This is a genomic window from Rhizobium sp. NZLR8, from assembly GCF_019685025.1.
Taxonomy (GTDB): domain Bacteria; phylum Pseudomonadota; class Alphaproteobacteria; order Rhizobiales; family Rhizobiaceae; genus Rhizobium.
This window is the reverse complement of record NZ_JABDVY010000007.1, coordinates 168,079-224,582: the sequence shown is the minus strand read 5'-3', so window position 1 is coordinate 224,582 and position 56,504 is coordinate 168,079. Positions and strand designations below refer to the sequence as shown.

53 protein-coding genes, 2 tRNA genes and 1 pseudogene (1 of these 56 running past the window's edge) are annotated in these 56,504 nt (G+C 60.2%); 16 read left to right on the top strand and 40 right to left on the bottom strand.

Annotated elements, in window-relative coordinates; genetic code table 11:
• From HJB89_RS17945 to HJB89_RS17910, 8 genes are all read right to left on the bottom strand, one after another.
• Positions 1-168, bottom strand: the 5' end (the start) of a protein-coding gene (locus HJB89_RS17945; protein ID WP_221150295.1) for an SGNH/GDSL hydrolase family protein. 474 nt of this gene lie to the left of the window's left edge; only the first 168 of its 642 coding nucleotides appear in the window; its start codon is at positions 166-168; its stop codon lies beyond the left edge, outside the window.
• Between the two features lie 19 nt (positions 169-187).
• The gene (locus HJB89_RS17940; RefSeq protein ID WP_207584099.1) at positions 188-1,540 is read right to left on the bottom strand and encodes a pyruvate dehydrogenase complex dihydrolipoamide acetyltransferase; all 1,353 of its coding nucleotides are present in this window, start codon (positions 1,538-1,540) and stop codon (positions 188-190) included.
• 15 nt (positions 1,541-1,555) lie between these two features.
• Positions 1,556-2,941: a pyruvate dehydrogenase complex E1 component subunit beta gene (locus HJB89_RS17935; protein WP_207584098.1), complete on the bottom strand. Its 1,386-nt coding sequence runs from the start codon at positions 2,939-2,941 to the stop codon at positions 1,556-1,558.
• Between the two features lie 15 nt (positions 2,942-2,956).
• Positions 2,957-4,003, bottom strand: coding sequence for a pyruvate dehydrogenase (acetyl-transferring) E1 component subunit alpha (gene pdhA, locus HJB89_RS17930; RefSeq protein ID WP_207584097.1), 1,047 nt, complete (start codon positions 4,001-4,003; stop codon positions 2,957-2,959).
• Between the two features lie 145 nt (positions 4,004-4,148).
• Positions 4,149-4,469 (bottom strand): septum formation initiator family protein, encoded by a 321-nt coding sequence (locus tag HJB89_RS17925; RefSeq protein ID WP_049735204.1) that lies wholly within the window; start codon positions 4,467-4,469, stop codon positions 4,149-4,151.
• A 138-nt stretch (positions 4,470-4,607) separates the two neighbouring features.
• The gene (gene eno / locus HJB89_RS17920) at positions 4,608-5,882 is read right to left on the bottom strand and encodes a phosphopyruvate hydratase (RefSeq protein WP_207584096.1); all 1,275 of its coding nucleotides are present in this window, start codon (positions 5,880-5,882) and stop codon (positions 4,608-4,610) included.
• Positions 5,883-6,023: 141 nt separating this feature from the next.
• Complete coding sequence (kdsA, locus tag HJB89_RS17915) at positions 6,024-6,869, bottom strand: 3-deoxy-8-phosphooctulonate synthase (RefSeq protein ID WP_207584095.1); 846 nt, start codon at positions 6,867-6,869, stop codon at positions 6,024-6,026.
• Positions 6,866-7,762, bottom strand: a complete 897-nt coding sequence (locus tag HJB89_RS17910; protein ID WP_207584094.1) for a VOC family protein — start codon at positions 7,760-7,762, stop codon at positions 6,866-6,868. Before HJB89_RS17910 ends, kdsA begins: the two co-directional genes overlap by 4 nt.
• Positions 7,763-7,959: 197 nt before the next feature.
• On the opposite strand from HJB89_RS17910, the gene lexA reads away from it, so the two are divergent.
• The gene (gene lexA / locus HJB89_RS17905) at positions 7,960-8,679 is read left to right on the top strand and encodes a transcriptional repressor LexA (protein WP_007628683.1); all 720 of its coding nucleotides are present in this window, start codon (positions 7,960-7,962) and stop codon (positions 8,677-8,679) included.
• On the opposite strand, the gene HJB89_RS17900 is transcribed toward lexA, so the two are convergent.
• A complete protein-coding gene (locus HJB89_RS17900; protein WP_207584093.1) occupies positions 8,660-11,089 on the bottom strand; it encodes a ComEC/Rec2 family competence protein in 2,430 nt (809 codons plus the stop codon). The two genes, lexA and HJB89_RS17900, sit on opposite strands and share 20 nt — an antisense overlap.
• 290 nt (positions 11,090-11,379) lie before the next feature.
• On the opposite strand from HJB89_RS17900, the gene gltA reads away from it, so the two are divergent.
• Positions 11,380-12,669 carry a citrate synthase gene (gltA, locus tag HJB89_RS17895; RefSeq protein WP_007628680.1) on the top strand — a complete coding sequence of 430 codons (1,290 nt, stop codon included), beginning with the start codon at positions 11,380-11,382 and terminating at the stop codon, positions 12,667-12,669.
• Positions 12,670-12,702: 33 nt separating this feature from the next.
• Here gltA and lpxB read toward each other — a convergent pair whose 3' ends face one another.
• The 18 genes from lpxB to HJB89_RS17805 all read right to left on the bottom strand — a co-directional run bounded on the left by lpxB (position 12,703) and on the right by HJB89_RS17805 (position 31,555).
• On the bottom strand, positions 12,703-13,872 hold the full coding sequence (lpxB, locus tag HJB89_RS17890; protein ID WP_221150294.1) for a lipid-A-disaccharide synthase: 1,170 nt from the start codon (positions 13,870-13,872) through the stop codon (positions 12,703-12,705).
• Entirely contained in the window at positions 13,869-14,750 is an 882-nt protein-coding gene (locus HJB89_RS17885) for an LpxI family protein (protein ID WP_207584091.1), read from the bottom strand. Before HJB89_RS17885 ends, lpxB begins: the two co-directional genes overlap by 4 nt.
• 3 nt (positions 14,751-14,753) lie before the next feature.
• Complete coding sequence (gene lpxA, locus HJB89_RS17880) at positions 14,754-15,572, bottom strand: acyl-ACP--UDP-N-acetylglucosamine O-acyltransferase (protein ID WP_207584090.1); 819 nt, start codon at positions 15,570-15,572, stop codon at positions 14,754-14,756.
• Positions 15,569-16,036, bottom strand: a complete 468-nt coding sequence (gene fabZ, locus HJB89_RS17875) for a 3-hydroxyacyl-ACP dehydratase FabZ (RefSeq protein ID WP_207584089.1) — start codon at positions 16,034-16,036, stop codon at positions 15,569-15,571. Before fabZ ends, lpxA begins: the two co-directional genes overlap by 4 nt.
• Positions 16,029-17,096: a UDP-3-O-(3-hydroxymyristoyl)glucosamine N-acyltransferase gene (gene lpxD, locus HJB89_RS17870; protein WP_207584088.1), complete on the bottom strand. Its 1,068-nt coding sequence runs from the start codon at positions 17,094-17,096 to the stop codon at positions 16,029-16,031. Before lpxD ends, fabZ begins: the two co-directional genes overlap by 8 nt.
• A gap of 50 nt (positions 17,097-17,146) precedes the next feature.
• Positions 17,147-19,486: an outer membrane protein assembly factor BamA gene (gene bamA / locus HJB89_RS17865; protein ID WP_207584087.1), complete on the bottom strand. Its 2,340-nt coding sequence runs from the start codon at positions 19,484-19,486 to the stop codon at positions 17,147-17,149.
• 203 nt (positions 19,487-19,689) lie between these two features.
• The gene (gene rseP, locus HJB89_RS17860) at positions 19,690-20,808 is read right to left on the bottom strand and encodes an RIP metalloprotease RseP (protein WP_259669480.1); all 1,119 of its coding nucleotides are present in this window, start codon (positions 20,806-20,808) and stop codon (positions 19,690-19,692) included.
• Between the two features lie 37 nt (positions 20,809-20,845).
• Positions 20,846-21,676, bottom strand: coding sequence for a phosphatidate cytidylyltransferase (locus tag HJB89_RS17855; protein ID WP_207584086.1), 831 nt, complete (start codon positions 21,674-21,676; stop codon positions 20,846-20,848).
• On the bottom strand, positions 21,676-22,419 hold the full coding sequence (locus HJB89_RS17850; protein WP_207584085.1) for an isoprenyl transferase: 744 nt from the start codon (positions 22,417-22,419) through the stop codon (positions 21,676-21,678). The genes HJB89_RS17855 and HJB89_RS17850 overlap by 1 nt, the downstream gene beginning before the upstream one ends.
• A gap of 37 nt (positions 22,420-22,456) precedes the next feature.
• A complete protein-coding gene (frr, locus tag HJB89_RS17845) occupies positions 22,457-23,017 on the bottom strand; it encodes a ribosome recycling factor (protein WP_164009453.1) in 561 nt (186 codons plus the stop codon).
• Positions 23,018-23,153: 136 nt separating this feature from the next.
• On the bottom strand, positions 23,154-23,876 hold the full coding sequence (gene pyrH, locus HJB89_RS17840) for a UMP kinase (protein ID WP_007628663.1): 723 nt from the start codon (positions 23,874-23,876) through the stop codon (positions 23,154-23,156).
• A 95-nt stretch (positions 23,877-23,971) separates the two neighbouring features.
• Positions 23,972-24,898: a translation elongation factor Ts gene (gene tsf / locus HJB89_RS17835; RefSeq protein WP_207584084.1), complete on the bottom strand. Its 927-nt coding sequence runs from the start codon at positions 24,896-24,898 to the stop codon at positions 23,972-23,974.
• Positions 24,899-25,136: 238 nt separating this feature from the next.
• Positions 25,137-25,904 (bottom strand): 30S ribosomal protein S2, encoded by a 768-nt coding sequence (rpsB, locus tag HJB89_RS17830; RefSeq protein WP_003539287.1) that lies wholly within the window; start codon positions 25,902-25,904, stop codon positions 25,137-25,139.
• Positions 25,905-26,126: 222 nt separating this feature from the next.
• The gene (locus HJB89_RS17825; RefSeq protein WP_207584083.1) at positions 26,127-27,233 is read right to left on the bottom strand and encodes a substrate-binding domain-containing protein; all 1,107 of its coding nucleotides are present in this window, start codon (positions 27,231-27,233) and stop codon (positions 26,127-26,129) included.
• Positions 27,233-27,850: a 5-bromo-4-chloroindolyl phosphate hydrolysis family protein gene (locus tag HJB89_RS17820; protein WP_221117276.1), complete on the bottom strand. Its 618-nt coding sequence runs from the start codon at positions 27,848-27,850 to the stop codon at positions 27,233-27,235. The genes HJB89_RS17825 and HJB89_RS17820 overlap by 1 nt, the downstream gene beginning before the upstream one ends.
• Before the next feature lie 7 nt (positions 27,851-27,857).
• Entirely contained in the window at positions 27,858-29,426 is a 1,569-nt protein-coding gene (locus HJB89_RS17815) for a substrate-binding domain-containing protein (protein ID WP_221150339.1), read from the bottom strand.
• Between the two features lie 14 nt (positions 29,427-29,440).
• A complete protein-coding gene (locus HJB89_RS17810) occupies positions 29,441-30,517 on the bottom strand; it encodes a toxic anion resistance protein (RefSeq protein ID WP_207584081.1) in 1,077 nt (358 codons plus the stop codon).
• A 201-nt stretch (positions 30,518-30,718) separates the two neighbouring features.
• Positions 30,719-31,555 (bottom strand): cell envelope integrity EipB family protein, encoded by an 837-nt coding sequence (locus tag HJB89_RS17805; RefSeq protein WP_207584080.1) that lies wholly within the window; start codon positions 31,553-31,555, stop codon positions 30,719-30,721.
• 136 nt (positions 31,556-31,691) lie between these two features.
• On the opposite strand from HJB89_RS17805, the gene HJB89_RS17800 reads away from it, so the two are divergent.
• The 4 genes from HJB89_RS17800 (at position 31,692) to HJB89_RS17785 (ending at position 34,795) form a co-directional block, all read left to right on the top strand.
• Positions 31,692-32,162 (top strand): RidA family protein, encoded by a 471-nt coding sequence (locus HJB89_RS17800; RefSeq protein WP_221117278.1) that lies wholly within the window; start codon positions 31,692-31,694, stop codon positions 32,160-32,162.
• A complete protein-coding gene (locus HJB89_RS17795; RefSeq protein WP_221117279.1) occupies positions 32,159-32,878 on the top strand; it encodes a glycerophosphodiester phosphodiesterase in 720 nt (239 codons plus the stop codon). Before HJB89_RS17800 ends, HJB89_RS17795 begins: the two co-directional genes overlap by 4 nt.
• A 181-nt stretch (positions 32,879-33,059) precedes the next feature.
• Complete coding sequence (locus HJB89_RS17790; RefSeq protein ID WP_221139616.1) at positions 33,060-34,250, top strand: GNAT family N-acetyltransferase; 1,191 nt, start codon at positions 33,060-33,062, stop codon at positions 34,248-34,250.
• A 113-nt stretch (positions 34,251-34,363) separates the two neighbouring features.
• Entirely contained in the window at positions 34,364-34,795 is a 432-nt protein-coding gene (locus HJB89_RS17785) for an HIT family protein (RefSeq protein ID WP_221139615.1), read from the top strand.
• A gap of 96 nt (positions 34,796-34,891) precedes the next feature.
• Here the strand turns inward: HJB89_RS17785 and clpA are convergent, their stop codons facing one another.
• The 6 genes from clpA to HJB89_RS17755 all read right to left on the bottom strand — a co-directional run bounded on the left by clpA (position 34,892) and on the right by HJB89_RS17755 (position 40,798).
• The gene (gene clpA, locus HJB89_RS17780; RefSeq protein WP_207584075.1) at positions 34,892-37,384 is read right to left on the bottom strand and encodes an ATP-dependent Clp protease ATP-binding subunit ClpA; all 2,493 of its coding nucleotides are present in this window, start codon (positions 37,382-37,384) and stop codon (positions 34,892-34,894) included.
• Between the two features lie 10 nt (positions 37,385-37,394).
• The gene (gene clpS / locus HJB89_RS17775; protein WP_007628652.1) at positions 37,395-37,745 is read right to left on the bottom strand and encodes an ATP-dependent Clp protease adapter ClpS; all 351 of its coding nucleotides are present in this window, start codon (positions 37,743-37,745) and stop codon (positions 37,395-37,397) included.
• A 291-nt stretch (positions 37,746-38,036) separates the two neighbouring features.
• On the bottom strand, positions 38,037-38,408 hold the full coding sequence (locus HJB89_RS17770; protein ID WP_207584074.1) for a phasin family protein: 372 nt from the start codon (positions 38,406-38,408) through the stop codon (positions 38,037-38,039).
• A gap of 273 nt (positions 38,409-38,681) precedes the next feature.
• Positions 38,682-38,885, bottom strand: coding sequence for a DUF3126 family protein (locus HJB89_RS17765; RefSeq protein WP_207584073.1), 204 nt, complete (start codon positions 38,883-38,885; stop codon positions 38,682-38,684).
• 141 nt (positions 38,886-39,026) lie between these two features.
• On the bottom strand, positions 39,027-39,860 hold the full coding sequence (gene cysE, locus HJB89_RS17760; protein ID WP_207584072.1) for a serine O-acetyltransferase: 834 nt from the start codon (positions 39,858-39,860) through the stop codon (positions 39,027-39,029).
• A 152-nt stretch (positions 39,861-40,012) separates the two neighbouring features.
• Complete coding sequence (locus HJB89_RS17755; protein WP_221139614.1) at positions 40,013-40,798, bottom strand: alpha/beta fold hydrolase; 786 nt, start codon at positions 40,796-40,798, stop codon at positions 40,013-40,015.
• Between the two features lie 158 nt (positions 40,799-40,956).
• On the opposite strand from HJB89_RS17755, the gene HJB89_RS17750 reads away from it, so the two are divergent.
• Both HJB89_RS17750 and HJB89_RS17745 read left to right on the top strand, forming a co-directional pair.
• On the top strand, positions 40,957-41,202 hold the full coding sequence (locus HJB89_RS17750) for a zinc-finger domain-containing protein (RefSeq protein WP_207584070.1): 246 nt from the start codon (positions 40,957-40,959) through the stop codon (positions 41,200-41,202).
• A 23-nt stretch (positions 41,203-41,225) separates the two neighbouring features.
• Positions 41,226-42,380: an FAD-dependent monooxygenase gene (locus HJB89_RS17745; RefSeq protein ID WP_221133038.1), complete on the top strand. Its 1,155-nt coding sequence runs from the start codon at positions 41,226-41,228 to the stop codon at positions 42,378-42,380.
• Between the two features lie 33 nt (positions 42,381-42,413).
• On the opposite strand, the gene HJB89_RS17740 is transcribed toward HJB89_RS17745, so the two are convergent.
• On the bottom strand, positions 42,414-43,604 hold the full coding sequence (locus HJB89_RS17740; protein WP_221133037.1) for a cystathionine beta-lyase: 1,191 nt from the start codon (positions 43,602-43,604) through the stop codon (positions 42,414-42,416).
• A gap of 357 nt (positions 43,605-43,961) precedes the next feature.
• Here HJB89_RS17740 and HJB89_RS17735 point away from each other — a divergent pair, with 357 nt between their 5' ends.
• From HJB89_RS17735 to HJB89_RS17720, 4 genes are all read left to right on the top strand, one after another.
• Positions 43,962-44,987, top strand: coding sequence for an amino acid ABC transporter substrate-binding protein (locus HJB89_RS17735; protein WP_207584067.1), 1,026 nt, complete (start codon positions 43,962-43,964; stop codon positions 44,985-44,987).
• Positions 44,988-45,089: 102 nt separating this feature from the next.
• The gene (locus HJB89_RS17730) at positions 45,090-46,292 is read left to right on the top strand and encodes an amino acid ABC transporter permease (protein WP_221117283.1); all 1,203 of its coding nucleotides are present in this window, start codon (positions 45,090-45,092) and stop codon (positions 46,290-46,292) included.
• 1 nt (position 46,293) lies between these two features.
• Positions 46,294-47,448, top strand: a complete 1,155-nt coding sequence (locus tag HJB89_RS17725) for an amino acid ABC transporter permease (RefSeq protein WP_207584065.1) — start codon at positions 46,294-46,296, stop codon at positions 47,446-47,448.
• 18 nt (positions 47,449-47,466) lie between these two features.
• Entirely contained in the window at positions 47,467-48,240 is a 774-nt protein-coding gene (locus tag HJB89_RS17720; RefSeq protein ID WP_003579010.1) for an amino acid ABC transporter ATP-binding protein, read from the top strand.
• A 62-nt stretch (positions 48,241-48,302) separates the two neighbouring features.
• On the opposite strand, the gene HJB89_RS17715 is transcribed toward HJB89_RS17720, so the two are convergent.
• Positions 48,303-48,917 (bottom strand): hypothetical protein, encoded by a 615-nt coding sequence (locus tag HJB89_RS17715; protein ID WP_207584064.1) that lies wholly within the window; start codon positions 48,915-48,917, stop codon positions 48,303-48,305.
• Between the two features lie 602 nt (positions 48,918-49,519).
• On the opposite strand from HJB89_RS17715, the gene HJB89_RS17710 reads away from it, so the two are divergent.
• From HJB89_RS17710 to HJB89_RS17695, 3 genes are all read left to right on the top strand, one after another.
• Positions 49,520-49,966, top strand: a complete 447-nt coding sequence (locus HJB89_RS17710; protein ID WP_221117286.1) for a DUF3597 domain-containing protein — start codon at positions 49,520-49,522, stop codon at positions 49,964-49,966.
• A 207-nt stretch (positions 49,967-50,173) separates the two neighbouring features.
• Complete coding sequence (locus tag HJB89_RS17705; RefSeq protein ID WP_207584062.1) at positions 50,174-50,485, top strand: hypothetical protein; 312 nt, start codon at positions 50,174-50,176, stop codon at positions 50,483-50,485.
• A 1,064-nt stretch (positions 50,486-51,549) separates the two neighbouring features.
• The gene (locus HJB89_RS17695; RefSeq protein WP_221150293.1) at positions 51,550-53,601 is read left to right on the top strand and encodes a choice-of-anchor Q domain-containing protein; all 2,052 of its coding nucleotides are present in this window, start codon (positions 51,550-51,552) and stop codon (positions 53,599-53,601) included.
• Positions 53,602-53,729: 128 nt separating this feature from the next.
• Here the strand turns inward: HJB89_RS17695 and HJB89_RS17690 are convergent.
• The 5 genes and pseudogenes from HJB89_RS17690 to HJB89_RS17670 all read right to left on the bottom strand — a co-directional run.
• Positions 53,730-53,846 (bottom strand): annotated as a pseudogene (locus tag HJB89_RS17690) (ATP-binding protein); the annotation flags it as partial.
• Positions 53,847-53,919: 73 nt separating this feature from the next.
• Positions 53,920-54,513 (bottom strand): shikimate kinase, encoded by a 594-nt coding sequence (locus HJB89_RS17685; protein ID WP_207584060.1) that lies wholly within the window; start codon positions 54,511-54,513, stop codon positions 53,920-53,922.
• 104 nt (positions 54,514-54,617) lie between these two features.
• Positions 54,618-55,208: an AAA family ATPase gene (locus HJB89_RS17680; protein ID WP_221150292.1), complete on the bottom strand. Its 591-nt coding sequence runs from the start codon at positions 55,206-55,208 to the stop codon at positions 54,618-54,620.
• 91 nt (positions 55,209-55,299) lie between these two features.
• Positions 55,300-55,376, bottom strand: a tRNA-Arg gene (locus HJB89_RS17675).
• Between the two features lie 57 nt (positions 55,377-55,433).
• A complete protein-coding gene (locus tag HJB89_RS17670) occupies positions 55,434-55,739 on the bottom strand; it encodes an ETC complex I subunit (protein ID WP_221139609.1) in 306 nt (101 codons plus the stop codon).
• Between the two features lie 668 nt (positions 55,740-56,407).
• Here HJB89_RS17670 and HJB89_RS17665 point away from each other — a divergent pair.
• Positions 56,408-56,484: transfer RNA gene (locus HJB89_RS17665), tRNA-Pro, on the top strand.
• The last annotated feature ends 20 nt before the right edge of the window (positions 56,485-56,504 follow it).

Here is a 56,504-nt window from a genome sequence, read left to right as displayed (position 1 = left end):
GAAAGCGGTCGTGCGACCATTCAGGCCTTCGGCAATGACACGCGCCTCACTGCCGAGCGCTGCCTGAAGCACGCTCGTCCAGCGATTCTTGTAGTCATGACGGCCGATCGTCTCGGCGTCATAACCCCAGGTCAGCGAGTCGCCATAACAAAGAACGGCCTTGGTCATTTCCGCCTCCGCCCAGTTGTCAGACCAGCATGCCCATCGGGTTTTCGATATAGCCCTTGAAGGCCTGGAGCAGCTCGGCGCCGAGCGCGCCATCGACGCAGCGATGGTCGGTCGACAGCGTGACCGACATCACGGTGGCGATAGCCATTTCGCCCTTCTTGACGACGACCCGCTGTTCGCCGGCGCCGACCGCAAGGATGGTCGCATGCGGCGGGTTGACGACGGCGGCGAAGTTCTTCACGCCCATCATCCCCATGTTCGAGACCGAGCTGGTGCCGCCCTGATATTCCTCGGGCTTCAGCTTGCGGTCCTTGGCCCGCTTGCCGAGATCGCGCATCTCGTTGGAGATCGCCGACAGCGTCTTCTGCTCGGCCTTGCGGATGATCGGGGTGATCAGGCCGCCGGGGATCGAGACGGCGACGCCGACATCGGCGTACTTGTGCTTGACCATGTTGTTGTCGGTCCAGGAGACGTTGGCATCCGGAACGTCGCGCAGCGACAGCGCCATGGCCTTGATGACCATGTCGTTGACCGAGAGCTTGTAGGCGGGAGCGCCATCCTTGCGCGGGGCTGCATCGTTCAGCTGGGCGCGCAACGCCATCAGAGCATCGAGCTCGCAATCGACGCTGACGTAGAAATGCGGGATCGTCTGCTTGGATTCGACCAGGCGTCTGGCGATCGTCTTGCGCATGCCGTCATGCGGCACGAGCTCGTAGGAACCCGGTTCGAACAGCTTGAGCACGGCCTCCTCGGAAGCGCCCTTCGGCGCTGCAGCGGCCGGAGCCGGAGCCGCAGCAGCTTGCGGAGCGGTAGCTGCGGGTGTGGCGGCCTTGGCGCCACCACCGGCAACGGCGGCTTCGACGTCGTTCTTGACGACGCGGCCATGCGGGCCGGAGCCCGCGACAGCCGAAAGGTCGATACCGGCCTCCTTGGCGAGCCTGCGGGCAAGCGGCGAAGAGAAGGTGCGACTGCCGTCTGGTGAAACCGATGCAGGTGCAGCGGCAGGTGCCGGTGCTGCAGCCGGAGCGGACTGGGCCGGTGCAGCCTCCGCTTTTGCGGCCGGTGCGGCTTCGGCCTTCTGCGCCGGAGCGGGCGAGCCCGCGCCGCTTGCGGCAGCGGCGACATCCTCGCCATCGGCGGCGAGAACGGCGATCAGCGCATTGACCTTGACGCCTTCGGTGCCGGCGGCAACGACGAGCTTGGCGACCGTGCCTTCATCGACGGCTTCGACTTCCATCGTCGCCTTGTCGGTCTCGATCTCGGCGATCACATCGCCAGACTTGACCGTGTCGCCTTCCTTGACCAGCCATTTGGAAAGATTGCCTTCTTCCATGGTCGGAGAGAGGGCGGGCATCGTGATATTGATCGGCATCGAGATACCCTCCCCTTATTTGTAACAAACAGCCTTCACCGCATCGACGACTTCGCCGACGTTCGGAAGCGCCAGCTTTTCGAGATTGGCGGCGTAGGGCATCGGCACATCCTTGCCGGCAATCGTCAGAATCGGCGCATCGAGATAATCGAAGGCCTGCTGCATGACGCGGGTGGCGATTTCGGTGCCGACGGATGATTGCGGATAGCCTTCCTCGACGGTGACCAGGCGACCGGTCTTCTTCACCGATTCGATCACGGTCGGCAGATCCATCGGGCGGATGGTGCGAAGGTCGATCAGTTCGACGTCGATGCCGATCTTTTCGAGTTCGGCGACAGCCTTCGTCGCATAGGTCATGCCGATGCCGAAGGAGACCACGGTTACGTCCTTGCCCGGACGATGGATGCGAGCCTTGCCGATCGGCAGGACGAAATTGTCGAGCTTCGGCACATCGAAGTGCTGGCCGTAGAGAATTTCGTTCTCGAGGAAGATGACCGGATTCGGATCGCGGATCGCAGCCTTGAGCAGGCCCTTGGCGTCGGATGCCGTGTAGGGCATGACGACCTTCAGGCCGGGGATTGCGCTGTACCAGGCAGCATAGTCCTGGCTGTGCTGGGCGCCGACACGGGCGGCGGCGCCATTCGGGCCGCGAAACACGATCGGCGCGCCCATCTGGCCGCCGGACATATAGAGCGTCTTGGCTGCGGAGTTGATGATATGGTCGATCGCCTGCATGGCGAAGTTGAAGGTCATGAATTCGACGATCGGGCGAAGGCCGGCCATTGCGGCGCCGACACCGACGCCGGCAAAACCGTGCTCGGTGATAGGCGTATCGATGACACGGCGAGGGCCGAATTCCTGCAGCAGGCCCTGTGTGACCTTGTAGGCGCCCTGATATTCGGCGACTTCCTCGCCCATGACGAAGACGTCTTCGCTGGCGCGCATTTCCTCGGCCATGGCGTCGCGGAGCGCTTCGCGCACGGTGGTCGACACCATTTCGGTGCCGGCCGGAATTTCCGGGTCATTCGGCACGACGGCCTTCGGCTCGGCCGGAAGCGGCGCTGCAGCAGAACCGGTGTTGGTCGGCTTTTCTTCCTGGGCAACCGCTGGGGCGGCAGCGGCGGCCGGTTTGGCGGCGGAGATATCCGCGGCGGATTCGCCGTCCTGCAACAGCACGGCGATCTTGGTGTTGACCTTGACGCCTTCGGTGCCGGCGTCGACGAGCAGCTTGCCGATGACGCCTTCGTCGATGGCTTCGACTTCCATCGTCGCCTTGTCGGTTTCGATTTCGGCAATCACGTCGCCGGAGGTGACCTTGTCACCTTCCTGTTTCAGCCATTTGGACAGCGTGCCTTCTTCCATCGTCGGAGAGAGGGCGGGCATGAGGATATCGATAGGCATGGGTTCCCTCCCCGATTAGAGCAGAATGTCGGTGTAGAGCTCGGATGCATCCGGCTCCGGATCGGCCTGGGCGAAGTCGGCGCTGTCGGCGACGATGTCGCGGACATCCTTGTCGATCGCCTTCAGATCGTCTTCGGAAGCCCAGCCCTTTTCGACGAGGCGTGCTTTCACCTGTTCGATCGGGTCATGTTCGGAGCGCATCTTCTGCACTTCGTCCTTGGAGCGATACTTCGCCGGGTCGGACATGGAGTGACCGCGATAACGATAGGTCAGCATTTCGAGAATGATCGGACCCTTGCCGGAGCGGCAATGTTCGAGCGCCTCGTCGGCCGCCGCCTTGACGGCGCGAACGTCCATGCCATCGACCTGAATGCCGGGGATGCCGAAGCCGGAACCGCGCAGCGAGTAGTTCGACTGGGCGGTGGCGCGCGCCGTCGACGTGCCCATGGCGTAGCGGTTGTTCTCGACGATATAGACGATCGGCAGCTTCCAGAGGGCCGCCATGTTGAAGCTCTCGTAGACCTGGCCCTGGTTGGCGGCGCCGTCGCCGAAATAGGCGATCGAGACATTGCCGTTGCCGCGGTAATGGTTGGCAAAGGCAAGACCGGTTCCGAGTGAAACCTGGGCACCGACGATGCCGTGACCGCCGTAGAAATGCTTTTCTTTCGAGAACATGTGCATCGAGCCGCCCTTCCCGTGGGAATAGCCGCTGCGGCGCCCGGTCAGTTCCGCCATGACGCCGCGCGCTTCCATGCCGGTTGCCAGCATGTGGCCGTGGTCGCGATAGGCGGTGATGACCTGGTCGCCTTCCTTCTGCGCCATCTGCATGCCGACGACGACAGCTTCCTGACCGATGTAGAGGTGGCAAAAGCCGCCGATGAAGCCCATGCCGTAAAGTTGGCCGGCCTTCTCCTCGAAGCGGCGGATCATCAGCATCTCGCGATAGGCCTTGAGCTCTTCATCGCGATCGAAGTCGGCTACCGGGCCTCCATTCGATGCTTTGGCTGCCGGTTTTGCTGCAGTTTTGCGGCTGGAAACGGTCGCGGTCTTTCGCGGCGCCATTCAACCCTCCCTATGGGTTTGTCGGTTCTTGGTGGCGCGTACCATAGGGAAGAAAGATGACCACAGCAATGCCATAATTGCATGGCTCATATTCAGCACTAAACAGTTGATTACATTTCGGAAATACCAATTAACCTGATTTCAGTTAATTGGAATAATGGTTGAATATGACGATCTCGTCCGCGCGCGACATGTTGAGCTGATAGCGCGCTTTTTCGTCCAGCATATCCTTGTCGAGCGAGCCGTCACTCAGCAGCGCGACCTGATTTTCCAGATGTTCGCGCTTCGCCTTCAAGATCGCAAGCTCTTTTTCACGCGCGACACGCTGATGCTCGAACGTCTCTGTTGCGCGCAGGCCGTAATCGCCATGAATGCAATGATAACCGAAATAGGAAAGGAAGGCGACCGTCATGGCCGGAATGACGAAGCGGCCGAACTTTCTCTTCTTATGATGCTTTGTCCACATACACGCATGCTCTTGAACGCATTACCAATTCGTTCAGCATAACGCGCAGAGATTAACCGTTCATTGACCGTAAAGACGGGCAACAAAAAACCCGCGCCGGAGAGGCGCGGGCTCAAGCCGTTTGAAAATCAGATTCGATCAGGCGCGGATGATCGAGCGGCCGGCATACTGAGCCTGCGGGCCCAGGCCCTCCTCGATGCGGATCAGCTGGTTGTACTTGGCGAGGCGGTCGGAACGCGACAGTGAGCCGGTCTTGATCTGGCCGCAGTTGGTGGCGACCGCGAGGTCGGCGATGGTCGAATCTTCGGTTTCGCCGGAGCGGTGGGACATGACGGCGGTATAGGCTGCCTTGTGCGCCGTGTTGACGGCGTCGAGCGTTTCCGTCAGCGAGCCGATCTGGTTGACCTTGACGAGGATCGAATTGGCGACGCCCATGCGAATGCCGTCGCGAAGACGAGCGGAGTTGGTGACGAAGAGATCGTCGCCGACGAGCTGGGTCTTCTTGCCGGCCAAGTCGGTCAGCGTCTTCCAGCCGTCCCAGTCGTCTTCGGCCATGCCGTCCTCGATCGAGATGATCGGGTACTTAGCAGCGAGTTCGGCCAGATATTCGGCCATGGCGCCCGATTCGAGCGTGCGGCCCTCGCCTTCAAGAACGTACTTGCCGTCCTTGAAGAATTCCGTCGAGGCGCAGTCAAGGCCGAGGCACATGTCGTCGCCCGGTGTATAGCCGGCTTTCTCGATCGACTTCATGATGAAGTCGAGAGCCTCGGGCGCGCTCTTCAGGCCGGGTGCAAAACCGCCTTCGTCGCCGACATTGGTGTTGTGGCCCTGCGCGGCCAGTTCCTTGCGGAGCGTATGGAAGACTTCCGAACCCATGCGTACGGCTTCAGCGATCGTATCGGCGCCGACCGGCAGGATCATGAATTCCTGGAAATCGATAGGATTGTCGGCATGGGCGCCGCCGTTGATGATGTTCATCATCGGAACCGGAAGCAGGCACGCGGACGCGCCGCCGACATAACGGTAGAGCGGCAGGCCGGAGGCCTGGGCGGCAGCCTTGGCGACGGCCAGCGATACGCCGAGAATGGCGTTGGCGCCGAGGCGCGACTTGTTCGGCGTGCCGTCGAGCTCGATCATGATGTTGTCGATCTGGATCTGGTTTTCGGCATCGATGCCGCCGATCGCGTCGAAGATCTCGGTGTTGGCGGCATCGACCGCCTTTTGCACACCCTTGCCGAGGTAGCGCTTGCCGCCGTCGCGCAGCTCGACCGCCTCATGCGCGCCGGTCGAAGCGCCCGAGGGAACGGCCGCGCGGCCCATGCTGCCGTCTTCGAGATAGACATCAACTTCGACGGTGGGGTTGCCACGGCTATCGAGAATCTCGCGGGCGATGATATCGGTGATTGCAGTCATGGGTTCTTCCTGCTCGGTGGGTGATCAATCGTTCGAAGCCTGTCATAATCGAAGGCGTGCAAATTACAATGGCGCATTGCGACACCCTCGACCTGCATGTCTGAACGTCGCTATAGCACGAACATGTCAGGCTTTTGACTGTCAGCCCTTGGCGACAGCATCGAAGGCGAGCAGCTTTTCCAAAAGCCGCGGCATGTCTTTGAGATAGACCATGTTCGGGCCGTCGGACGGTGCGTTGTCGGGGTCCTGATGGGTTTCGACGAACACGCCGGCGATACCGGTCGCCACCGCTGCGCGCGCCAGCGTTTCCACAAATTCCCGCTGACCACCGGAGGAATCGCCCTGCCCGCCCGGCTGCGCCACGGAATGCGTTGCATCGAAAACAACCGGCGCGCCCATCGACGCCATGATCGGCAGCGAGCGCATGTCGGAGACCAAAGTGTTATAACCGAAGGAGGCGCCGCGTTCGCACAGCAGCACGTTCGGATTGCCGCTGGCATTGAGCTTCTTCAGGACGTTTTTCATATCCCAGGGAGCGAGGAACTGGCCCTTCTTGACATTGACGGCGCGGCCGGTCTCGGCGGCGGCGATCAGAAGGTCGGTCTGGCGGCAGAGGAAAGCCGGGATCTGCAGGACATCGACCACTTTTGCCACCGCGGCGCATTGCTCGGCGGTGTGGACGTCGGTCAGGACGGGAAAACCGAACTCCTTCTTCAGGTCGGCGAAGATCTGCATGCCCTTTTCAAGCCCGATGCCGCGTTCGGCAGAGAGCGAGGTGCGGTTTGCCTTGTCGAAGGAGCTCTTGTAGACGAGACCGATGCCGAGTTTGGCGCAAAGCTCCTTCAGTGTGCCGGCAACCATGAAGGCGTGGTCGCGGCTCTCCATCTGGCAAGGGCCGGCAATCAGCGACAGGCGGCCGGTATTGGAAAATGTGACCTGGCCTGCGCCCTCGCCGATCCTGACTTCGGAATTCGTATCAGTGCTCATCGTGTTTCCTCGAAGGCGAAGAGCGTGCCCTGCCCGGGCGCGGGCTTCACCAGAATGCGATTGTTCTTGCGCGTGTAGGTCACTCCGTTAGCAGCCAAATGCGCTTCTGTCACGGCAAGATCGGTGACGGCAAAGAGGATAGCCCGGCCGCGCAGGCCGCGGTCGGCGGATGCGACGGCGATCTCGAAATAGGCCTCCAGCCCTTCCGGCGTCATCAGGCTGATTTTCGCATTCGGCGCCGCGATATTAACGCCGAAACCGGTTTTCTCGACGGCCGATTGCGCCGTTGCAAGGCTGACGAAGGCGGCGAATGCAGAGGGGTCCGGCGCGCAAAGCGCGATCTCGGCAATGCCGGTGACGCCATTGGCATGCGTCTCTAGCGCACCGCGATCGGCCGGCAGAGGATTGATGCGCTCAACACAGAAGAGGAAGAAATCCGGCGCGCGCAACTCAGCGGCAAAGGCCAGCTTGAAGCCGGCCATGGTCTCGGAACCGTCCGGCATTTTCATCGGCCGGCTGAACTGCAGCATGTCGCCGGCGCTCGATCCGCTGCCGACGAAGCTCCGATGAGCGCGGCCGGCATCCCCGGTGCCGAACGCCACCGCCGAAAGCCCCTCCTCGCCACAGCGGAAGCGGAAGGCCCGATTGCGGGCGGTGAAGACATTGCCTTGCCGCGCCGATGCCTCGCTCTCCTCGCGGCTGGCGATACCGAGCGGCTCCAGATAGGTCTTGTCGGCAAAGAAGACGCAGGCATTCTCCGTTCCGAAGGGATGGCGGGCATCGGCGGCAACGGTGAAGCCAAGCTTGCCGAGCCTTTCGCGCGCCAGGTCGATATTGACAACGGGCAGCACGACATGATCCAGCGGGTGCGGTTTGGCCGAGTGCTCGTTCATGATATCCCTCCCTGAAACGCCAAGAGGGTGCGACAGCGCCACCTTCAATGCAAGACATGTGCGCCAATCCGGCGAATGAAAATAAAAAACTCAACGAGTTGGCGGCAAGTTTTACGGAAATTTAGCTACTTGCGGAACACATATGGAACATATAGTGTTCTGTTCTGGATTTGTTTCAATCAAGGGGTCACACGTCGATGCTCACGCGCAAACAACAGGAGCTCCTGCTTTTCATTCATGAGCGCATGAAGGAATCCGGCATTCCGCCCTCTTTCGACGAAATGAAGGATGCCCTGGATCTGGCCTCGAAATCCGGCATTCATCGTTTGATCACAGCGCTTGAAGAGCGTGGCTTCATTCGCCGCCTACCGAACCGCGCCCGGGCGCTCGAGGTCATCAAGCTTCCGGAGGCCTACAGCCCGAGCATCCAGCCCCGGCGCGGCTTTTCGCCAAGCGTCATCGAGGGCAGCCTCGGCAAGCCGCAGCCGGTCGCCGCCCCCGCTCCTGCAAAACCGGTCGCCGATAACGGCAACTCCGTCTCCGTGCCGGTCATGGGCCGGATCGCTGCCGGCGTTCCGATCTCGGCGATCCAGAATAACACCCACGACATCGTCGTTCCCGCAGACATGCTCGGCTCCGGCGAACATTATGCGCTGGAGGTCAAGGGCGATTCGATGATCGACGCCGGCATCTTCGACGGCGACACGGTAATCATCCGCAACGGCAGCACCGCAAGTCCCGGCGACATTGTCGTTGCCCTGGTCGATGACGAAGAAGCGACGCTCAAACGTTTCCGCCGCAAGGGCGCCTCGATCGCGCTGGAGGCTGCCAATCCGGCTTATGAGACCCGGATTTTCGGGCCGGACCGCGTCAAGGTGCAGGGCAAGCTCGTCGGCCTCATTCGCCGCTATCACTGACATTGGAGAGGCCGGATTCGGCAAAACTGTTGCTGCGCCAGTCATAGGCGCGATGGCGCTTCCATGGGCGCGACAGGGTTTCGAATGCGGTCACGACCTCCAGGCCGGCATCGGCGAAGCGCAGCTCGACGGAGCCAGTCCTGCGCAGCGTCTCACCGGTAAAGAGCGTCGCTCCTGATCGGCAGCTGTTGAACCGCAGGCGGACCGACGTCACGACGATATCCGCCGCGTCGCAAGCCGGACCGAGATAGGCAGCGTTGTCGATGACGGCAACCACATGACCATTGCCGAGCCTTGATGTGCACCAGGCCTTTTTGACGCAGGAAAAGCGGTTTGCTTCACCACCGGCGACAGCCGCCCGCATCGCCGCCCTCGCTTCATTCTGCTGATCGCGGGAAAGCCTGACGCGGCGGTCGTCTCCCTCCGGCGGGACAGCGGGACCATCCAGCATTTTCGGCGGGAAATGCGTCGGCAGGACAAGTGCTCTCTGCCACTGATCGAAGATGAAATCCGGCGGGTTTTCGCGGTTGGAAGCGATTGCCGCAGCCGCGACCACTGCGACGAGACTGCCATCCTCCGAAATCACCAGATCCGGCGCCCGGGGAAGCGGCAGAAGCAGCACGCCGAGCGTAGAGACGGCGATAATCGATGTGCCGATATGGCGCAGCCGGGTGCGCAGCAGCGTCAGCAGCAGAAAGCCGGCCACGGCGACAGCGAAATACCAAGCCGGCAAGCGGCCGATGCCGATATCACCGCCCCAACCGGACACCGTTTTGGCGACCGCAATCACCAGGTCGAGGCCGAGGCCGACCACCTTCCAGAGCGGAACGTCCAGACCGAACGGCATGAGCAACATCGCCAGCAGCCCGGCCGGCATGACGATGAAGGAGATGATCGGCATCGTCGCGAGATTTGCCGGCAGCCCGTAAGCGGTCAGGCGATGAAAATGTTCGATCGAAAACAGCGCCGTGGAAAAACCGCCGATCAGCGAGGTCAGGAAGACGCCGCCGAAGAAGCCGGCGACGGCAACGACCGGTCGGAAGACCGGCAGTTTCAGCAAGGCGTTTTCGCGGACGCGCCGGTCCTTCCACAGTTGATAACCCGATACGAGTGCCAATGTCGCGGCAAAGGACATCTGGAAGCTCGGGCCCAAGACTTCGGACGGCGAAATGGCGATGATGACGAGCGCCGAGAGAACGACATTGCGCAGGCTGATCGACGGCCGGTCGAAGAAGACGGCGACCAGCATGATCGCCATCATGATGAAGGCACGTTCGGCCGAGACCCCGAAGCCGGAAATCAGGTAGTAGGCGGTGACGGCGCTGAGCGCGCCGGCGGCGGCGATCTTCTTTGTCGGATAGGCCTGAGCGACGCCCGGAAAAAGGCTGAGCAGCATCCGGAAGCCGACGAAGAAGATGCCGGCCGACAGCGCCATGTTGAGGCCGGAGATCGCGACAATATGAGCAAGGCCGGACTGGCGCAGCGCCTCCGTCGTCGCATTCGAGATGGCGCGTCGCTCGTCGGTCACCAAAGCAGCGGCAAAAGCGCCGGTGTCGCCGGGCAGGATCGATCGTATGCGGTCGCCAATGCTACTGCGCAGGCGGTAAAGCCATTCCAGCAGAGCTGCCGATGTCGATCTGGCAGCCTGCGGACCCGCCTCCAGATCCTTCTCTGGCGCACCGTAGAAGAAGCCGTTGGCGCCGATGCCATCGAAATAGGCACCGAAGGAGAAGTCGTTGAGCTCGGGAAGTGCGGGGCCTGCCGGCGGCGTCAGTCGTGCCCTGCCGGTGATGAGGTCGCCGATGTCGAAAGGCATGTCGGCGCCGCGGACGATCGCGGTTATGCGTCCCGGCGGCCGCTTCAACTCCGGCGCCTCCGTGCCGGTGACGGCAAGAATGTAGCGCCAGCGCCCACGGCCGTCGCCTTCTCGCCGCTCGACTCGGCCGGTCACTGTCGTCGTCACCGAGGAATCGAGGATCACCGTCGAAGCCCGCCAGCTCTCGAATTGTGCGCAGAGCATGCCGCCGGCCACGAGTGCAGGCGCCAGCAGCGTCGCCCGCAATGCCGCCCGGCTGCGGCCGACGATGAGAACCGCGATCGTCAGCACCAACAGAGAGAGCAGCGATGCAACAAGCGGAAATTCGGATGCCGCAACAAACCAGAAGGCCGCCCCGGCGCCGAGAAACACCGGCGAAAAAAGCAGCAAGCGGCCATGATCCGCCTCCTCGCCCAGCATGCGCATGCCGGCGCCAATCGATTGCCGGGCTGCGGCGAGCAGCCGGTGGCGCAAAGATGTCGTCGACTGCGTCCTGGTCGGCCGTATCACCACGATAGGCGGCGAAAAACCGGAGGGACCGGCTGAGCCGGCGCCTGCTTCCGGCCGCAATTCGACTGTCGTCACTTCCTGCATGTGCCGCCCAAGGTCACCCGCGAAGACGGCCAGAATGCATTCTCTAATCAAATCCGGCAAGGATAATCGATTGAAATATGAGGGAAAATCGCCAGCGCCAAAAGACTAAGCGAATCATTGGCTTCCGATATGCACGGGGCTCATCGCTGCAGTGCCTAAAAGGTGATACCGCAATGCACAAAATGCCGGCACGGTAACTTGGCATTAGCTTCACGATCATATAGCTATCGGTAAGGACGCTTAACCCCTATGGCGCTTTTATGGCGCCACCGCCATTTCGGAGGATCAGCATGACGGATCAAAGCGCTACAATAAAAATCGGTGACAAATCTGTCGACCTAGCCGTCAAAAGCGGCACGATCGGCCCGAGCGTCATCGATATCGGTGCCCTTTACAAGAACACGGCTTCCTTCACGTACGATCCGGGTTTCACCTCGACCGCATCCTGTGAATCGAAAATCACCTACATCGACGGCGACGAAGGTGTGCTGCTGCATCGCGGCTATCCGATCGAGCAACTGGCCGAGCATGGCGACTTCCTCGAGGTCTGCTATCTGCTTCTCTACGGCGAACTGCCGACCACCGTACAGAAGAAAGATTTCGATTATCGCGTCACGCACCACACCATGGTGCACGAGCAGATGAGCCGGTTCTTCACCGGCTTCCGCCGTGACGCCCATCCGATGGCCGTCATGTGCGGCTGCGTCGGCGCACTGTCGGCTTTCTATCATGACTCAACCGACATCACCGATCCGCACCAGCGCATGGTCGCCAGCCTGCGCATGATCGCCAAGATGCCGACGCTTGCGGCCATGGCTTACAAATACCATATCGGCCAGCCCTTCGTTTATCCGAAGAACGATCTCGACTACGCCTCGAACTTCCTGCGCATGTGTTTTGCCGTGCCTTGCGAAGAATATGTGGTCAATCCGGTGCTTGCCCGCGCCATGGATCGGATCTTCATCCTGCATGCCGATCACGAGCAGAACGCCTCGACTTCGACCGTGCGTCTCGCCGGTTCGTCGGGCGCCAATCCGTTCGCCTGCATCGCAGCCGGCATCGCCTGCCTCTGGGGGCCTGCGCATGGCGGCGCCAACGAAGCAGCGCTCAACATGCTGCATGAGATCGGCTCAGTCGACCACATTCCAGAATATATCGCCCGCGCCAAGGACAAGAACGATCCGTTCCGCCTGATGGGCTTCGGTCACCGCGTCTACAAGAACTATGATCCGCGCGCCAAGATCATGCAGAAGACGACGCATGAGGTGCTCGGCGAACTCGGCATCAAGGACGATCCGTTGCTCGAAGTGGCGATGGAGCTTGAGCGCATCGCGCTCACCGACGAATATTTCATCGAAAAGAAGCTCTATCCGAACATCGACTTCTATTCCGGCATCACGCTGAAGGCGCTGGGCTTCCCCACGACGATGTTCACCGTGCTCTTCGCGCTTGCCCGCACCGTCGGCTGGATCGCGCAGTGGAACGAGATGATCGAGGATCCGGAGCAGCGCATCGGCCGTCCGCGCCAGCTCTATGTCGGCGAACCGAAGCGTGACTACATTCCGGTTTCGAAGCGCTAATCGCTTCCCCAACCAACGAAAAACCCGGTCACCTCAGAAGCGACCGGGTTTTTTCTTTTTCAGCACGTCGAGAAGGATTTCGGCGGCATGTTCGCCGGGCGGTTTTTCGGTCTGCATGCGCTGCCAGATAAGATCATAGCCTTCCTTCATCGCCTTGAGCTGGTAGGTATCGGCTGACAGTCTTTCTATCCAGCGTGCGAAACTTGCGCCGCGAACGATATCGTTCAGGTATTCCGGCACGACCGCGTAATCGGCAATCAGGTTTGGCAGCGCGCCTGTCCAGGTCTTGATGCCCGATGTCAGCAGACGCATGATCCAGTCGACCTTGTAGGCGGAGACGACGGGAACATCGGCAAGCGCCAGTTCAAGAATGACAGTTCCGGATGCCGCCATGGCTGCATCGGCTTCAGCGAAGGCCTGCCATTTTGCTTCCGCGCCGACCACGATCTCCGGCTTTACTTCCCATGCTGCCGTCAATTGGCGAACCAGCGCTTGCCTGTGCGTCACCGTCGGCAGAATAAAGCGCATCGGCCCATTGCGGGCGGCAAGTTCGCTTGCGGCGACTTCGAAATGCGGCAGGAGCTTCTGAATTTCGGAGGAGCGTGAGCCGGGCAGAAGAAGGATCGGGCCGTTGCCGGGCTGCCTGCCGGCGCGCAGGCGCCGGGTTTCCAACAGCGCAGGGTCGGCGGTCAGGCGATGACCGACATAGGTGGTTGCCGGGCCGTTGAGGCGCTGCATCGTTGCCGGCTCGAAGGGCAGGACGGCGAGCACATGATCGACATAGGCAAGCATGCGCGTGGCGCGATATTCCTTCCAGGCCCAGACGCTCGGACAGACATAATTGACGACAGGCAGGTCCGGCAGCGCGGTGCGGACCCGCTTGGCGACGCGATGGGTGAAATCCGGGCTGTCGATAATGAGGAGAATGTCAGGCTTTGCAGCGATGATGGCGGCGGTCGTCTGGCGGATCAGGGTATAGAGCTTTAGCAGCCGGCTCAGCACCTGGGTGATGCCCATGATCGACAGCTCGGAGAAATCGAACAGGGATCTCAGGCCCTCGGCCTGCAACCCCTCGCCGCCGACGCCGACAAGCTCCACCGGGCCGGCATGAATCCGCTTCAGGGCAGCGATGAGATCAGCACCGAGCAGATCACCCGAGACCTCACCGGCAATGACGGCGATCTTCAGCGGCGCCCCGTTCATTCGAGCCCCCATGCCGGCAGCCCACGATCGATGCCGCAGACAAAGAGTCCGGCCTCATCGGCAGCCTTGATGACGGCGGCACGGTCGAGCACCAGTGAGCGGCCGGCCTCCACCGCGATTCCGGCAAGACCGGCTTTCGCCGCGTTCAGCACAGTGGAAACGCCCATCGCCGGCAGGTCGGCGCGGATATCCTGCTGTGGCTTGCAGAGCTTGACGAGCGCGCCGCGCCGCCGCGGCGAAATCCGCCCGGCGGCTCTGAGACTTGCGACACGGTCCAGCATCTCATCGGTGCCCTCTAGACCTTCCAGCGCAACGACACGCCCGCCGATGCTGATGGCGCCCTGCCCGACATCGAGCCGGCCGAGCATGTCTGCGGCTTCGGCTGCGCGGCTGATATCGCGCCTGTCTTGCTCGCCGGGCACGACGGCACCAAGCGGGCCGACAGAGGCAAGGAGGTCGGGGGCAATTTCATGGGCGCCGACGACGCGGCGGCCGTTTCCTTCAATCAGCCGGATGACCATCTGCAGAACCGTGTCGTCGCCGCCGGACAGCAGGGTCCGGATGGCGGCTGGCACTTTCATCAGGATGCGCAGCGTCGGGCGCACCTCGCGCCATTCCGGCCGGCGGGCGACGCTGCCCGACATCACGACCCGGCCGACGCCATAACGGTTGAGCAAGCCATCAAGAGCTTTGAAATCGCCGATGCCGATAACGGCATGGTCATAACCTTCCCAGCGCCGGTCGCTTTCGTCTTTTAGCGCAACGATGACGGGATTTTCACCTGCCGCACGCGCAGCTGCGGCGACATAGGAAGGCAGAAGACCGCCGCCGGCGATGATCGCCAGCCGGCCCGCAGCGGTTTCGCCTGATAAAGCCACGGACTAGCCCTTCTGCCCCCGGGTCGGCGAGGAGAGAGCGCGGTCACTGTCGGCGGCGATGAAATCGAGGATGTGGACCGCCTGCTCGCAATCGGCATAATCGTCGCGAATGGCGGCGGCGTTTTCGCGGACCGAACCCGTTCCTTCGAAGATCGACTTATAAGCGCGACGCACCCTATGGATGACGGCACGGTCGACGCCGGCGCGCGTCATGCCGACGACATTGAGGCCGCTCAGCAGCCCGGGATTACCGTTCAGCATGCCGTAGGGAATGACGTCGTAGCTCACCGCCGAAAGCCCGCCGACGAAGGCGTGGCGGCCGACGCGCGTGAACTGGTGAACGGCCGAGCCCCCACCCAGGATGACGCGATCCTCGATGACGACATGGCCGGCGAGCATGACATTGTTCGACATGATCACGTGATTGCCGACCCTGCAGTCATGCGCGACATGGGAATTAGCAAGGAAGAGGTTGTTATCGCCGACGATCGTCTGGCCGCCAAAATCGGCCGTGCCGGTGTTCATCGTCACGCCTTCGCGGATCGTGCAGTTGACGCCGACCGAAAGCGTCGTCTCCTCGCCGCCGTGATGCACGCTCTGCGGATCGCCGCCGATGACGGCCATAGGAAAGATGCGCGTGCCGTTGCCGATCACGGTGCGGCCGGTGACGACCGCATGCGACAAGAGCTCGACATTTTCATGCAGGACGACGTGCGGCCCAACATGGCAGAACGGACCGATCTTGACGCCCTCACCGATAACAGCCCCGTCTTCGACGACAGCCATCGGATGAATATGGGCGCTTTCGGCGATAGTGCTCATGCCTGTTCCTTACGAACGATCATCGCGCCGATATCGGCTTCGGCGACAAGCGCGCCGTCAACCTTGGCGTCGCAATGGAATTTCCAGATATTGCCGCGTTGCTTGTGCTTCCTGACATGGAATTCGACGCGATCGCCGGGAACGACAGGCTTGCGAAAGCGCGCATTCTCGATGGTCATGAAGTAGACGAGGTTACCCGGCTGGCCTTCCTTCTTTGCACAGATCGCGCCCGCAGTCTGCGCCATGCCCTCGATCAGGAGAACGCCCGGCATGATCGGAGCCTCCGGAAAATGGCCGGTGAAATGCGGTTCGTTCACCGTGACATTCTTGATGCCGATCGCGCTGTTGTCGCCGTCGATCTCGATGATCTTGTCGACCATGAGGAAGGGGTAACGATGCGGCAGCAGCTTCATAATCTCGATGATGTCCGCCGAAGAAAGCGTTGTCGTGGCTTCTTCAGTCATTTTCCTTGCCTCCAGGGTTCCGGCCGCGCAACTTGGACTTCGACACTTGTTGTGCGGCCTCTCTCAGATAGTCTTTTAGCGGACGAGCCGGTATACCGCCATATTGCCCGCCGGCGGCAAGGTCGGTCATGATACCGCTTTTGGCAGCGATCTGCACGCCGTCACCGATCGTGACATGCCCCTTGATGCCGACCTGGCCGCCGATCTGAACGCCGTTGCCGATCTTCGCGCTGCCGGCGATGCCGACCTGCGCGACGATGGCGCAGTGGCGACCGATTTGAACGTTGTGGCCGATCTGCACCTGGTTGTCGATCTTGGTGCCTTCACCGATGACCGTATCGTCCATGGCGCCGCGGTCGATCGTGGTGTTGGCGCCGATCTCGACATTGTCCTGGATGATCACTCGGCCGATCTGGACGATCTTGATCATGCCGCGCGGTCCAGGGGCGTAACCGAAACCATCCTGGCCGATGCGGGCGCCGTTATGGATGATGACGCCATTGCCGACCAATGCGCAGAGCACGCTCGCGCCGGCCGCAATCGAACAATCGCGGCCGATTTTGACATTCGGACCAATGATACTGTGTGCGCCGATACGCGTCCCCTCGCCGATCTCGGCATGCGCACCGATGACGGCCATCGGCTCGACGATCACGCCCTTTTCAAGCTTGGCACTCGGGCCGATCACCGCGCTTGGCGCGATCTCGCTTTCAACTGATGAAAAGACCACCGGACGCAACGCAGCGGGATAAAACAGGCCGCCCGCCATCGCGAAGGCGGCATGCGGATTGGACGACAGGATAACCGGGATATGCGGAGGTACGAGATCGACGAGCGCCTTGTCGCAGATCACCGCCGAGGCTTCGCATGTCGCCAGTTCGTCGCGGTTGCGGCGCGACAGGATATAACAGACATCACCCGCCCGCGCCCTGTGGATCGGGGCAACGGACCTGACAATAACATCGGCGTGGTCGGAATTGGCAAGTTCCGCCCCAAGAAACTCTGCCAGCTCAGCGAGCTTCAGACCTTCATGGGGCAGAAAAAAAACGTTTTGCTCCATCGGCAATGCTCCAGAACGGAATTGAGTCTTACAGTTCCGGACTGCCGATATCAGAATTGGTTGTTGATGCCAAACTTGAAGTTCTGCGTTTTGTCGAAGTCTTCCTTGAGAACCGGGATCGCGTAATCCAGGCGCAATGAACCGAAGGGAGACTGCCAGACCACACCGACACCGACGGAAGCGCGCAGAGAGGCGTCTTCGCCGTCGATGCCGTCGCCCCTCAGGTCAACGTCGTTGCCGAACAACGTACCGGCGTCGGCAAAAACCGCGCCGCGCAGGTTGAAGTCACGCGGGAAGCCCGGCATCGGGAAGGTCGCTTCGGCCGATGCCGTGAAATAAGTCGTACCGCCCAGCGGATCGTCGTTGGTGCCGGAAACGCGCGGGCCGATACCCTTGTTTTCAAAGCCACGAATATCGCCGTTGGTCAGGGTGAACTGATCGAAGACGTTCAGGTGCTCCCCGAAGCCGACGACATAACCCGCCGAAGCAGAAACCGAGCCGATGATATCGGCATCGTCAGCGAGCAGACGGTAATAACGGGCCTTGCCGTAGATCTTGTAGAATTGCGAGTCGCCGCCGAGGCCGGCAAGTTCCTGCGTCGCCGTCGCATAGATGCCTTCGCGTGGCAGGACCGTATCGTCAAGCGTGTTGTAGGTCAGCGTCTGGGAGACGGAAGAACGTGTCCACGGGCTGTCCTCAACGAGATGCTGATACGGAGCGGACAGGTCGGCAAGATCGTTGTTATTCGCGTCATACTTCATCTGCTTGTAATTATAGCGGAACGTCGTCGCCAGGTCCTCGGTGATCGGCGCGGTGACGCGCAGGACGACGCTGGTTTCCTGGTAGTCGTAGTTGTCGTTGCTCGACGTTTCGCTGTGGTTGACGTCGAAACCGGCCGCCAGACGATAACCGAGGAAATAGGGTTCGGTGAAGCTAAGGCCGTAGGCGCGCGACCCTTCCTGACCGCCGCCGGCCGAGATGCGGATGTACTGACCGCGGCCAAGGAAGTTCTTTTCCTCGATGGATGCTTCCAGCAGCAGACCATCGCCGCCTGCGGCATAACCCGCGCCGACACCAAAGGAACCGGTGGACTGATCCTGCACGTCGACGACCACCACAACGCGATCCGGCGAGCTGCCCGGCTGGGTGGAGATATTGACGGAGGAGAAGTAACCAAGCGCTTCGAGGCGGCGCTTGGCCTTGGTGATCATCTGCTGGTTGAAGGCGTCGCCTTCGCTCATGTCGAATTCGCGGCGGATCACGTAATCGCGCGTGCGACTGTTGCCACGGATCTCGATGCGCTCGACATAGGCGCGCTCGCCCTGGTCGACCAGATATTCGACACCGATCGTGTTGTTGTTGAGGTCGCGGTTGCCGCGTGGCGTGACGCGCGCAAAGGGATAACCGGCAGACGCGACCTGATCGGAGATCGCTTCGATCGACTTCTGCACTTCCTTGGCGTTGTAGACTTGACCTTCGTGGGTGCGCACGAGCGGCTGCAATTGCTCGGAACCGACGCCTTCGACGGTCGACTGGACGGTCACCGGTCCGAAGTCGTAACGCTGGCCTTCCTCGATATTGAAGGTGAGCGTGTATTTGTTGGTCGCGTCGTCAAAGGTCGCATCGGAAGAGACGATGCGCATGTCGGCGTAGCCGCGATTGTAATAGAACTGGCGCAGCGCTTCCTCGTCGGCATGAAGCTTATCTTCGTTATAGACATCCTTGCGGGTCAGGAACGACAGGAAGTTCGAACGCTTGGTAGCAATGACGGCAGCCAGACGGCCGGCGCTGTAGGCATTGTTACCGACGAAGTTGATCGAATCGATCTTGGTGCGGTCGCCCTCGTTGATGACGAAGGCAAGGTTGACGCGGCCTTCGCCGAGCGGCACCACCTGCGTGGTCACCTCGACCTCGCTGCGGCCGGTGGCGGCGTAGGCATCCTTGATCGACTGGATGTCGGACTGGATCTGGGTGTCGCTGTAGGGGCCGGCGGCATGGGTCTGGACAATGGTGGCGAGCTTGTCGTCCTTGATCTTGCGATTGCCGTTGAAGACGACCTGATTGACGAGCTGGGCCTCCTGGACGTTGACGACCAGCGTGCTTCCGGAGACCGAAATCTTGACGTCGGAGAAGTAGCCCGTCCCGTAGAGCTGCTTGACCGATTCATCGATATCGGTGTTCGAAAAACTCTTTCCGGGAGCGATGGTGAGGTTCGACCGGACGGCTTCCGCGCCAACGCGGCTTGCGCCGCGCACATCGATGCGCTGGATGACCGCGGCCTCAGCGGCCGTAGCAGAAACGAACGTCAAAGCACCTGCGCCCGAAGCAACAACACTAGCAGACAGCGCAACCGCCGATACTGCGTTCAAAAACTTTGAACCAGCCTTCATTTCACCTATTACCTTTTTTTCCCTCGTCCCCGGCCTCGAGAGAACCCGATTCCGGTCACGTGTGTCGTTTTACCCGCTTTTGACATACAAGCAAGGGAGGTCGTTAATTTCTGTTTACTTCATTTCGAAGCGTGACCCATTCGCCACTACAGCCTTGAAACATCGTAAATAAATAGTAATTCCTCTGCCTTGCGCGTTTACCCTTAGCTCAGGCCAATGTCGTTCCAGGTCGTGAAAACCATCAATGTTAATATCATCGCCAAGCCAATGCGAAATGCGATTTCCTGAGCCTTGGCGCCCAGCGGTTTTCCTCTCACCGCTTCCACCGCATAGAACATCAGGTGGCCGCCATCAAGTACCGGAACCGGCATCAGGTTAAGCAATCCTATCGAAACCGAAAGCATGGCGGCGAGCTGCAACACTGCCCCTATACCAAGCTTTGCCATCTGGCCCGAAGCTTGCGCCACACGGATCGGCCCGCCCAGTTGATCGGCCCGCATCGTTCCGCGAAAAATATTGCCGATATATTTGAAGGTGCCGGTGACGATGTCCCGGGTCTCGATCACACTCTCACGCAGCGCCTGGAGCGGCGTATAGGTCTGCAGGCGGAAATTGCCGACCTCCTTGTTGGTGACGATGCCGATCTGGCCGAGCTCGATTTTGTTGCCGAACTGGTCGGTCGTGTCGACGCGTTGCGGCACCATCGGCAAGTCGAGCTTCTGACCGCCGCGCTCGATGGTGACGACGATCGTCTGGCTCGGGCGGATAGCGACATAGCGGCGCACGTCATCGAAAGTCTCGACCTTGCCGCCGTCGATGGCGACCAAGAGATCGCCGGGAAGGATGCCGGCGGCAGCCGCCACGCCATCCGGTTTGACCTCGGCAACGACGGGATCGGCGACCGAGCGGCCGTAGACCGAGAAAAGAACGGTGAAGATGGCGATCGCCAGCAAGAAATTGGCGATCGGGCCGGCGGCAACCGTCGCTGCACGTTTCCACAACTTTGCTCCGGCAAAGGAGCGCGCCCTATCCTCCTCGGACATGGCGGCGATCTTGTCGGTGTCGGGCTTGCTCGAGGCGTCCTCGTCGCCGAAAAAACGGACGTAACCGCCAAGCGGGATCACCGAGATCTTCCAGCGCGTTCCATGACGGTCGGTGAAGCCGAATATTTCCGGACCGAAACCGACTGAGAAGGCAAGGATGCGGATACCGCTCCAGCGCCCGACGAGGTAATGGCCCATCTCGTGCACGAAGACAAGCAACGAAAGCACGAGGATGAAGGTGACGATATTCCCCATTAGGAATGCGTATATATCGGCCATCACTTCTATCAGTTCCTTCCGTCAGGCTGCGGCGTTATCAAAGGCCGAACAATGCCGCGCCGAGCGACGTCATCGCAGTCCCCTTTATCAGGGAAAATAATCCAGCAAGCAAGAACGCCGAAAAACAGGCAAAAATCAGTCCGTCTACCCGATCCATGACGCCGCCATGACCCGGAATGAGACGGCTTGAATCCTTGACGCCGAATTTTCGCTTGATGAAAGATTCGAACAGATCTCCCGACTGGCTGCAAACCGAAAGAACGAGTGCTGCGACCGCGGCGATGATTTCAGCGCCCGGAAGAAGAAAATGGACGAGAACCACACCGGCTGCGACCGCCGAAACGGCGCCGCCGATTGCGCCCGACCATGTTTTTCCCGGCGAGATCGAAGGGGCAAGCTTCGGTCCGCCAAGCGCCCTGCCGACGAAATAAGCAAGGATGTCGGTTGCCCAGACGACGGCAAAGACGAAGAGCATCGCGTAAAAGCCAGGCCGGTCGTCGCTTCTGATCGCAGCGAGCGCCAGGCCGGTGGCACCGGCATAAAACAGGCCCACCGGCAGCCAGCGGCTGGTGCCATGCAGGATGATCAGCGCTATGCCGACAGCAGTGACGCCGGCCAGCATGCCGGCGGCGAATTCGAAATTGCCGATAAGCACGAGGAAGGCGATCGCCGCCTGGCCGATCCAGCCGACTGTATTGGCGACCCAATCACGCGCGATGCCGGTGATTGTCGACCATTCATAATAGATCAGTAGGCCGATCACCGCCGCCAAAATGCGGAAGGCAAACCCGCCATACCAGGTGGCTGCAAGAACGATGGCCGCAAGAATCAGTCCTGAAACGATGCGGAGCTTCAATTCCTGCTGCATCAGGTGCCAACCGCGGCTGCCTGCGACGACAGACCGCCGAAGCGCCGGTCGCGAGAGGCGAACTTCTCGAGCGCCGAGCGGAAGATCTCAGGGCTGAAATCCGGCCAGTATTCCGGAACGAAGATGAATTCTGAGTAGGCGGCCTGCCAAAGCAGGAAGTTGGAAAGCCGCTCCTCGCCGCTGGTGCGGATGATGAGATCCGGATCGGGGATGCCCGCCGTATCGAGACGGGCGTTGATCAGCGCGGGGGTGATATCCTGCGCCCTCAGGCGGCCGGCCTCGACATCCCTCGCCAGGCTCACCACAGCCCGGGAGATCTCGTCGCGCGAACCGTAATTGAAGGCAATGACCAGTGTCAGCGCCGTATTGTCCTTAGTGGTTTCCTCCGCCTCCAGCAGCAGGCCGAGAATGTCGCTACGCAGGCTGTGGCGGTCGCCGATCACCTTGATGCGGACGTTCTGGCGATGGAGTTCGGCGAGGTCGCGCCGGATGAAGGCCTTCAACAGACCGAGCAGATCGGAGACTTCGGCCTCCGGCCGGCGCCAGTTCTCCGAGGAGAAGGCAAAGAGGGTCAGATATTTTATGCCGGCCGCGCCGGCGGCGCGTACTGTCTCGCGCACCGCCTCGACGCCCTTGCGGTGGCCCATTGTCCGCGGCAGGCCGCGCTGCTTGGCCCAACGTCCATTGCCGTCCATGATGATGGCAACATGCTCTGGCACAGTCACAAATACAGATTCCGACATTTCCCGTCCGGTCTTTCCAGGCAAAGGCACAGATCCACTAGACCTGCATGATTTCCTTTTCCTTCTCGCCAAGCAAGCGGTCGATTTCGGAAATCGTCTCGTCCGTCATCTTCTGTACACGTTCCGACTGCGCCCTGCCCTCGTCCTGGCCGATTACGCTATCCTTTTCGGCCTTCTTAAGGCCGTCCATGCCATCGCGGCGAACATGTCGAATCGCGACCTTGCTCTTTTCGGCATAGTCGTGAGCCACCTTGACGAGCGACTTGCGGCGCTCCTCGTTCAGCTCAGGCAACGGAATACGCAGGCTCTGGCCGTCGACGATCGGGTTGAGGCCGAGATTGGATTCGCGGATGCCGCGCTCGACGGCGCTGACCATCGACTTGTCCCAGACGGAAACCGACAGCATGCGCGACTCGGGCACAGTGATGTTGGCGACCTGGTTCAGCGGCATACGCGAACCATAGGCCTCGATCGTCACCGGATCGAGGATGTTGGCCGAAGCACGGCCGGTGCGCAGCGATGCGATATCGCTCTTGAATGCCGAAACCGCGCCGTCCATGCGGCGCTTCAGTTCCTTGATGTCGATACCTTCACTCATGTCGATGCTCCCGTATAAAGCGCGTCGCTATCTTTCAGATTCGCTTGCCGCAACGTGATTCAGATTTCAGACCAACCGGGCCTAAATCACCATGTTCCAGCGAGGGGCTGCGCCTGATCAAGCGGCGCAGCTTATATCAGTTGTCGGAGACGATGGTCTTGAGGCCACCCCCCGTCAAGATTTCAGCAAAACCGCCTTTCTCATGGATCGAGAAGACGATGATCGGAATGGAATTCTCTCTGGCGAGCGCGACGGCGGCAACGTCCATCACCGCAAGCCCCCTGTCCAGCACTTCCTGGTGCGTCAGGCGGTCGAGGCGAGTCGCATCGGGATATTTCTTCGGGTCGGCGGTATAGATCCCATCCACCTGCGTGCCCTTGAAGATCGCTTCCGCGCCCATTTCAGCAGCCCGCAGTGCTGCGGCCGAATCGGTGGTGAAGAAGGGGTTTCCGGTGCCGCCGGCAAAGATCACCACGCGTCCCATCGACAGATGATAGAGGGTTGCGCGCTGCGAAAAGCTCTCGCAGATCTCGGGCATGGAGATGGCCGAGAGCACCACCGTATCGATGTTCAGCTTGCGCAGCGAGGTCGCCAGCGCCAGCGCGTTGATGATGGTGCCGAGCATCCCCATGTGGTCGCCGGTGACCCGGTCGCCGCCCTTGGACGCTACCGCGACACCGCGGAAGATATTGCCGCCACCGACGACGACGCCGACTTCCACGCCCATATGCCTTGCCTCGGCGATGTCGGATGCAACGCGGTCTGCCACCGCAACATCGATCCCGAAGCCCTGGCTACCCATGAGCGCTTCGCCGGAAGCCTTGAGTAGAACGCGTTTATAGACAGGCTCTATAGACATCTTGGCTCCTCGTAAATTGCCGTGAATGCCCGATACACGAAGGGCACCGCGTTGTCACGCGATGCCCTGGTGTTTTCCCAATTATGGCTGGAAGATCAACCCTTGACGGCAGCCGCGACTTCGGCTGCGAAATCGGTCTCTTCCTTCTCGACGCCTTCGCCGAGCAGAAGGCGGGCCATGCCGGCGACTTCGATCGGCGCGCCGACGGCCTTTTCGGCTTCCTTGACGGCGGCTGCGACCGTGAGATCGGGATTGATGACGAAAGCCTGCGAGAGAAGGGCGACTTCCTCGAAGAACTTGCGCATGCGGCCGTCGACCATCTTCTCGATGATGTTGTCAGGCTTGCCGGAAGCGCGCGACTGCTCGATGAAGACGTTGCGCTCGCGCTCGGCGACGGCGGCATCGACTTCCTCAGGGCGGATCGCCAGCGGCGCAGTCGCGGCAATGTGCATGGCGACCTGACGGCCGATTGCGTTCAGAGCTTCCTTGTCGCCGGTCGACTTCAGGGCAACGAGAACGCCGAGCTTGCCGAGGCCGTCGGAAACAGCATTGTGGATATAGGTGGCGACGACGCCGTCCTCGACGGAGAGCGCGACCGAGCGGCGCAGGTTCATGTTCTCGCCGATCGTTGCGATCGCATCCTTGATAGTGTCCGAAACGGACTTGCCGGATGCCGGGTAGGTCGCAGCCGCAACGGCGTCGACGGTGCCGTCGGTGGAGACGGCGACCTTGGCAATGCCGCGGACGAGATCCTGGAAGGCATCGTTACGGGCGACGAAGTCGGTTTCGGAGTTGACTTCGACGACGACTGCCTTGGTGCCCTGGCTGGAAACGGCGATGAGGCCTTCAGCGGCAGTGCGGCCCGACTTTTTGTCAGCCTTGGCGATGCCCTTGGCGCGCAGCCAGTCGATCGCCGCTTCCATGTCGCCGCCGGTCTCAGCAAGGGCCTTCTTGCAGTCCATCATGCCTGCGCCGGTCTTTTCGCGCAGTTCCTTCACCATTGCAGCCGTAATCTCGCTCATTAGCTTCCTCTTGTCGGTTCATACGGTGGGCCGCAAAGCGCGGCGCGGCACCGGATTGAGGCACGAAATGTACCTGTATGTATGACAGCGTGATGAAGACGCGTCATACCGAAACTTATCTGGCAAAGAGCCTGATGCCCTCGCCCTGAAACAGGCAAGGCCGCCGAACTTCGATGAGTCGCGAGCGGCCTTTCCAGTCATGCAAGCTTTGGCGGACCTTCCGATCCGCCCGCTTTCATCAGCCTTCGGCTGCTTCCTCGAGAGCCGGCTCGACCGGAACTTCTGAGGACGCGCCGAGATCACGGCCGGAAGAGCCCTGCTGACGGGCAATGCCGTCGATGGCAGCGCGGGAGATCAGCTCGCAATAGAGAGCGATAGCGCGCGATGCGTCGTCGTTACCCGGAATCGGATAGTCGATCAGGTCCGGGTCGCAGTTCGAATCGATGATGGCAACGACCGGGATGCCGAGGCGCTTGGCTTCGTCGATCGCGATCTTTTCCTTGTTGGTGTCGATGATGAACATCAGGTCGGGCGTGCCGCCCATATCGCGGATGCCGCCGAGGGCCTTGTCGAGCTTTTCACGCTCGCGCTCGAGGTTCAGACGTTCCTTCTTGGTGAAGCCCTGGGCTTCGCCGTTCAGGATCTCATCGAGCTTGCGCAGGCGCTGAATCGAATTGGAGATCGTCTTCCAGTTCGTCATCATGCCGCCGAGCCAACGCGAGTTGACGTAGTACTGGGCCGAACGCTTGGCGCTGTCGGCGATGATCTCAGACGCCTGGCGCTTGGTGCCGACGAAGAGAACGCGACCGCCGCGGGCAACGGTGTCGCTGACGACCTGCAGGGCGCGCGACAGCATCGGAACGGTCTGAGCCAGGTCGATGATGTGGATGTTATTACGATCGCCGAAGATATACGGCTTCATCTTCGGGTTCCAGCGGTGCGTCTGGTGGCCGAAGTGGACGCCTGCTTCGAGAAGCTGGCGCATAGAAAAATCGGGCAATGCCATGCCTTTGTTATCCTTTTCCGGTTGAACCTCCGCAAGGCGAACAGCATCCTCTTCGAAGATGCCACCGGGCGGAACGATCCGGATTTCTCCCGGACAATCCCATGCCTTACGTGTGGAATGCGGTGCCCATACATTCGTTTTGTCGCAAAAGCAAGGCTTACGCCGAAAAATCCCGGTTTGTGCGCCCGGTCCCGGGACCTCTGCTCCTGCGAAAGCCGCCGGTCAGCTTGCCAGCGTCGGCAGTAACGACAGCATGACGCCGGCGTCGGGCATCGGCAGGATGGCATCGATCTCGGCCGGCAGCAGGCTGCCGATTGCGCTGTCGGCGTTACCGGTGGCGGTCCCAAGGGGGCCGCGGAAGCCGTGTCCCGTCCAGGCAAGTTCCTGCAGCTTCGGGCTCACCAGCGCTTCGATCAGCCGGTTGGCGTTCTCATCGACGACAATCAGCGGATGCGCCGAATAGACGGTCGGACGCGGATAGAGCACCACCGGCTTTGCGCCCGCGCTTGCCTTGATGCGCTCCCAGCGCGCGGGATCGGCAAGAATCCATTCTACCAGCTGGTTCTCATAACCGACGATCATCGGCTCGCCGCCGAGGCCGCCTGCGAGATACTGATCGAAAAGTTTGCCTGACGACGGTGACTTGAAGCCCATGTTGCGGAAGATCGCCTGCACCTTGCCGCCGAAAGCGGCAAGATCGCCAGATGTCGCGACATTGCCGCTGAAAAGGCTGAGCACGAGGCCTGCGAACATGAAGCCGGAATTGGAGCGGTTGGGATCGGTCGAGACGATGCGGGCGCGGCCGTAAAGAGAATTGACGCCGAGTTTCGACCAGTCGACGCCGGCGAGGATTGCGTCGAGCAGCGCCTTGAGATCGAGCTGATGATGGCCTTCGTTCGTCACCGTGACCAATCCCGCTTTGATCAACCCATCGACCACGGGCTGCCAGGAATAGACGACGATCGGTGTGTTCAGCACAACGCGGTCGTTGCGGATACCGATGCCGTTCTGCCTGGCGATATCGACCATGATCGAAGAGGACGGCCAGAGGAATTGCGGATGCTGCGACAGCAACGCCTGTTCACGAACCATCTCGACCGAGCCGGCGACGCGGCTGTCCACCGTCAAGCCGTATCCGCCGAGCGCCCTGATGACGTCGGGGTCGGAGAGGAATGCCTCCTTCTCGCCGCCGACGAAGCCGAACAGCGTCGTGCGGGTGCCGAGCAGGCCCTGCAGTTCGGGCCGGTCCTTGACGGCGAAATAACCGCCGGTGCCGACGATGCCGGCTCCGAGCAATCCCACTCCAAAAGCGCGGCGAGAAAGAGCCATCAACGTCCGATATCCTCTTTGAGCGAAGCCTGAATGAGGCGCAGATCGGTGTCGAGTGTATGCAGCGCCTCATCGATCAGGCTGTCGGCATAATGGACGAAGGCCTCTTCGAGCTTGACCAACACGGCACGGACCTCCTCCAGCTGCTTGGGGTCGGGAACACGTTTAGCCTCGATGACTGCAGAACCTTCCGCCACCTCGGCAGCGCGCGGCAGATAATAGGAGAGGAATCGCCGCACGGCATTGGCGCTTTCGGGCTTGGCCTCGACCTTGCGAAAGACATCGGCGGCGATTTCGGCAAGATGCCGGACGGCGGTTGCCGTCTTTCGATCGCCTATCGCGTCGGCGGCGGTCTCCAGCCTCTGGGCAAAGGGAATCGCGGCCTCCAGCAGGTCGCGGGCAAAGGCGACGCGGCCGCTGCCGATGCTCTTGATATCGAGGCCTTCGAACAGCCGGCGCGGCGCCAGAAGAATGACGAGGCCGGCAAACAGCAGAAGGGCGATGATGGCGGCGATCCAGAATGGCATGCCGGCGATGAAACTGAGCAGTGGCACGGTGATTGCCGCCGCCAATCCCGCCACGATCCAGTTGCCATCATTGCCGAGCCAGTTGCGCATGCCGGTCCTAATTATAGCCGCGTGCGGTGCGGAAGGCGGTGGCGAGGTCCGAACCACCGTCGAACACGCGCGCCGACGTCTGCCTGGCAAGGCTGTCGAGCTGGGTTTTATCGGCGTCGCCGAAGGTGATGCCGAAGATCGGCACGTGCGGCTCCATCGCGATCCATTCGCTCATGAAGGCCCGGCTTTGATCGTCGGACCTGCCGTCGGTCATGATGACGATCGCCGGCAGATACGTCGAGAGCTTGTCGGTTCTGGCGATCTGCTGCAGGGCCCGTTCGGCGCAGGCATACATGTTCGTGCCGCCATCCGCCTTCTGCCGGGAAATCTCGTTCAGCAGCCCTTGCTGCTCCAGCGGGTTTCCGCTTGCCATGAAGGTGTTGCGCACGCTGCCGTCGAAGGGAATGACGATGATCTGGTCGGCGGGCGACCATTGCACCAGCACCTTGCTCGCTTCGTCGGGCGTCAGCAGGAAACGCATCGCCTTCTGCAACTGGTCCTCGCCGTCGCCCTGCATCGAGCCGGAAAAATCGATGCAGAGCGCGGTCAGGGACGGCTTGCGCAGTGCTGCCTGATAAAGGGTGAGCGCCTGGCGGATGACACCAGGCTCCGGCATGCGGATCGCGGTCACCAGCCGGGTCGGATCGAAATTCCAGCCTGGTTCCGGCTTTGCGGCAACGCCGGTCAGCGGAATGCGCCGGCCAGTATCGGCGATGCGCTGCTGTACGGGAGCAGAGCCGAGATAGGCGAGCAGATCGTTGAAGAAGGTCTGGACTTCCGGCCCGCGGCCATGATCGACGAAACCGATCGGCGAATCCGCCATGGCAACGCCGTCGGCCGGATAGATCGCGTAAAGCGGTTCCTGCGACAAGGCGGCAAGCTTGTCGTTGGTTTCCTTCAGCACCGCTTCGTAGTTCCACATAGCGTCGTAGACCGTGCCCTTGCCGGCGGATGCGACGTAGAGATCGGCAAGCCAGCCGGACGAGCCGGACGAGCGCACGACACCTGAAAGCAGCGAGCGGACGCTCTCCTGGACTGCTCTGTCGTCGAGATCGCCGGGTTCGATCACCGGCTTGTTGCCGAGTGCGCTCGACAGCATGGCAAGATAGGCGCTGGCGCCGGAGTTGGATTGCGTCGCCGATGTCATCAGGAATTTCAGCGATCCGTTTTCGACGGCGGCGAGAATGTCCTTCATGAACACATCCCTGCCGATCCAGCCGAGCTGCTCGGCCTTCGACCTGCGCACGCCCAATACCACCGGCGTCTGGGCGATCGAGGTGAGGCTCTTGACGCGGCGCCTGGTGTCGAACATGTCGACCCAGACACTGGAGGCCGGCCACACCGCATCTTGCTCGACGCCCTGGTCGCTCTGCAGCGCCAGGCCGATATCGAGCGTGCCTTCATATTTGAAGGTGCAGGTCGCATTCTTCTGCTTGCAGAATTCCTCGACGATCGGCTGCAGAACGGTATTCTCCGATCCCGAGACGATCGAGAAATTCGGTCCCTGAGCGAAGGGATTGCAGCCGGCAAGAGCCAGAGCGGCAAGAAGCGCCAGGCCTGAAAGCAGTGCTCGCATCGTCGTCCTGTCGATCACGCCTTGGTCATCGCCGTCTTGAGTTCGATCGTCATCTGCTCCATCTGCTGCTCGGCCTGCGCCCGTTTCCGGCGCCCCTCCTCCTGAACCTGCAGCACGCCCGATATCGTGTCGATCAAATCCCTGTTCGCCTTGGCGAGCGTATCGATATCGACGATACCGCGTTGCGATTGCTGCTCTATCGCGATTGCCTGGTCCTTCATCATCTCGGATGCCTGGCGGATCATGTCGTTGGTGGCGTCGGTCACCGCCTTCTGCAGCTCAAGCGCCGATTTCTGCCGCGTCAGCCCGAGCAGGATCACCATCTTCTGTTTCCAGGCCGGCACCGTCAGCGCCGAGGTCGCCTGCAGGTTCTCGATCAGCGTCTCGTCGCCCGCCTGGACGATGCGGATCTGCGGCAGTTGCTGAATGCCGAGCTGACGCGCCTGCTGGAGGTAGAAAACCCGCTTCTCCAGCCGGTCGAGCGCCTGCAAGCTGTCCTGATAGGTTTGCGCTTCCAGCATGCCACCGCCGGGGCCAGTCGCGGCCGCCTCGGCTTCAGCCTTCAGCCTCGGCAGCTCGACGCTGCGAAAGCGCTCTGCAAAAGCTTTGCCGGCCTGGACATAAGCCTCGAGCCGCATGATCGACTGCCTGGTTTCTTCGTGCAGGTCGTCGAGCAGCGCGATGTCGCGCCGCAGCGTATCCTTGTGACGGTCGAGTTCGAGGCCGATCCGGTCGATCTGACCGGCCACGTCCTCGAATTCCGCCTTGAACCGCTCGAGCCGGGCCTGTGCGGAGAGGAATATGCGGCTGAGGAACCCCTTATCCTTCAACGATGCCGGGTCGAGGCCCTTGGACTTGAGGATGATGTCACTTAGCAGGCGACCGATCTCACCGAGATCCTTGTTGCGGACCTCGCGCAGGATCCGGTCGGCATAATCGCTGACCGTCTGCTGGGCGCGTTCGCCATAGACGGAGATGCCGGCGCGATCGGTCATATTGATGCTGTCGGAAATGCGGGCAATTTCCGCCGGATCGGCGGCAGCAACCGGCAGGGCGGCGTTGTGAATAGTCGCTAGATCGGTATCGGCCATCGGTCGGGCTTTCCAGGCTTGCGGCAGGTAATCGTCTGGAGGCCCATTTTCGCAATGAACAGGCCTCATCACGAGAAATTGGCCGCTAGGATCGCACCGACCGGAAGAGCAGGACGACAGATGGCGACTCAATCATCGCTGGTCGCCGCACCATAATGAACTTTATGATACAGTTTTATGACAGTCGAAAAACCTGCAGGCTTACTTGCACGCCTCGGCCTTGCGGTCGAGCAGCTCCAGCTTGGCGAGCTTGCCGGTCAGGACGAAATCGCCGTAATCCATTGTCAGGTCGCGGGTGATGCCGTTCTCATAGAGCTTGAAGGACATGCGGTAGACCGGCAAAGCATCGGATTTCGCATTCTCGTTGAAATAGGCAATCGTCACCGGCCAGAAGGCGGTCTTGGAGAAGGCGCCGGCATTGCCGGCGTCGGCCTCCTCGGCAACAGGGGTCTCCTGCTTGCCGACGATCGTCGTCGTCACCAGCGACTTGTCGCCGTCATCTGAGCCGTCGAAAACGCGGGCCTCGAAGAAGCGCTTGCCGTCCTTGGCGTTCTGGATCACGTCGAGCATATGTTCGGTGGGAAAGCGGCTTTCAGCAAGCTGGAGCTCGCGGCTCGACGGCTGCTTGAGATCGACCTTGACGCCATCCGGCTGATCCTGAGCCGCACCGTTGACCTCCTTGTCGAGCTGTTCGTCGGTGAAGGATTTGGTGTCGAAGGTAAACTGGCCGTCCTTGAGGTTTTCAAAGGTCTTGGTCTGCTGGTCGCTGACGCGGACGCTGTCGCCGGTGTCGATCTGCGTCACGAAGCGGAAATTGGTGGTGAAGCCCTGGCAATAGCTGCCGTCGAACTCATAAACCATGCGACCGTACATGCCGGCGATGCCAGAGCGGTCCGAGGCGTCCTTCAATTCCAGATCGTAGACGGCGCGATGTGCGACGAGGCCGGTCGCGATCGCAGCGCTTACCGCGGGCGCAGCCGCCCATGCATTGGCGGAAACACTGGCGAGAAGCAGAGCGACAAGACTCGATCGGAACATTCATTAACTCCTGTTGGACTCGGTCGCGATGTTATAAGAACGCTTTCGGCCAAATCGAGGCTCGAACCTGTCATATTAAAGATTCTAGTCTTGATGCATAATTTTTGAAGAATTGACAACAAAAGCGGAGCCGAAAATGTCCGATGAAATTGCAAAGCGCCTGACTGAGATGGGGATAACCCTGCCCGAAGCCGCAGCACCTGCTGCAAATTACGTTCCCTATGTCATCAGCGGCAATCTTCTCTACATCTCCGGTCAGCTGCCTCTCGAAGGCGGCAAGATCGCCGTTTCGGGCCATCTCGGCAAGACCGTTGACGTTGCCGCGGGGCAGCGCGGCGCCGAACTCTGCGCCATCAACATCCTTGCGCAGGCGAAGGCGGCACTTGGCGGTGATCTCGGCCGTATCCTGCGGGTCATCAAGCTGAACGGCTTCGTCGCTTCGGCGCCCGATTTCGTCGAGCAGCATCTCGTCATCAACGGTGCTTCTAACCTGATTGCCGGCGTGCTCGGCGAGGCCGGCAAACATGCGCGTGCCGCCGTCGGCATGGCCGCCCTGCCGCTCAATGCCGCTGTCGAGATTGATGCTATCATGGAAATCGCAGAATGACCAATGCTGCCTGGATCAGGGACCTGCCGGTCGCTCATCGCGGCTATCACGATCTCAACAAACTCGTTTGGGAAAATACGCTTTCGGCCTTCTCGCGCGCCGTCGAAGCGGGCTTTGCGATCGAATGCGACCTGCATTACGCCTCCGACGGCGTGCCGGTCGTCTTTCACGACGAGGACCTGCAGCGGCTCTGCAATCTCACCGGCGACATCCGCGAGCGCACCTCCAGGGAACTCGGGCTGATCGCCGTCGGCGGCACGGCCGACAAGGTGCCGACGCTGCGCCAGCTCCTCGATCTCGTCCAAAGCAAAGTGCCGCTAGTGCTGGAGCTCAAGGGCCGCGAGGCGGACGATGAGGGTTTCGCCGAAGCCGTCCTCGAAGTGCTTCAGGACTATGAAGGCAAGGTGGCGCTGATGAGCTTCGACCACTGGCTGCTGCGCGATCTGAAGACGCTTGACGCAGCCTACCCGCTTGGGCTGACGGCCAATGGCAACACGCCGGAGGAATTCGAGGCGCATGCGAAGGCGATGGAGATCGGTCTCGATTTCATCTCCTACTATTATGACGATCTGCCGAATGCGTTCATCACCGGTGAACGCGAAAAGGGTATGCCTGTCATCACCTGGACGGTGCGTGACGAAGAGGCGCGCCGGCGTACATTCGCAAACGCTGATCAGATGACCTTCGAAGGCTTCGACCCGCGTGTGGCGGTTTGACGCTCGCTTTTTGGCCAAGATCATGCGCAGACTGCTGCATAATTCCTTAGTTCGGAATCGATTTAAGGATAAAATTGTGCAGCAACTCAAAGTGTTACAGCGTCCTTTGCGCGTCTGAAAAAACGCGTGGCGCTGTAAGGCAGAGCCGAGACCACCCTCCCACAGGCTTCGCATCCGCCCCATGACCGATGACCTCACCATTCGCGTAGAACGCTCCTTCACCGCGATTTCCCCGCAGAGCTGGGGCAGGCTTTCGGGGGCGTCGAAGGGCGGCACGACGCTTGCCTACAACCCCTTCGTTTCGCATGCCTTTTTATCGGCGCTGGAGGAATCGGGTTCCGCCGACGCCGAGACTGGCTGGCTCGGCCACCACCTGCTGCTCGAGACTGATCGCGGCGAACTGATCGGCGCCCTGCCCGGCTACCTCAAGAACCACAGCCAGGGCGAATATGTCTTCGATCATGGCTGGGCCGACGCTTTCGAACGGGCCGGCGGTCGGTATTACCCCAAACTTCAGTGCTCCATTCCGTTCACTCCGGCGACAGGCCCGCGTCTGCTTGTCGCCGAGGGGCTCCAGCGGCTGCCGGTCCAGAGCGCGATCGCCGAAAGCCTGAAGGAGGTCGTGCGCCGTCTTGGCGTCTCCTCGGCCCATATCACCTTCGTGCCGGATGACGAGATTGGCGTCTTCGAGATGGACGGCTATCTGCACCGCACCGACCAGCAGTTCCATTTCATCAATGAGGGCTACGCCAATCACGAGGAGTTTCTCGAAACGCTGGCTTCGCGCAAACGCAAGGCGTTGCGCAAGGAGCGCCGCGCCGCCCTCGAAAACGGCATCAGCATCGACTGGCTGACCGGCCGCGATCTGACGGAACGCATCTGGGACCAGTTCTTCAAATTCTATATGGATACCGGTGGCCGCAAATGGGGCCGGCCCTACCTCACCCGCAAATTCTATTCGCTGATCGGCGAGCGCATGGCCGACGACATCCTGCTGGTGATGGCCAAACGCAACGGGCGCTATATCGCCGGCGCGATCAACTTCATCGGCGGCGATACGCTCTATGGCCGTCACTGGGGCTGCATCGAGGAGCATCCCTTCCTGCATTTCGAAGTCTGCTATCATCAGGCGATCGACTTCGCGCTTTCGAAAGGGCTGAAACGGGTCGAAGCCGGAGCCCAGGGCGAACACAAGCTCGCCCGCGGTTACCTGCCGGTGACGACACATTCCGCTCATTATGTCGCTCATGCCGGGCTTCGCCGGGCGATCGGCGACTATCTCGCCCGCGAGCGCGCCGATGTCGAACAGATGAGCGAGGTGCTGAGTGAGCACAGCCCATTCCGCAAGGGCGAGCGGCAGCAGGAGGATTGACGCTGCCTCGCCGGCCGCGTTACCCGATCACGGCATGTCGCCCGGAAGTGTGCAGCGGTTACGGGATAACGACATGCAAAACAAAAAGCTTGAGGACATGAGGAGATTTCCCGATGACCAATCCGGCCGCTTATGACGACAACAATATCTTCGCCAAGATCCTGCGCGGCGAAATCCCCTCGCACCGTATCTATGAGGACCAGCATACGATCGCCTTCATGGATGTGATGCCGCAGGCGCCGGGCCATGTGCTCGTCGTGCCGAAGGCGGCGTCGCGCAATATTCTCGATGCCGATCCAGTCACCCTCAGCCATGCGATTACCGTCGTTCAGAAGATCGCCAATGCGGTCAAGGAGGTCTTCGACGCCGACGGCGTGTTCATCGCCCAGTTCAATGAACCGGCGGCCGGGCAAACGGTGTTTCATCTGCATTTCCACATCATCCCGCGCAACGAGGGCGCAGCACTCAAGCCGCATTCCGGTAAGATGGAGGATGGCGCCGTGCTTGCCGCCAATGCCGAAAAGATCAGGGCGGCGCTGGCCTGACATCGACCCCTGCCGACGCGAGGCGGAGGCAACGGAAAAAGCTTAATGCGAAAAGGCCGCGGATGACGCGGCCTTTTCCGATTCAATGACGAAAGCTCACTTCTTGCGCGGGACCTTCGGAACCGCGCTGCCCTTTTTGGGCGCGTCGCGGACCTCAGGCTCGGCCTGCGGGACCGCCTTGGCGCGGGTCTTAGGGGCCGCCTTCGTCTTCAGCTCGCCATCACCGTGGTCGTCGGCTTCGGGATGGGTGACTTCAGCTTCCGGCTTCGGCTTGATCGGCGCCGTCTCCGGTATGGCTTCCAGCACGATGCCCGGCTTGCCGTCTTCCTTCGGGCCGACGGTGACGTTGACGACGCCACCCTTCTTCAGCTTGCCGAAGAGGATCTCGTTGGCCAGCGGCTTCTTGATGGTGTCCTGGATGACGCGGGCAAGCGGGCGGGCGCCCATCTTCTCGTCGTAACCCTTTTCCGAAAGCCAGGCGATCGCATCCTCATGCAGGTCGAAGGTGACGTTCCTTTCGGAAAGCTGGGCCTCCAGCTGCATGATGAACTTCTGTACGACCTTGTGGATCACAGCCGTCGGCAGCGCCGCGAAAGGAATGATCGCGTCGAGACGGTTGCGGAACTCCGGCGTGAACAGGCGGGTCAGCGCCTCCTCGTCCTCGCCGGTGCGCTTGGACGAGCCAAATCCGATCGCCGCCTTGGCCATTTCCGAGGCGCCCGCATTCGTCGTCATGATCAGGATGACGTTACGGAAGTCGATCTTCTTGCCGTTATGGTCGGTCAGCGTGCCGTGGTCCATGACCTGCAGCAGGATATTGTAGATGTCGGGATGCGCCTTCTCGATTTCGTCGAGCAACACCACACAATGCGGGTGCTGGTCGACGCCGTCGGTCAGAAGGCCGCCCTGGTCGAAGCCGACATAGCCGGGAGGCGCTCCGAGCAGACGCGACACCGTGTGCCGCTCCATATATTCCGACATGTCGAAGCGCAGAAGCTCGACACCGAGCGACGATGCCAGCTGCTTTGCCACCTCGGTCTTGCCGACGCCGGTCGGACCGGAGAAGACATAAGCACCTATCGGCTTGTTCGGCTCACGCAGGCCGGCACGGGCGAGCTTGATCGAGGTCGAAAGGGCTTCGATCGCGATATCCTGACCATAGACGACCGAACGCAGTTCCTTCTCGAGATTGGCGAGCACCGCTTCGTCGTCTTTGGAGACGGTCTTCGGCGGAATGCGCGCCATCGTGGCGACCGTCGCCTCGATCTCCTTTTCGGTGATCAGCTTGCGGCGCTTTGACGGCGGCAGCAGCATCTGGGCCGCACCGGTTTCGTCGATGACGTCGATTGCCTTATCCGGCAACTTGCGGTCGGAGATATAGCGGGCCGAAAGTTCGACGGCCGACTTGATGGCATCGTTCGAATAGCGCAGGTGGTGATACTCTTCGAAATAGGGCTTGAGGCCCTTCATGATCTCGATCGCATCTTCGATCGACGGCTCGCTGACGTCGATTTTCTGGAATCTGCGAACCAGCGCCCGGTCCTTCTCGAAGAACTGGCGATATTCCTTGTAGGTGGTCGAGCCGATGCAACGGATCGCGCCCGACGACAGAGCCGGCTTCAGAAGGTTCGATGCATCCATCGCGCCCCCCGAGGTGGCGCCGGCGCCGATCACCGTGTGAATCTCATCGATGAAGAGCACGGCACCCGGATATTCTTCCAGTTCCTTGACGACCTGCTTCAGGCGCTCCTCGAAATCGCCGCGGTAGCGCGTGCCGGCGAGCAGCGTGCCCATGTCGAGCGAGAAAATCGTCGCGTCGGCCAGCGCTTCCGGAACCTTGCCTTCGACGATGCGCTTGGCAAGCCCTTCGGCGATCGCCGTCTTGCCGACGCCGGGATCACCGACGTAGAGCGGATTATTCTTCGAACGGCGGCACAGGATCTGGATGGTGCGGCTCACCTCGGCGTGACGGCCGATCAGCGGGTCGATCTTGCCGCCCTTGGCTTTCTCGTTGAGATTGACGCAATAGGCCTTGAGCGCATCCTGCTGCTTCTTGGGGCCGCCCTCTTCCTCGCCGCCGCGGGCCGTCGGCTTGCTGCTTTCGGCTTCGTCCTCGGCGCCGCGCGGGGGGCGAGCGTCCGAAGCACCCGGGCGCTTTCCGATACCGTGCGAGATATAGTTGACGGCATCGTAGCGGGTCATCTCCTGCTCCTGCAGGAAATAGGCGGCATGGCTTTCGCGCTCGGCGAAGATCGCAACGAGCACATTGGCGCCGGTCACTTCTTCGCGGCCGGACGATTGCACGTGGATGACGGCACGCTGGATGACACGCTGGAAGCCGGAGGTCGGCTTCGAATCCTCGTCATAACCGGTGATCAGATTGGAAAGTTCATTATCGACATATTCGACGAGCGTTTTGCGCAGCGCGTCGAGATCGACATTGCAGGCTCCCATGACCGCGGCCGCATCGGCATCGTCGATCAGGGCGAGCAGCAGATGCTCAAGCGTCGCATATTCGTGGTGCCGCTCATTGGCAAAGGTCAGTGCCTGATGGAGCGCCTTCTCTAAGCTAGGCGAAAATGTTGGCACGTTCAGATCCTCACTTCTTTTCCATGACGCATTGCAGCGGATGCTGGTGCTGCCGGGCGAAGTCCATCACCTGGCTGACCTTCGTTTCCGCTACCTCGTATGTGAATATTCCGCATTCGCCGACGCCGTGGTTGTGGACATGGAGCATAATGCGGGTGGCACTTTCACGATCCTTTTGAAAAAAACGCTCCAAAATGTGGATGACGAATTCCATGGGAGTGTAGTCATCATTCAAAAGCAGCACGCGGTAGAGATTGGGCTTCTTGGTCTTCGGCTTGGTGCGTGTGATGACCGAGGTTCGATTTCCGTTCTCCCCGTTCCTTTCGCCGTCATTCTGCATCCGGATCGGCTTTGCGATCATTGTCATTCATTCCTCAAGCAATCCGGCCTCAAGCAATCCGGCGGAGCATGGGAGGGTGCTTTTCCCGCCGAATATCTGAAACACTAACTTAGTTCATAATAGGCCGATTTTAAGCCCCCTGTCAGTCACTGCAATCAAGAAATGGCCGGCATGCACGGGAAAGACCAAAAAAGTCCCCGGCCGATCCCATGGAGGCGTTGCGGCGAAAGTGGAAACAAAAAGACCGGCTACAGATGCGTAGCCGGTCCTCATTTTTCAATATGTAGCGCAGGTTGCGCCTGCAGAATCAGTTCAGGCGGCAGCAGGCGTCGAAATCGGCGCCGGCTTGGTGGTCTTGGCGACGGCAGCGGCTACAGGCGCTTCATAGGGCTTGTAAGCGGATTTGGCCAGATCGGCATACATCTCGCTGAGCTTCGTTGTCTCGGAGACGAAGCCTTCGAAATATGCCTTGACGTAGTTGCTCTGCAGTTCGAAAGCGGCTTCGAAGCTCTTGACGCCAGCCAGGGTTTCGAAATGCGTCACCGCGTCCTGAAAGGATTTCTTCGAATAGTCCGTGGCCTCGGCGGCAATCGCCTGGAAGCCCCTGGTGGTGTCGGAATAGGTTTTCAGCGCCGTATCGACGGCTTCCTTGCTCTTCCTGTTTGCATCGTCAAAGTTGAACATGACCGTCCTCCATTAGGCTGTGGGATGGCGGCAGGGTAGCTGCAACGCACAAATAGTCAAGTAGTCTTGTGCGCTGCAGCACTCCCATTAGTTGTGTGGCAATAATAAAACAAAGGATGCGCGCCGGGGCACGTACATCTTTAACTGATTTTGCTAATATATATCAGATCACTGCAACCGGAAGCTTTAAAATTAATTTTGGCTCGGCAGCCAAAAAACAAAAAGGACCGAACGGATCGCGCCGTTCGGTCCTTTGAACGCATTCGAACACGATCAGAGATCGACGTCGAGGATCGCCATCGAAAAGTTGTAGGAGCGATCGCCGTCCTCGTCATCGATATAGACGAGGCCTAGAAATTCTTCGCCGAGATAGACCTCCGCAGAATCATCCTTGCGCGGACGCGCCTTGACGGCGACCTGCGGGTTGAGCGTGCGTTTGAAATAGGCGTCGAGCTTCTTGATTTCTTCAGGCTTCACTCTGTCATCTCCGTAAACGGTCTTGATTGGCCGCTTCTTGCACAGGAAAAGCAGCGGTGTAAAGGCAAGGTTGCCACATGGCAATTTCTGTCCCCGCACGGTTTCCGCCGATTTTACCCGATCCTTTTCTCCGGCGGCCGCTCAGATATCGGCGCCTATCACCTGGTCCATGTTGCGCGACGGCTCGGAACAACCGGCTTCGCCGACGACCTTGGCCGGCACGCCGGCGACTGTCTTTTTGGGCGGAACGGCCTTCAATACGACGGAGCCGGCGGCAACGCGTGAGCAGAAGCCGATCTCGATATTGCCGAGGATCTTTGCGCCAGCACCGATCATGACGCCGCTGCCGATCTTCGGATGGCGGTCGGCGCCCTCTTTGCCGGTGCCGCCGAGCGTGACGCCATGCAAGATCGAGACGTTGTCGCCGATAACCGCCGTCTCGCCGACGACGAGGCCGGTGGCGTGATCGAGGAAAATGCCCTTGCCGATACGAGCGGCCGGATTGATGTCGGTCTGGAAGACGCTGGAGGAGCGGCTCTGCAGATAGAGCGCGAAATCACGACGGCCGCGGTTCAGCAGCCAATGCGCGAGACGGTGTGTCTGCAGCGCATGGAAGCCCTTGAAATAGAGCACTGCTTCCATGAAGCGGAGGCACGCGGGATCGCGGTCGTAGATGGCCTGGATATCGACACGCAGAATGGTGCTCCACTCCGGCCAGTCGAGGAGCATTTCCTCGAAGGTCTGGCGAAGCAGGGTCGCCTGTATGTCGGGATGATCGAGACGTTCGCAGATGCGATGGATGGCGCATTCCTCGAGCGAACGATGGTTGATCACCGTCGCGTAGAGGAAGGCGGCAAGAACCGGGTCTCGTTCGGCGGCGAGCCGGGCTTCCTCGCGCAGGTTATCCCAGATGGGGTCCATCACCTTCAACGGTTGGCCTGTCTCAAAAGCTCGAATGTCAGTCTTTGCGACCATCGCCGCTCTCCTCGTTGCCAGCCGGAATGCCGTTTTCGGAATGCCAATATATAGGGGAAAACGCCAATAACATAAATGGGTGCCGTCGCCATGGTTTTTTAGCATGGTTTTTCGGCATCACGATGATGTCAGCGCCGATGTCACCGGCAATATCACCCTCTGGCAACGCTCGCGTAGAAGGCCAATACCGCCTGCTTGAAAACCCTGTCGCCGACGGCGAGCATATGATCGCGGCCCGGAATATCGAGCGCTTCGGCATTCGGCATCAGCGCCGCCAATTCCTGCGGCGAGCCGGCGATATCATCCCTGGTGCCGACGCCGATCAGCGTCGGCACGTCGAGCCCGGCGATATCCGAGCGGGCAACGAGATCGCGCGAACCGCGGATGCAGTCGGCGAGAGCGACGCGGTCACTTTTCGTCTGGTCGGCGAAGGCGCGGAACATGCGGCCGCGGTCATGCGTCACGTCTTCCAGCGAGGGAGCCAGCAGCGCGTCGGCGATGGGGTCCCAGTCGCCGACGCCGTCGGTCATGCCGATGCCGAGGCCGCCGAGCACCAGTGAACGGACGCGATGCGGATTGGCAAGGGCGGCAAAGACGGAAATGCGCGCGCCCATCGAATAGCCCATGACATTGGCTTGCGGAATGCCGAGATGGTCCAGCAGCGCGATCGCATCGCCGGCCATCACCCAGGGGCGATAGGCTTCGGAATCGTGCGGTTTGTCGCTTGCGCCGTGGCCGCGATTGTCGATGGCGATCACCCGATAGCCGGCATCGCCAAGCGTCTTCAGCCAGCCCGGATGCACCCAGTTGACGTTTGCCGTCGAAGCAAAACCGTGGATCAACAGAACAGGCTCGCCGGCCGGATCGCCCTCATCAAAGAAGGCGAGCTGCAATCCGTCATGGGTGAAGCTTGAAAATACAGGCGTATTCAGGTTCATCAGGTCTTCCTTTTTGGCGCGACCATAGTCGAGCGATCTTTCATCGTGAAGCCAAAAACTGTGGCCAAAAACTGTGCCTGGCGCGGCGCTTTGGCTCTACACATTTGCGGCGAAGGCTTATAAGGTCCGCGCACATTTCAAAGCATTCGGAGAGCGATATGGCCGGTCACAACATTCCCCACTTCCAGAACGACGGCGGTCACCGGGTTATCGAAGTCGGCGTCAAGGAATTCATGTGCACCGGCGCTTCGGCCCCGTTCGACCATCCGCATATCTTCATCGACATGGGTGACGATAACGAGAAGGTCTGTTCCTACTGCTCGACTCTCTATCGCTTCAATTCCGCGCTCAAGTCCAGCCAGACCAATCCGGCCGGCTGCGTTTTCCACGTGAAGGCGGCCTAACCGCCGGACGGATCGGACGGATAATGCCGGTCGAACATGCTGCCATCATCGGCGCCGGGATATCAGGGCTGACCGCTGCGCTTTCGCTTTCGCGCCGGGACATCAGCTCTGACATCTTCGAGCAGGCAGGCGAACTTGCCGACATCGGCGCCGGATTGCAGGTTTCGCCGAACGCCTCCCGCATCCTTGCCGAACTCGGTATCCTTGAAGGGCTGTCAAAGGCCTGGCTCGAGCCTGAGGCAATCCGGCTAATATCCGGCAGTTCGCTGCGCCAGCTCGCAGCTGTGCCAGCAGGCAAATTCGTGCGGCAACGCTGGGGCGCTCCCTATGGTGTCCTGCATCGCAGCACATTGCAGAAAGCGCTTCTCGCTGCGGTCGAGGCCGATCCGCTCTGCCGGCTTCACCTCGGCGTCCGGATGGACGCGACGCTGCCGCCTTTCGAGCGCGACGCCGATGTCGTCATCGGCGCCGACGGCGTCTGGTCGAAGCTCCGGCAATCCGTTCAGGGCAGCCCCTCACCGCACTTTTCCGGCAATATCGCCTACCGCTTTACCATTGCCGAGGATGCGGCGCCCGGTTTCCTCGACCGGACAAGCGTTTCGGCGTTTCTCGGCGGTTCGGCGCATCTCGTCTGTTACCCCTTAAGGGAGACCGGCAGCTTCAACATGGTGGCGATCACCGCCGGCAATAGCGCACCGCAGGCCTGGCAAAGCGAACCGACGGCCGAGCAGCGTGCCCAGCTCAGGAGCCGCTTTTCCGGCTGGAACGCCGCGATCGTCTCGCTGCTCGAACAACACCGGACGCTGACCTTCTGGCCGCTGTTCGAGACCAGCGCTGGTGCGTGGCAGGATGGCCGCAAGACTGTGCTGATCGGCGACGCCGCGCATGCGATGATGCCGTTTGCCGCACAGGGAGCGGCCATGGCGATCGAAGACGCCTACGAACTTGCCGCATTTCTTTCCAACCGTCCGGTGGCGGAGGCCCTATTGCTCTTCGAAAGACATCGAGCGCCACGCATTGCCAAGCTTCGCCAGCGCGGCGCCTTCAACCGGTTTGCCTATCATGCGAAAGGGCCGATCCGGATCGGCCGCGATCTCGTGCTCGGCCTCAAGCCGCCGCAAAGCCTGGCGGCGGATCTCGACTGGATCTACGGCTATCGCGCTCTGGGCCTACCATAAAACGCCGCAAGCCGGGCCAGCGCCCGGTATCGCTCAAACCGCGCTTGCCGCCGCAAAGCCCCGTTCGATATCAGCCTTGAGGTCAACCACATCCTCGATGCCGATCTGCAGGCGGATGACCGCACCGTCGGTCGGAGCCTTGGCGACCGTGCGGTCGTTGAGATAGGCGTGCAAAGCGAGGCTCTCATAGCCGCCCCAGGAATAGCCGAGGCCGAAAATCCTCAGCGCATCGAGGAAGGCATGCGCTTTTGCTCTAGATTTCTCGGGACCATCCGCGGCAAGCACGAAGGAAAAGATGCCGCTGGCGCCCTTGAAATCGCGCTTCCAGAGATGGTGAGAGGGAAAGCTCGGCAGGGCCGGATGCAGCACGCGGGCGACGTCCTCCCTGCCCTCCAGCCATTCTGCAATATCAAGCGCGCTTTCATAGTGCCGCTCGAGGCGCAGGCCCATGGTACGCAATCCGCGCAGAATCTGGTAGGCGTCATCGGGTGCGCCGCAGATGCCGAGCACACCGTTTGCTTCCTTCAGCCGCTCCCAGTGTTCGGCATTGGCCGACACCGTTCCGAGCAGGATATCGGAATGGCCGGACGGATATTTCGTCGATGCGTGGATTGAGATGTCGACGCCATGATCGAGCGGTCGGAAATAGAGCGGCGTCGCCCAGGTATTGTCCATCATGACGACGGCGCCGTGGCGGTGCGCAACCGCCGAGATTGCCGGAATATCCTGCATCTCAAAGGTGTTGGAGCCGGGAGCTTCGGTGTGAACGAGCTTGGTGTTCGGCCGGAACAGGCCCTCGATGCCGGCGCCGATCGCCGGATCGTAATATTCCACCTCGACGCCAAGACGCTTCAACATCGTGTCGCAGAAATGGCGCGTCGGTCCGTAGACCGAATCGACGACGAGCGCATGGTCGCCGGCAGCGACGAAACCCAGGAACGGAATGGTGACGGCCGCAAGACCCGAGGGAACGAGGATCGTGCCGGCCGAGCCTTCGAGTGCGTCGATCGCTTCGCAGAGCGCGTCCGTCGTCGGGGTGCCGCGCGTTCCGTAGGTATATTTCTGCGCGCGCGTCTCCATCGTCCGCGCATTCGGGAACAACACTGTCGAGGCGTGCACGACCGGCGGATTGACGAAACCGTGATAGTCGAAGGGGTCGTTGCCGATATGGGTCAGTCGGGTGTTGATGCCGGCATTCTGCAGCAAGCTGTCTTTGTCTTTCATCTCGTAAATAGCCTTTGGCGAGGGGCACGAAACCAGACTTTTGGACGCCCCGCCGTGTCCGGTCAACCCCTAGACGACCGGTTGCGGGCGCCCTCGGGAATGATGGATTTTCCGAATTTCGCGTTATTTTTCCGCAACCGGACGCCTATTTCATAGTCAATCGCCCGCGAATGCGGCGCAATCTGCCAAAATTCCGAATTTTGCCGCAATTATTGATGGCGACACTTGACCATGGTGACATTTGCGACTGTGATAGGGCACTCGCGCCGGGAGGGTGTCGAGACAATGGGGGCGGCAGGTTTTTCCGCCGGAACTCCCCCACAAGAAAATATAAGACAACGGAAAAGGTTGGGAAAAATGAAGAACAAGCTTCTGTCCGCCGCTCTCGGCGCAGCAGTTTTCGCTCTTGGCGCCTCGGCTGCCTCGGCCACGACACTCACCGATGTAAAGGCTAAGGGTTTCGTTCAGTGCGGTGTCAATACCGGCCTTACCGGCTTTGCCGCACCTGACGCTTCCGGCAATTGGGCTGGCTTCGACGTCGACTTCTGCAAGGCCGTCGCTTCGGCCGTCTTCGGCGACCCCACCAAGGTCAAGTACACGCCGACAAATGCGAAGGAGCGCTTCACGGCTCTGCAGTCCGGCGAAATCGACGTTCTCTCGCGCAATACGACCTGGACGATCAATCGCGACACAGCGCTCGGCTTCAATTTCCGTCCTGTCACCTATTATGACGGTCAGGGCTTCATGGTGCGCAAGAGCCTGAACGTGAAGTCGGCGCTGGAACTTTCCGGCGCCGCAATCTGCGTGCAGTCGGGCACGACCACGGAACTGAACCTCGCCGATTACTTCAAGACGAACAATCTGCAGTACAATCCGGTCGTCTTCGAAAATCTTCCTGAGGTCAACGCGGCTTACGACTCCGGTCGTTGCGACGTTTACACGACCGACCAATCCGGTCTCTATTCATTGCGTCTGACGCTGAAGAATCCCGACGAACATGTCATTCTTCCTGAGATCATCTCGAAGGAGCCGCTTGGCCCGGCCGTCCGTCAGGGCGACGATCAGTGGTTCGATATCGTTTCCTGGACGGCTTATGCGCTGATCAATGCCGAAGAGTTCGGCATCACCCAGGCAAATGTCGACGAGATGAAGAATTCGCCGAACCCTGACATCAAGCGCTTTCTCGGCAGCGAGGCCGATACCAAGATCGGCACCGATCTCGGCCTGACCAATGAGTGGGCCTACAACGTCATCAAGGGCGTCGGCAACTATGGCGAAATCTTCGAGCGCAACATCGGCCAGGGTAGCCCGCTCAAGATCGCACGCGGTTTGAATGCTCTCTGGAACAAGGGCGGCATCCAGTACGCGCCGCCGGTTCGTTAATCGAACTCTGGCATAAAATCCGGGATGGCGGCCAAGCCGCCCTCCCATCTTCCAAAAAGCAAAAAGAAAGCCCGAAAACGGGCACAAGGGGATTGGCGCGGCATGACGCATGGGGCTGTGGATACGACACCTTTGCATGGCACCGGCTGGACTTTCCGGTCGGCAATGTACGACCCGAAATACCGGAGCATATTTTTCCAGGTTCTGACAATCGTTGTCCTCGTGGCGTTTGTGTGGTGGGTGGCCCACAACACGGCCGTAAACCTTGCCCGCAGCAATACAGCATCGGGCTTCGGCTTTCTTCGCGGTCGCGCCGGTTTCGAAATCGGCCAGTCGCTGATCAGCTTTTCGAGCGACTCGACCTATGCGCGCGCACTTGTCGTCGGCATTCTGAATACCTTGCTGGTGGCGGTGACCGGCATATTCACGGCGACCATCATTGGCTTCCTGATCGGGATCGGCCGGCTGTCGCACAACTGGCTGATTGCCAAGCTCTGCACGGTCTATGTCGAAATCTTCCGCAACATTCCGCCGCTGCTCGTCATCTTTTTCTGGTATCTTGGCGTACTCTCCGTCTTGCCACAGCCGCGCGAGTCGGTGGGTCTGCCATTCAGCATGTTCCTCAACAACAGAGGACTAGCCTTCCCGAAGCCGATCTTCGAGACAGGCATGATTGCGGTCGGGATCGCCCTGGTGATCGGGATTGTTGTCGCCATCGTCATGGCGCGCTGGGCTCATAAGCGCCAGGCGGCAACCGGCCAGCCGTTCCACACGGTATGGGTGTCGATCGCGCTGATCGTCGGCTTGCCATTGCTGGTCTTCGTTGTCTCAGGTTTTCCGCTAAGCTTCGACTTTCCCGTCGCTGGAAAGTTCAACCTGACGGGCGGCTCCGTCGTCGGCCCCGAATTCATGTCGCTGTTTCTCGCTCTGTCCTTTTATACCGCCTCGTTCATTGCCGAGATCGTCCGCGGCGGCATTCGCGGCGTTCCAAAGGGGCAATCCGAGGCAGCCGGCGCGCTGGGGCTGCATCCATCGAGCGTGACGAGACTTGTCGTGGTACCGCAGGCACTGCGTATCATCATCCCGCCGCTGACCAGCCAGTATTTGAACCTGACCAAGAACTCCTCACTCGCCATCGCGATCGGCTTTTCGGATCTTGTTGCCGTCGGCGGCACGATCCTCAACCAGAGCGGTCAAGCGATCGAGATCGTTTGCATCTGGGCTATCGTCTATCTCAGCTTGAGCATTCTCACGTCGCTGTTCATGAATTGGTTCAATGCCAAGATGGCACTGGTGGAGAGATAAAATGTCGATCACCGATAAACCCTTCGTCAGAACGTCAATCCTGGCCGCCGAGCCGCCTCCGCGCGGAGAAAGGGGCGCCGGCGCCTGGATACGCCGTAATCTCCTTGCTACCCCGAAGGACGTGGTCCTGACGATCCTGGCTCTTGCGCTGATCGCATGGGCCGTACCGCATCTCGTCAACTGGCTGTTCATCCAGGCCGTATGGTCCGGGCCGGACCGCACATTCTGCGCGACGACGGTCCAGGGCGGCATCCAACCTGACGGCTGGAGTGGCGCATGCTGGGCCTTCGTCAGCGCCAAGTACGACCAGTTTATCTTCGGCCGCTATCCGCTCAGTGAGCGTTGGAGACCGGCGATCGTCGGGATCCTCTTCATTCTGCTTCTTGTTCCGATGCTTATCCCTTCGGCACCGCGCAAGGGCCTGAACGCCATTCTTCTGTTCGCCGCCCTGCCGATCATCGCCTTCTGGCTTCTTCACGGGGGGTACGGCCTCGAAGTGGTGGAGACTCCGCTCTGGGGCGGGTTGATGGTCACGCTCGTCCTGTCCTTTGTCGGTATTGCCGTTTCCTTACCCTGCGGCATTCTGCTTGCGCTGGGACGCCGCTCGAAGATGCCCGTCATCCGCATGCTCTGCGTTACTTTCATCGAGGTCATTCGAGGCGTTCCGCTGATCACCGTTCTGTTCATGGCAAGCGTGATGTTGCCGCTTTTCCTTCCAACCGGCTGGAACGTGGACAAACTCCTGCGGGCGGTGATCGGCGTTTCAATTTTCACGTCTGCCTATATGGCGGAAGTGATCCGCGGCGGCCTTCAGGCGATCCCCAAGGGACAGTTCGAAGGCGCAGATTCGCTTGGCCTCGGCTATTGGCAAAAGACCCGGCTGATCATCATGCCGCAGGCCATCAAGCTGGTGATCCCGAGCATCGTGAACACCTTCATCGGAACGTTCAAAGACACTTCGCTGGTCACCATTATCGGCATGTTCGATCTGCTCGGTATCGTCAAGCAGAACTTCTCCGATGCCAACTGGGCGAGCGCCGTCACGCCGATCACGGGTCTGATCTTCGCGGGCTTCGTCTTCTGGCTGTTCTGCTTCGGCATGTCGCGCTATTCAGGCTTCATGGAACGCCATCTCGATACCGGCCACAAACGATAAGAATGAGGGAAAATAGTCATGGCTGAAGCTCCAGCGAAAAAGCTCACCGTTTCCGCAACGGAAGTGGCGGTCGATATCGTCAATATGAACAAGTGGTACGGCGATTTCCACGTGCTGCGCGACATCAACCTCAAGGTCATGCGCGGCGAGCGCATCGTCATCGCCGGCCCGTCGGGTTCCGGCAAGTCGACGATGATCCGCTGCATCAACCGCCTGGAAGAGCATCAGAAGGGCCGCATTATCGTCGACGGCACAGAACTCACCAACGACCTGAAAAAGATCGACGAGGTCCGGCGCGAAGTCGGCATGGTGTTCCAGCACTTCAACCTCTTCCCGCACCTGACGATCCTCGAAAACTGCACTTTGGCGCCGATCTGGGTGCGCAAAATGCCGAAGAAGCAGGCGGAAGAGGTCGCCATGCACTTTCTGAAGCGCGTCAAGATCCCCGAGCAGGCCAACAAGTATCCGGGACAGCTTTCCGGCGGCCAGCAACAGCGCGTGGCGATCGCCAGGTCGCTGTGCATGAACCCGAAGATCATGCTGTTCGACGAGCCGACCTCGGCGCTCGATCCTGAAATGATCAAGGAAGTGCTCGACACCATGGTGGGTCTTGCCGAGGAAGGCATGACCATGCTCTGCGTGACCCATGAAATGGGCTTTGCCCGCCAGGTCGCCAACCGCGTCATCTTCATGGACCAGGGCCAGATCGTCGAGCAGAATTCGCCGGCCGAGTTCTTCGACAATCCGCAGCACGAACGCACCAAACTGTTCCTCAGCCAGATCCTGCATTAAGCTTAGGCGCTGAGACTTTTCAAAGACCCGCCTCGCCTTTCGGTTTGGCGGGTCTTTCACGTTCAGCGCGAGGCTGACGCCTGCAGCAGGCTACAGAGGCCGGCAAGACCGGAATCAGAGCCGCCTGAAGCAACGCCGCCCGGGGAGGAAATATCAGCGCAACGGACCAGCATCTTGCGCTGTTCATTGACCGGTCTTGCCAGGAAGGCCTCCAGAGTGCGGGCCTGCGATGCACTGAGGGTCTCCCCAGCTGCGGACCTGTTGCTGCCGCCTGCCCTGCCGACGGCAAGATCGGCATCAACGCCGCGGCCGCGCCTGACCGAGGCGGTGGTCTCGGTATCAAGCCCATCGGAACCGCCGATGCGTGCATTGAGATCGGCATTGACGCCGCGCCCGCCGCCGAGCCTGGCATTGGCGGTCGCATCGAGACCATTACGGCCGCCGACATTGGCGGTCGCATCGGCATTGACGCCCCTCGAACCGCCGACGGAAGCATTGGCATCGGCACTGACGCCGCTGCCGCCGCCAAGCGATGCCCCGACGTCGGCGCTGACGGCATTGCCTGCATTCACCGATACGCCGACGTCGATAGCGTGTGCATCGCTTGCCGGCATGGCAAGCAGGGCGCAGGTGGATGCAAGCACCGCCAGGGATAGTCTATTGTGGTTATGGGTCATGTTTTCCTCCGTTTCCATTCGCCGAGCGATCTGCCCGGCAACCGAAAATCGAGGAACGCGCGTACCTTCGATCGTCTGGACGCCTGCAACCTGCAGGACATCCATGGCAAGGCAACGTGAAGGGATGACGAATGTTTCACGACAGGGCGCGGCAAGTCGGCTCGGCGGCGTGCAATGATCTTTCACGGTTATTGAAATACGAATTACCAACCCCGACTGTGCCGAAAGCGAACATGTCTTGCCGTGACTAGAGCGACGGCCGAGTATTTCCTTCCCGGCTGCGTAAGGAACCTTCAGAGCCGGCAAGCAAAGCTCGGCTCTCGATGCGATTGGCGGCGATTGATTCATCCGCAGCCTTTTGCAGATCGGCTGCACTTTAAAGCATGTCGCGCAAAAGTGTGCAGCGGTTTTGCGGCAACGATATACGTAAAAACAAAGAGCTAGAGCGCAAGCAGCGAATCCGAAAGATCGCGACGCGCTTTAGAACTGGACTCTCCACCATTGATTGAGGCGACGAAAAATAACTCGCTTCCGTCTGGATATATCAGGCAGGAAGTCCATGTTTCAGCATGTTCTCATCTAATGGAACTGGAGGTTCAAGAATGGGCATTTTCGACAAGATCAAACATGCAATCTTCGGAGAATCGAAAGCAGCCGAACCCGTTGCATCAAGCGCGCCAAAGACGCAGCCCGCGCAGGCTCCTGTCTCGCCGTCGGCAGCGCCCAGTCCGGCACCTGCCGCCTCTCCCGCTCAGAGCAAGCCGGCTTCAACCACAGCCCCCGCCACAGCCACAGTCGATATCGTCCCTATCCTCGATGCGGCCGTGAAAAAGAGCGGCCAGAAACTCGATTGGCGCCACTCGATCGTGGATTTGATGAAAGCCGTCGGGATGGATGCAAGCCTAGCCGAGCGCAAGGAACTTGCCACCGAACTTGGCTATACCGGCGACAGCGGTGATTCCGCAAAAATGAATATGTGGCTGCACAAGGCGCTGATGAAGCGGCTCTCGGAAAATGGCGGCAAAGTACCGGCCGATCTCCTGGATTGATCCCTCGATTGATCAGTGACCGATAGCTGCCGCCACGTTGCGGCGGCGGCTATCCGACCGCCGGCGCTTGGCGATGGATGCTCACCTGTTCTTGGAGCGTCGGCAAGCCGGGGCCAACCGCCGATGAGTCCCCTTGCCGGAAGGCATTGGAACCAATAACGTTCTTCTCGATTACTTCGATTATCGATCAGGGGAGAATGAAATCCAATGAGATTGATGGCGGTCGTTGGCGTTGCGCTTAGCTTGAGTTTTATTTCTGCCGCGGAATCTCCTTCAAACTATCAATCCTACAGCGGCATTCGCGTCGATACCGACCCGGTCCTGCTGGCTCGCTACGACAAGGTGCTTCGGTGGTGCGTGCCGGAGGCAGGCTCATGGCGGCGCGGCTCGCCGGATCCACAAAGCCTGCCTTACAACGCAGCGCTCAGAAACTGCCTCTACAGGCACGGCTTCGTCGATAGAGGCGTCTACGCTTACCCCATTCCCCATGTTTACTTCGAGCATTTCTTGGATCGCTGAGAAGATCCGAGCAGCGCAGATCCGCGATAGAAATTCAAAGGTATAAACCCCACCGTATTGCGGGGGTCTTATCGACTACGCCTGCCCACAAATCCGATGAGTTTCCAGATCGAGCCGCTGCCGCGAGGGGCAACTCATAGGTTTGCTGCGACCGTCGATATGCTTCTTTACAACGCGGCGAGCAAACCAGGGACCCTGCGGGGCGGCCCTTATATAAAATGAATATGCTGCATGGATCTTGCACACCGGATTGATCCAAGCCGGGTCGGCCGACGGAGCAAGCTCGATTATATAGAGAGGGACTTCCCCGCCACCGGTCTAAGCGCCACCGTTCGAGGTCTCGCACCCGGATCCCTCTCGTGCCAGCCGCTTCGGCAATGAGTTGAGTGGCGAGCAATTGACCGGGTGATGCAAGCGCTGCGATTCGTGCTGCAATGTTGACGGTCGCTCCAAAGAGATCGGCTGCTCTGCGGATGACTGGGCCGTGGTTTAGCCCCGCTCGAGTGAGTAGTAGGCGGTTCTTTGCGGCATGCCTGCAGCGGCGTCCGAGTACCTGGGGATCGCTGTATCGGGCTCAGAAAACGACGGCATTGTCTTATCGCCGATCCGTTTGATGGGGGGCTGATTGTGAAGTTCGAGGTGCAGCCGATTCGACGGTCACGCCCACAATTACCATCTCGATCAGTACCAATTAGCAGGGTGACACTGCAAAAAATTGCTAAATTCAGAAAAAATGTCGATTCCGCCTTTGGCGAGAGGAATCCAGTCACGCCATCAGGTTTTCTTAAAGTTTTCAATGGACGCATGTCGCTGTAGTTGCAGAAAGAATAATTCTCGGAAAGCGAGACATTTATATTGCCCCAATTTGGGCGACTCGAAATTCTGCAAATATTTCAAAACGTAACATCGGAGTGATTAAGATAATGTGGCAGCAATAAGGCTATTCTTCTCAAGCACTTACTGTCGCATTGCTGTTGCACCCTCAAAATTGTCACACTATAACCTGCCGCCGTAACGCTGGATTAACCCAAAATATTAACGGGCAGGGGTTGAGGAACAAGACCATGACAACATACTACGTAGCGACGACTGGCAGCAACAGCGGTAACGGCAGTACCTCCTCTCCTTTCCGTACGATCAGCGACGCGATGGCGTCGAACCTTAAGCCTGGCGACGAGGTCGTGGTGAAGCCCGGGACCTACAACGAGAGCATTAACATCGACAAGGACGGCTCGGCGGCAGGCAACATCACGCTTCGCTCGGAAGTGCCCGGCGCAGCACTAATCCGGCCACCAGCGGGCTCCTACACCGGGATCAGTGTCAACGGCAATTACGTGGTCATCAACGGCTTCGACATCAAGGGCGGCACCGGCGACGGCATCGAAGCGAACAACGTCCACCACATCCAAATCCTCAACAATACTGTCCATGACAGCGGGGAGTCGGGCATTCAGTTCAACCAATCGGACTTCATCCGCGTCGAAGGGAACGAGACCTACAATAACGCGTCGTCGGGCTGGTACTCGGGCATCTCGATCTACGAGAACCGGAACATTACGGGCGATACCTCGACGGACGGCTACCGGACGATCGTGCGGAACAATATCTCGCACGACAACGTCACGAAGGCGGGTGCGCACACCGATGGCAACGGCATCATCATCGACGATTTCCAGAGCACGCAGTCGAGCGGTCATCCGAACTACACATTCAAGACCCTGGTCGACAACAACCTCGTCTACAATAACGGCGGCAAAGGCGTCCAGGTTACCTGGAGCGACTCCGTCACGGTGCAGAACAACACCGCATACCACAACAATCAGGACTCGGCGAACACCGGCACCTGGCGCGGCGAGCTCAGCAACTCGGCGTCGAACAACAACACCTGGGTCAACAACATCGCCGTTGCGGACCCATCGGTGAACAAGAACAACACTGCGATCGATAACACGTCTACCAGCGGCGCCAACAACAACGTCGTCTGGGCCAACAACATCACCTACAACGGCACGGCCGGCCAGGCATCGGTCAAGACCGACGGCGGCAACGCGATGCCGAGCACGGCGAACGGCAACAAGCTCGGCGTCGACCCGAAATTCGCGGGAGCAGCGAGCGACAACTTCCACCTCGGCTCCGGCTCGTCGGCGATCGACGGCGGAACCATCAAGTACGGCGTCGGCTCGGTCGATCTGGACGGCCACGCTCGTGTCGTTGGAACTGTCGATATAGGGGCCTACGAATCGGGCTCCAGCGCGGCACCGGGAACGCCAACCCCCACGCCGACGCCAACCCCCACGCCGACGCCGACGCCAACCCCCACGCCGACGCCAACACCCACGCCGACGCAACCGACAACTCCGACCACGTCGACGAAGGAATACCTCGGCACCGACGGCAACGACATCATGCCACACAACGGTCAGTCCAACGGCGGCAACGAAACCTTCAAGGCTCTCGCCGGTAATGACGTGGTGAAGGGCGGCGCCGGCGCGGACGTGCTCGACGGCGGTAGTGGCAACGACACGGCCAGCTATGCGGGCTCCGACGCGGTCCACGTCAACTTGACGACCTGGGCCGCATCGGGCGGGCAGGCAACCGGTGACAAGCTCGTCAGCATCGAAAACGTGACTGGCTCGAGCTACGACGACGTGCTGACCGGCGGCAATGGCGGCGGCAACGTTCTCAATGGTGGGGCCGGCGCGGACAAGCTGGACGGCGGCGCCGGCAATGATTTCATCATTGGCGGTGCCGGGAAGGACATCATGACCGGTGGCACCGGCGCGGATACGTTTATCTTGAAGGCACCGACGGAAACCGGGTCCGGCTTGAACCGCGACGTCATCACCGACTTCCAGCACGGCGTCGATAAGATCGACATCTCGGCGATCGATGCGAATGGCTCTGCGCAAGGCGATGGCACCTTCCATTTCCAGGCACAGGAGAATGCCTTGTTCGATCACAAGGCCGGCGCGCTCGCTTGGCACTATGACGACCAGGCCGGATCCGCGAACGATCATACCGTTATCCAGGCCGACCTGAACGGCGACGGCGTTCATGACTTCGAGATTCAGCTGCAGGGCCTCGTCCACCTGGGGGCAGGCGATCTAATCCTGTAACTATACCCATTGCGGCGGCCATCCGGTCGCCGCAACGATCGTGCTAACAATGGCGCGCGGATGAGACCGTCGGGAGGGCGTAGCCCGAGCGACGGTCTCATCCGCGCGCTGCGATTTTTCGACGGGTGTCAGCCGGCCTTTCGGGCCTGGCTTTGCGTGAGGCGATAGCTGTCGCCGTCCATCTCGAGGATGTTGACGTGGCGGGTGATGCGGTCCAGCAGAGCGCTGGTCAGGTGCTCGGATCCAAACGCCATCGGCCCACTCCGAAGCTGATCAAAATTCTTCAGGGTGCTAAACAGATTGCGCCGGCTTGCGGCGTCAGGCTTGCAAGCCGGCGACTGCCGAGGAAAAGGCAATAGAGCGAATAACAGCATCCGCTACGTCGGCCGGACGCTCCATGGATGCCACCAGCGCGTTCCCTTCCTTGAGATATATGGGAAAGCGCTCCCTAAACTTACGATCTTCTGTCGCATGTTGAAAGCCAAACCCTCGTTTCAGTTGGCGTTCAACAACAACCGCGGTCGCGACCTCAATGTCCAAAGACGGCAGCAAGACGATGCCATAGCCGGTGGAAACCAATCTTCGGGCTTCGCCGTAATCATAGGTGCCTGCTTGTGCGGCCAGGAATCCCGACGGCGTGACAAAGATATGCGGCGCCGGATTTGTCATCGCCGGAAGCTTCGCGAGCGCCAGGTTTTCCGCGCGGTAACGCTCATAGCCGTGGGAAGCAATGAACGTCCCGATTGTCTCCAGACGCTCGCAGAATTCCAGATCGAGGTCGATAAGCCCGCAGCCGAGCTTCTCTGCGAGTTGCCGGCCAAGGGTGGATTTTCCGACGCCGCCAGGTCCTAGAAGGAAAATGGCCTCACATGGCCGCCACGGCCTGCGAACCTCGATGTGAATTTGCGCCATCGGCCTCAGCCTCCAATTGCCGCCATTCCAGCCAACAGTAATAGCGTTTCAGCACGACTCACCTCCCCGTCTTCAACGTCTCGACGAGCGTAGCGCCAAAAAAATCACTCCAAGGAATTTTCAGGCTGACAGTCGCCGAGAACCTTCAAAATATGATCGTGGATTACGGTGGCGGTTTTTTCCGGTGATGCGGAAGTGACGTCGAGGGTCAATGTGTTTGGATGGAGCGGCTCGAAAACCCGAGCCCTCCGGCTGCGATGCCTTGAGGCTGCCACGTCGGTGGACTTCAACTTGTCGCGTCGCTCTGGTTTCGAAACGCGGCGAGCCAATTCCTCTTCATCACAAAGCAATCGCACCGGCACCAGAACCGTCTCACACGCTTCAGCGGCATTGGCGATCTGTCGAAAGGTACGAAGGCTTCTCTCGTCACCCGCAAGGCCGGCATGGGTGAAAATGAAATTGGCGGACGGCGTATAAGCGGTGATTGCGTCAAGGACGGCTTGCCGAACTCGACCTGTGAACTCCCATACTCCGTTTGGAAGCGCCGCCGTTCCATCCTCATCCAGCAGGCGCAGTATCGGATTATTGATCCAGTGGTTGTCGACAATCTTTGCCGAAACGATTGCGCTCAACTCTTTTGCAATGGTCAGCTTCCCAACTCCCGGGAAGCCTATCAGCACTATGCGAATACCCATGTTTCGCGACACCGTCGTTTTCAGAAGCCATTCAGTCTATTGGCGAACGGCATTCCGACTGAATGTGAATTCGGTATGGACAGTCAAATGGTGGCGACCCCTGCAGGAATCGAACCTGCGACAACCTGCTTAGAAGGCAGGTGCTCTATCCAGCTGAGCTAAGGGGCCGTCCGGCGGTCGCGTTCAAGGAGCGCGACTGAATGCGGCAGTTCTGGACGAGAAATCTCAATGCGTCCAGGGCTGTGTACGGGTATAGCGGAAATTATCCGGATAGGCGACGACCTGGCGGACCGGGTCCTTCGGTGCGATCACGCGGTATTCGATGCCGTTGCGCTGGGCGTAGGCTTCGGCCAGTTCCTGTGTTTCGAAGGTGAGTTTCACCTGCTGGCGCATATCGCCGGAAGAGGTGTAGCCCATGATCGGATCGATCTTGCGCGGCGACTCCTGATCGAATTCAAGCACCCAGAGATTGGTCTTGGCCTTGCCGGACTGCATGGCGGTCTTGGCTGGACGATAGATCTTGGCAGACATGACTGCGGCGTCTCCGACTATGCGGGCTGCGCCCGCCTTTCATGGTCTCAATCCCGTTGCCGTCTCAATCCCGTTGCCGGGCCTTTTGCTTCGTCGCTAGAGATAGCGCAAAGAGATGAATTTTGCTTATCCGCGAATCCCTGGCTTTTCAAGAAAAAAGGCGGTGTGCGACGACGCTGTCGGTCGCATCCCGATGATGAGGCGATGCTGCGGAAACATGGAGATCGGCGAGGCCAGCAGCGGATATTCTCCCGGTGTCGGCCGCCGCTTGAAGCCCGAGGAGCCTGCCGGTTGCGCGATATTACCGCCTGTCTCATCTTGTGATTACAACATGATTGCCGCGGCCATGCCTCGGCACTAGTTTGCGGCGCAATTGATGTCAGTGGATTTGCACTCATGATCAGACGTTCGGCGGAGTTCAATGCCATTGTGATAGGGGCTGTCATTACGGCTTTCTTTTACGTTGCCATCAGCTACGCCCAGTATATCGGCCTGCTCGAACACGGTTGAGGCGGCCTTCTCCTGACACCCAACGCAGCCGGCAAGGCAGACGGGCGGCCCATCCCGATTTTTCTGTATGCATCCAATATCAGGCGGGAATCTTCGGCCAGAACTGGATTTATGGGTTGCGACGGCGAAGTGAACCGTGTATCTCCCCGCCCACGGCACGGAGTGTAGCGCAGTCTGGTAGCGCATCTGGTTTGGGACCAGAGGGTCGGGAGTTCGAATCTCTCCACTCCGACCATTCAATATCCTGATATTCTT

What these genes read in the sequence shown, in the direction of transcription:
- tsf (WP_207584084.1), bottom strand. Translation starts at nt 24,898, where the DNA reads ATGAGCGAGATTACGGCTGCAATGGTGAAGGAACTGCGCGAAAAGACC.
- HJB89_RS17715 (WP_207584064.1), bottom strand. Translation starts at nt 48,917, where the DNA reads ATGACCCATAACCACAATAGACTATCCCTGGCGGTGCTTGCATCCACC.
- HJB89_RS17720 (WP_003579010.1), top strand. Translation starts at nt 47,467, where the DNA reads ATGGCTGAAGCTCCAGCGAAAAAGCTCACCGTTTCCGCAACGGAAGTG.
- HJB89_RS17855 (WP_207584086.1), bottom strand. Translation starts at nt 21,676, where the DNA reads ATGCAGCAGGAATTGAAGCTCCGCATCGTTTCAGGACTGATTCTTGCG.
- HJB89_RS17810 (WP_207584081.1), bottom strand. Translation starts at nt 30,517, where the DNA reads ATGGCCGATACCGATCTAGCGACTATTCACAACGCCGCCCTGCCGGTT.
- rpsB (WP_003539287.1), bottom strand. Translation starts at nt 25,904, where the DNA reads ATGGCATTGCCCGATTTTTCTATGCGCCAGCTTCTCGAAGCAGGCGTC.
- HJB89_RS17755 (WP_221139614.1), bottom strand. Translation starts at nt 40,798, where the DNA reads ATGAACCTGAATACGCCTGTATTTTCAAGCTTCACCCATGACGGATTG.
- HJB89_RS17815 (WP_221150339.1), bottom strand. Translation starts at nt 29,426, where the DNA reads ATGCGAGCACTGCTTTCAGGCCTGGCGCTTCTTGCCGCTCTGGCTCTT.
- HJB89_RS17695 (WP_221150293.1), top strand. Translation starts at nt 51,550, where the DNA reads ATGACAACATACTACGTAGCGACGACTGGCAGCAACAGCGGTAACGGC.
- HJB89_RS17710 (WP_221117286.1), top strand. Translation starts at nt 49,520, where the DNA reads ATGGGCATTTTCGACAAGATCAAACATGCAATCTTCGGAGAATCGAAA.
- lpxD (WP_207584088.1), bottom strand. Translation starts at nt 17,096, where the DNA reads ATGGAGCAAAACGTTTTTTTTCTGCCCCATGAAGGTCTGAAGCTCGCT.
- HJB89_RS17680 (WP_221150292.1), bottom strand. Translation starts at nt 55,208, where the DNA reads ATGGGTATTCGCATAGTGCTGATAGGCTTCCCGGGAGTTGGGAAGCTG.
- HJB89_RS17900 (WP_207584093.1), bottom strand. Translation starts at nt 11,089, where the DNA reads ATGCAGGAAGTGACGACAGTCGAATTGCGGCCGGAAGCAGGCGCCGGC.
- HJB89_RS17805 (WP_207584080.1), bottom strand. Translation starts at nt 31,555, where the DNA reads ATGTTCCGATCGAGTCTTGTCGCTCTGCTTCTCGCCAGTGTTTCCGCC.
- HJB89_RS17850 (WP_207584085.1), bottom strand. Translation starts at nt 22,419, where the DNA reads ATGTCGGAATCTGTATTTGTGACTGTGCCAGAGCATGTTGCCATCATC.
- HJB89_RS17790 (WP_221139616.1), top strand. Translation starts at nt 33,060, where the DNA reads ATGACCGATGACCTCACCATTCGCGTAGAACGCTCCTTCACCGCGATT.
- HJB89_RS17745 (WP_221133038.1), top strand. Translation starts at nt 41,226, where the DNA reads ATGCCGGTCGAACATGCTGCCATCATCGGCGCCGGGATATCAGGGCTG.
- gltA (WP_007628680.1), top strand. Translation starts at nt 11,380, where the DNA reads ATGACGGATCAAAGCGCTACAATAAAAATCGGTGACAAATCTGTCGAC.
- lexA (WP_007628683.1), top strand. Translation starts at nt 7,960, where the DNA reads ATGCTCACGCGCAAACAACAGGAGCTCCTGCTTTTCATTCATGAGCGC.
- HJB89_RS17740 (WP_221133037.1), bottom strand. Translation starts at nt 43,604, where the DNA reads ATGAAAGACAAAGACAGCTTGCTGCAGAATGCCGGCATCAACACCCGA.
- kdsA (WP_207584095.1), bottom strand. Translation starts at nt 6,869, where the DNA reads ATGAGCACTGATACGAATTCCGAAGTCAGGATCGGCGAGGGCGCAGGC.
- HJB89_RS17825 (WP_207584083.1), bottom strand. Translation starts at nt 27,233, where the DNA reads ATGGCTCTTTCTCGCCGCGCTTTTGGAGTGGGATTGCTCGGAGCCGGC.
- HJB89_RS17800 (WP_221117278.1), top strand. Translation starts at nt 31,692, where the DNA reads ATGTCCGATGAAATTGCAAAGCGCCTGACTGAGATGGGGATAACCCTG.
- HJB89_RS17925 (WP_049735204.1), bottom strand. Translation starts at nt 4,469, where the DNA reads ATGTGGACAAAGCATCATAAGAAGAGAAAGTTCGGCCGCTTCGTCATT.
- bamA (WP_207584087.1), bottom strand. Translation starts at nt 19,486, where the DNA reads ATGAAGGCTGGTTCAAAGTTTTTGAACGCAGTATCGGCGGTTGCGCTG.
- HJB89_RS17750 (WP_207584070.1), top strand. Translation starts at nt 40,957, where the DNA reads ATGGCCGGTCACAACATTCCCCACTTCCAGAACGACGGCGGTCACCGG.
- rseP (WP_259669480.1), bottom strand. Translation starts at nt 20,808, where the DNA reads ATGGCCGATATATACGCATTCCTAATGGGGAATATCGTCACCTTCATC.
- eno (WP_207584096.1), bottom strand. Translation starts at nt 5,882, where the DNA reads ATGACTGCAATCACCGATATCATCGCCCGCGAGATTCTCGATAGCCGT.
- HJB89_RS17785 (WP_221139615.1), top strand. Translation starts at nt 34,364, where the DNA reads ATGACCAATCCGGCCGCTTATGACGACAACAATATCTTCGCCAAGATC.
- HJB89_RS17795 (WP_221117279.1), top strand. Translation starts at nt 32,159, where the DNA reads ATGACCAATGCTGCCTGGATCAGGGACCTGCCGGTCGCTCATCGCGGC.
- HJB89_RS17935 (WP_207584098.1), bottom strand. Translation starts at nt 2,941, where the DNA reads ATGCCTATCGATATCCTCATGCCCGCCCTCTCTCCGACGATGGAAGAA.
- HJB89_RS17730 (WP_221117283.1), top strand. Translation starts at nt 45,090, where the DNA reads ATGACGCATGGGGCTGTGGATACGACACCTTTGCATGGCACCGGCTGG.
- HJB89_RS17910 (WP_207584094.1), bottom strand. Translation starts at nt 7,762, where the DNA reads ATGAACGAGCACTCGGCCAAACCGCACCCGCTGGATCATGTCGTGCTG.
- pyrH (WP_007628663.1), bottom strand. Translation starts at nt 23,876, where the DNA reads ATGTCTATAGAGCCTGTCTATAAACGCGTTCTACTCAAGGCTTCCGGC.
- HJB89_RS17940 (WP_207584099.1), bottom strand. Translation starts at nt 1,540, where the DNA reads ATGCCGATCAATATCACGATGCCCGCCCTCTCTCCGACCATGGAAGAA.
- lpxB (WP_221150294.1), bottom strand. Translation starts at nt 13,872, where the DNA reads ATGAACGGGGCGCCGCTGAAGATCGCCGTCATTGCCGGTGAGGTCTCG.
- HJB89_RS17670 (WP_221139609.1), bottom strand. Translation starts at nt 55,739, where the DNA reads ATGTCTGCCAAGATCTATCGTCCAGCCAAGACCGCCATGCAGTCCGGC.
- HJB89_RS17705 (WP_207584062.1), top strand. Translation starts at nt 50,174, where the DNA reads ATGAGATTGATGGCGGTCGTTGGCGTTGCGCTTAGCTTGAGTTTTATT.
- pdhA (WP_207584097.1), bottom strand. Translation starts at nt 4,003, where the DNA reads ATGGCGCCGCGAAAGACCGCGACCGTTTCCAGCCGCAAAACTGCAGCA.
- frr (WP_164009453.1), bottom strand. Translation starts at nt 23,017, where the DNA reads ATGAGTGAAGGTATCGACATCAAGGAACTGAAGCGCCGCATGGACGGC.
- HJB89_RS17725 (WP_207584065.1), top strand. Translation starts at nt 46,294, where the DNA reads ATGTCGATCACCGATAAACCCTTCGTCAGAACGTCAATCCTGGCCGCC.
- clpS (WP_007628652.1), bottom strand. Translation starts at nt 37,745, where the DNA reads ATGATCGCAAAGCCGATCCGGATGCAGAATGACGGCGAAAGGAACGGG.
- HJB89_RS17820 (WP_221117276.1), bottom strand. Translation starts at nt 27,850, where the DNA reads ATGCGCAACTGGCTCGGCAATGATGGCAACTGGATCGTGGCGGGATTG.
- fabZ (WP_207584089.1), bottom strand. Translation starts at nt 16,036, where the DNA reads ATGACTGAAGAAGCCACGACAACGCTTTCTTCGGCGGACATCATCGAG.
- HJB89_RS17770 (WP_207584074.1), bottom strand. Translation starts at nt 38,408, where the DNA reads ATGTTCAACTTTGACGATGCAAACAGGAAGAGCAAGGAAGCCGTCGAT.
- HJB89_RS17735 (WP_207584067.1), top strand. Translation starts at nt 43,962, where the DNA reads ATGAAGAACAAGCTTCTGTCCGCCGCTCTCGGCGCAGCAGTTTTCGCT.
- HJB89_RS17685 (WP_207584060.1), bottom strand. Translation starts at nt 54,513, where the DNA reads ATGGCGCAAATTCACATCGAGGTTCGCAGGCCGTGGCGGCCATGTGAG.
- lpxA (WP_207584090.1), bottom strand. Translation starts at nt 15,572, where the DNA reads ATGAGCACTATCGCCGAAAGCGCCCATATTCATCCGATGGCTGTCGTC.
- cysE (WP_207584072.1), bottom strand. Translation starts at nt 39,860, where the DNA reads ATGGTCGCAAAGACTGACATTCGAGCTTTTGAGACAGGCCAACCGTTG.